The following is a 55,524-nucleotide window of genomic DNA, read 5'->3' on the forward strand; positions in this document are numbered from 1 at the left end:
TGTGACTACCACAATGGCATTAACGATGATGACCTAGACAAACCGAAGCATGGTCACATGGTGAGAATCAACGGCCTGGAGTATTGGAAGCCTGCGTTCGGTGGGCCGCTCCAGTTGAACATGCACCCGTGCGCCCAAGGCGGTGCGGTGCGTCTTGCCCGCATGCAACTCGGCATGCCCATCGACCCCAGCCCACCCGGATAACCCCCCACGCCAAAAGCCCGAGCACACACTCGGGCCATTTGGCATGCCCAGAACACCCGAAAGCCCGGCCACCACGGCCGGGCTTTCAACGCGTGTGGTGCTTCCCGCGACGCGTTTTCCCAGAGTTAGGTCACTTTAGTGCGTACGTCGGGGGCTGGATCTTCTGCCATATTTTGGATGTTGGCAGAGATTTTGCAGCCGCATTGAAGGCCCGTAGCTCTCCGAACAGCTTCTTTAAAGACCTCACCCACTTCGCGGTTTTCCGCAAGAAGCAGGCTACCGACCATCCGCTTAGTGCCCACAATTTCCACCAGCTCATGCAAAAACCCCAGCCCGACGAAAGCCGCGCCATCCGGCATGCCCTGAACACCCGAAAGCCCGGCCGGGGCTTTCAACGCGTGTGGTGCTCACCGCATCACCGACGCGCCTATTCTTCAAAAAGTCACCGCCTAGGACACCCAGCTAAACCCGCGCATGGTACCCCCTCGCAAACCCCACACATAACCCCATGCCCGAAACCACACAATCCGTTGATTTATAAAGGCTGAAACTCCAAAATGAGAAATAGTTAGTCACAACCAAAAAAGGATTGTTGCATGGAACACAAGGACGTAGCCCGACGCGTCCTCGCTGCCATCGGCGGCGAGCAGAACATTGTTGGCGTCGCCCATTGCGCGACGCGCCTGCGTATGGTGCTGAAAGATATGGACAAGGTGGACACAGCCGCCCTGGACAATGACCCGGATCTGAAGGGCACCTTCGAAACGGGCGGCATGTTCCAGGTCATCGTGGGTCCCGGCGACGTGGACATCGTCTTCGATGAGATGGACAAGCAAACCTCCAAGAACATCGCCGTCTCCACCGAGGAGCTAAAATCCGTCGCCGCGAAACAGGGCAACTGGTTCACCCGCGCGATCAAGGTCCTCTCGGACATCTTCGTACCGCTCATTCCGATCCTCGTCGGCGGCGGCCTCCTCATGGCCCTCAACAACGTCCTGACTGCGGAAGGCCTCTTCGGCCCCCAGTCACTCGTGCAAATGTTCCCCGCCATCGAGGGCGCCTCCCAGATGGTTAACCTCCTGGCCTCCGCGCCGTTCGCGTTCCTCCCGGTCCTCGTGGGCTTCACCGCGACGAAGCGCTTCGGTGGCAACGAGTACCTCGGCGCGGGCATCGGCATGGCGATGGTCTCCCCGGCGCTCGTCAACGGCTACGAGGTAGCAAATGCGATGAACGACGGCTCGATGGCGTACTGGGACCTCTTCGGTCTCTCCGTCGCGCAGGCCGGCTACCAGGGCTCGGTCCTCCCGGTCCTCGCCGTCGCCTGGATCCTCGCCACGATCGAAAAGTTCCTCCACTCAAAACTCAAAGGCACCGCTGACTTCCTCATCACGCCAGTATTGACGCTGCTCATCACCGGTTTCATCACCTTCATCGCCGTCGGCCCCTTCATGCGTTGGCTTGGCGACGCCCTCATCGTCGGTCTCCAGAACGTCTATGATTTCGGTGGTCCGGTAGGTGGCTTCCTCTTCGGCTTGGTCTATTCGCCCATCGTCATCACGGGTCTCCACCAGTCGTTCCCGCCGGTCGAGCTTGAGCTGTTCAAGCAAGGTGGTTCCTTTATCTTTGCGACGGCCTCCATGGCCAACATTTCTCAAGGTGCCGCCGCGCTCGCCGTCTACTTCCACGCCAAGTCCGAGAAGCTCAAGGGGCTGGCCGGCTCCTCCGGTATCTCGGCGATCTTCGGCATTACCGAGCCCGCGATCTTCGGTGTCAACCTGCGCCTGCGCTGGCCGTTCTACACGGGCATGGCCTGCGCTGCTATCGGCGGTGCCCTCATCGCCATCTTCCAGATCAAGGCCGTGGCCCTGGGTGCCGCAGGCTTCATTGGTGCGGTGTCCATCCGCGCCACGGATATCCCGATGTTCCTCGTCTGCGCCGTGATCACCTTCATCCTGTCCTTCATCGCGGCCTTTGTCGCCGGCCGCTACATGATCGCCAAGCATGGCACCATCGACCCGGACGCGCCCCCGTCTGCGGTCGCCCCCTCCTCCGCCGCTACTCATCTTGTTTCCCCCCTGACCGGCGAAGCCATCAACCTCGCCGAGGTCTCGGATCCCATGTTCGCCCAGGGTAAGCTCGGCAAGGGCGTGGCGGTCACCCCGACCGTCGGCGAGCTTCGTTCGCCTATCGACGGCAAGGTCACCGTCACCTTCCCCTCCGGCCACGCGTACGCCGTCCGCGGCGGCGGCATCGACATCCTCATGCATATCGGGTTTGATACTGTCAACCTGGACGGGGAGCACTTCACCCCGCACGTCACAAAGGGCGATGTGGTGAAGAAGGGCGACCTCCTGTGCGAGTTCGACATCCCCGCCATCACCGCCGCCGGTTACGAGGTGACCACGCCAATGGTAATCTCAAATCATAAGAAGCTGGGGGACATCATCCCGCTGCCGACGTTCGTCTCCGGCCAGGAGGTTTCCGCAGGTGACGAGGTCCTCGCAGTTGAACCCAAGCCAAAAGTGGAGGCAAAATAGTGGACGTTATCAAGAAGGCTCAAGACATTGTGCAGGCACCGCGTAAGAGCGCGATCTTCCTCACTCTGTGCATTAAGGACGGCGAGGAGGCCGCCGCCCTCGGCGCGCTGGCCAGCGTCTCTGGCCTCACCAACGCTGTCGGCTACCGTGCCCCGGAGGCCGAGCTGAGCTGCGTAGCAGGTATCGGATCTGATTTCTGGGACCGGGCTCTGGGCGTCGAAAAGCCCGCGGGCCTCCACCCCTTCCGCGAGATCCAGGGCAGCCACCTCGCGCCGTCCACCCCCGGTGACCTCTTCTTCCACATCCGTTCCCAGGAGTTCGACCGCTGCTTCGAGCTCGCCCGCCGCATTATGACCGCCTTCGACGGAGCGACCGCGTCCTCCGACGAGGTGCAGGCCTTCCGCTACATGGACAACCGCGATCCCCTCGGCTTTGTCGACGGCACGGAGTCACCCATCGACCTCGACGCCGTCGATGCGGCCCTCATTCCCGACGGCCCCTGGGCCGGTGGCTCCTACATCGTCGAGCAGAAATACATCCACGACCTGCACGCCTGGGATTCCCTCCCCGTCGAGGAGCAGGAGAAGACCATCGGCCGCACCAAGTACGACGACATCGAGTTTTCCGAGGACATCAAGCCCCACAACTCCCACGTCGCGCTGAACAGCGTCAAGGACGCCGACGGCAACTCCCTCGAGATCGTCCGCGACAACCTCGCCTTCGGCTCCGCCGCCGGTGACCAGGGCACCTTCTTCATGAGCTACGCCAAGGACGTCCGCATCACCGAGCTCATGCTCCGCCGCATGTTCATCGGCGAGCCCCGCGGCAACTACGACCGCATCCTCGACTTCTCGACAGCCCTCACCGGCGGCAACTTCTTCGCCCCGCCCCAGGACTTCATCGACTCCATCGAGGACCACGCCCGCCCCGGCCTGATTCCCGAGCCCGACGACGCCCCCAACCCCCTGCAGCCCGCCACCGAGCTCTCCGCTGCCGAGGGAATTTACAAGTAGCCATCACTCCTCATCCGTCCACGTCCGGTACGGCTCCGCCCCATCGGAGAGGTCGGAGCTGCCGGACAGGTCGGCCTGCATATGAATGAACTCGAAGTGCCGCTCGACGAGGTCAAGGACGTTGTCGATGAGCGCTTCCTCGGGGTATCCGTAGACGTCGTATCCCAGCGATCCAGACAGGTCGAATACCTCGAGGCGGTAGTACGTGTCGGGCGCGTTGGCGCGCCGGGCGCCAAAGGCGGGGACGTCGGATTTGACGGGGTAGACCTGGAACCGGAAATCTTTTTCTTCCCCCAGCTCAACGCCCAGATCCAGCTGGCTGATGGGGCAGCCGGGTATCGCCGAGTGCAGGAGAGTTACCTTAAGCCCGGATTTCTCCAGTTCACGCGCTACTTTTTCCAATGCCGGCCGGGCCACGTCCGTCATGTACGCCTGCACCTTAGAGGCCGTTGGGTACGTTACGGCCCGTCGGAGGCGTGCACGCCATGATTGTGCGCCGGTGCGGCCGCTCATGGCACCGTGTAGCGCGACTGTGCGTGATTTGGTTTGGTATGCCTCGAGGCGGAGGGATTTCACCAGACTTGCCATGATCATGTAGATGACCACCGTGAACGGCAGCCCCATGACAATTGTTGCCGACTGCACCGTCGCCACGCCGTCGATTTGCAGCATGACTAGTGTCAGTGCCCCGATAATGATGCTCCAGAGGATGCGTGACCAGGTGGCGCCGTCTTGTTGTGAGTCGGTAATCCGCGAGGTGAAGTTGCTCAATACCAGGGCTCCCGAGTCCGCGGAGGTGATGTAGAGCAGCAGGCCGACGACGGTCGCCAAAAACACGAGCACCGCTCCGCCGGGGTACGAGGCGATGAGCTCGTAGAATCCGCGTTGCGGTTCGCTTACCGCAATCGACCCAAATGCCGAGTCGCCGCCTAGAATCCGGTCCAGTGCGGAGTTGCCAAAGAAGCTCATCCATAGCAGCACGAAGATAAACGGTATGGTCAGCGTCCCGGCGACGAATTGCCGTAGCGTCCGCCCCCTGGAAATCCGCGCTAAAAACAGGCCAACAAATGGTGCCCACGCGACCCACCAGGCCCAGAAGAAGAGGGTCCAGGATTGCAGCCACTCCTGCGTCGCCTCGGTGGTTTCTGAGAAGGCGTAGGTGTCTAGCGTCCAGCTGGGAAATTTAACCACGTAGTCGCCGATGTTCATGATGATGGCGTTGAACAGGAATGCAGTTTTCCCCGCGACCACCACGTACACCATGAGGCCGATCGCCAGAAAGACGTTTACCTCGGAGAGCCGTTTAATGCCCTTGTCCACCCCGGATACCGCCGATAACGTGGCGATTCCCACCGCCAGCACAACGAGGATGGATTGCGCGCCGGGCCCCTCGGATAGCCCGAAGATCAGTTTCAGCCCGTAGTTGAGTTGTACTACGCCGATTCCCAAGGATGCAGCAATGCCGAATACGGTGCCGAGCGTCGCTGCGATGTCGACGCTGTCCCCAACCGCCCCGTGGATCCGTTTTCCAAGCAGCGGGTACAGGGCGCTCCGCAGCGCTAGCGGCATGTTGAGGCGGTATGCGAAGTAGCCAAACGCCATCCCCATGAGTGCGTAGAGCGCCCAGCCGGTGATGCCGTAGTGGAACATGGCGTAGACCACGGCGTCCTCTGCCGCTGACCTGGTCATTCCGTTTCCTTGCGGTGGGTGGTAGTACATGGTCACTGGTTCGGCGACGGCGAAGAACATCAGGTCGACGCCGATTCCGGCCGCGAATAGCATGGCTGACCAGGAGAAGATGCCGAATTGTGGGCGCGAGTGGTCGGGGCCGAGCCGGATGGTTCCGGTCTTGCCAATGGCCACGTAGACCACGAACGCCACCGCGACGGTTGCGGTCAGGATGTAGAACCACCCGAGGTTCGTGGAGATCCAACCCGTTACCGCTGCTAGGGACGTTGCGGCGGATTCGCGCGCGAAGAATGCCCACGCCGTGAGCGCGAGGATGCCCGCCATGGAGCACCCGAGGACTGGTCGATTGACCTGCGGTGGGGCGGAGGTGTGGTGTCCGTAGGTGGATGGGTCGTCCACGCTGTAGGTTCCCACGATTGGTTGGGGTCGATATGCTTCTTCGTCGGATTCCTGGGGTCCAGGATTCACGCTGGCCAGCTCCTCTGGGGTGTTTCGGGCAGTCCTTTTTCATGGTAGGAAGATTCTCGGCGATCGTCACGTCCGCCCCTTAATGGGGGTAAAAAATGTAGCAATTCGCGTGCAAAAGGTGCTCCTGACCTGGAGGAACGAGACACTAAGAAAATACTGAGAGGAAAGTAAGTAACGGATTAAGAATTCTTCTAAAATGAGGCTTATGAACGCATGGGACAAAAACGAATTGCTCCGGAAGGTGCACAGCGTCACCTGGGGTGGTGCGACCGCCGCCGGTGTCCTCACTGCTGCTGGCGACATCGTTGTTGCTACAGGTGTAGGCCCGGTCTGCGCGGAAATCATCGCTCTTTCTCAGCTTACTGCCGAGCACCCCTACGCCCAGATTGAGGCTATTGCTTCGCTTTCCGACGGCCACATCGTCGCCCCCTGCGGTTCATGCCGCCAAGCCCTCCTCGATCTCGACCCCTCGATCGGTGTCATTGTTCCAGGTGAGTCGGTGGTTCCGGTGCGCGAGCTCCTCCCGTACGCCGACGCAGGCGAGAATCCCATCGCCCGCCCCGTTAAACCCAGTCGCCATAGCCTGCGCGAATCCGTGGCCCTTGACGACGATAGTTACTTCCTTACATGGAAGGCCTAGTCTTGCGGGCGCCAGCTACATGAGGGGCTGGCGCCCGCGAGGTGGGCAGCTTTACGTCCCCATCGGTCCCGCGCACAGGGGAAGCGTGCGGGGTCGGTGGGGACGTTTTTAGCTTGTCGACGCTCCTCTGGTCACCGTCTGCTCGCTACGTACGTGTGTTCAAGGAGCTTTTCCACCAGCACGTGCACCGACGTGAACCCTGCTCTGTCGAGGCCATTGTGTGTGAATGCGCTGTATGTAGACGGTAATTTCTGGAATCTTTTGGCTCGCTTCACCGCGGCCTTTATCTGAGCCTCGGTGAATTGAACCGATGAGAGATTGTTCTTTTGATAGCGAGGATCAGCAGCCTTGAGCCTGGACATGCAGTCTTTTTGAGTCGCGACGCCGTTACCGTTTTCGTAGTGGAGAAGGAGCCAAAACTCAAACTGTGGCACTGAGAAGCCGAGGCTGCGATCACTCCGCCGCCTCGCCCACGTAAAAAGAACCTCCAACTGGTCGGCGGTGTATTGATCTTTGTCAGAGATTATCCAAAATTGATCTCCAGAACGAATTTCGCCACGGTCCTTGAACTCCTGAACTAGTTTCTCAGCTTGCTTGCTTAGCGATTCCGGGTCGGGCCTGTCGTGGACGACTTTGACCTTGACATTCGCCCCTTTGAAACGATTGAAATACTTCTCTTCCGTCTCTCCCTCAACAACAATGCCGAAAAGTGCCTTAAGCTTGCGTTTGTTTGCTCTCTTTCGATTCCTATTGAGTTTGTCACGAGAGCTCATCTAGGCCTCCTGCTGGGAAAAATCCAGTGGCGGAATCACGGGAATCGCGCCGAGCCTGCCTTGGAGGTAGCTCTTGCGAATATCCCTGTCGCTGCGCAGCCCCTCAAACTCAGACACTGCCGTGAGCGTCGTGGCACCATCCAGCTTCTCCACCAGCCACATCTGGTCTTTCCTCAGCCGGGTGGGATCCATCAGCATGAGGTCGTGAGTGGTGAAAATAAGTTGCGACCGCCCCGCAGGCGTGCATGCTTGGAGGAAGCCGTTGATAAGTGCGCGAGAAAGCTCAGTGTGGAAGCTTCGATCCAACTCGTCAATCGCCAAAATGACGGGATAGTCATTGGAAATGAGGGCGGAGAACTGTGTGAACAGGCGAGCGGCAGACTTGGTGCCGTCGGACTCATTGCTCCACGGCAAGCTGCCAATGTATCCATCGGCGCCACTATGCACCATCGTGACCTTCTCGGCCTTAATCTCTCCATCGATCAGGCTGAAGATGAAGCGATCTCCGCCAAATTCGGCATCGACGGATGGGGGGCGATTTGCCCGCGCGAGTGAATTGAGGCTGTCGCTAATCCAATTACGAAGCCCAGCGGGTAGGTGAAGCGATTCCAGGGATACCTCGTGTCGATCTGCGGATACGATTCCTGCGTCGATAGTCGGCATCGACGACGTCCAGTTGCTCGGATATCCGGAGGTGATTTCGCGATTCGCCATCTCTGTATCGACAACGACTATGCGATTTGACCAGTGATAAGCGGCGGTAATATCGCTAATGAGGGACTTGTCCCCGGCCTTCTTTGGCCGCAGGGATGAGGCGGCGAAATAGGTGGGGACCGGTGTAGTCGAGGGGACAGTGGTGAGCAGCGTTTCGATGGTCCCCTCAGGCGAATCGATGTCCACCGCCTTTTCATTGACAGACAGGGCGGAAGCGGCGCGGGAGAAAATCACCGTCTCCGTCGAGCTATTGAAGCGAGTGAGTTTCTCCTCCTGGATAGCTGTGGCATCGTAGGAGATCACGTATTCGTAGATCGTGTCGCCAAATGAAAACAGAACTTCGAACGTGGACGGTTCGGTGTCTGCACCTTCTCGCAGTTGGAATGGGTAGTAGTAGAGAGATGCTCCATTTTGCGGCGGGGTGTGAAGAATCTTCTTAAGCGTTGCCAACGCGGTGAGTATGTTGGACTTGCCGGAAGCATTTGCGCCAAATAGCGCCGCAATGGGGTTCACTTTCCGGCGGTACTTCTTTAGGTAAGGCAGATTCTTTGACCACTTCTGTTCTCTACCGGGGACAAGGTTGAGGGATAGCGGTTCATCTATGGATAGAAAATTGGATACGGTGAGATCGAGTAGCATGGTGCGTTCTCCTGTTTCGGGTCCGGCTCTAATTCTACAAAAGATGCCAAAAAATTGCATCTTGTGAGATGCTACTCCTACCGTCTAAGGGGGCTGAGGTGTTCCCGCGAGCAACGAAAAATCCCGCAGCCTTCGGATACGAGACTGCGGGATTGCCATGCCTAACGTTGACTCACACCACGGCGTACACAGCCCAGGTGATGAGAAACCCGACGACGCCGAAGATCGTGGACAGCGAGGTCCAGTACTTTAGACCTTGCTTGACGGATAGCCCCATGTACTTTGTGACAATCCAGAAACCGGAGTCGTTGATGTGGGAAAGCCCCAGGCCACCGAAGCCAATGGCGATCATGATGAGCGTCGCCTGGACGGGACTTAGCCCGGCATCGGCAATCGGCTGCGCGAGGAGCCCGGCGGTGGTCAGAAGTGCCACGGTGGCTGACCCTTGCGAGGCACGTAGCGCTGCGGACATGAGGAAGCCCATGAGGATGAGCGGCAGTCCGGAGGAGATAAGCAGGTCGGAGAGTACCTGGCCGATTCCGGATTCCACGAGCACGTTGGCGAACCCGCCGCCGGCACCGGTGACGAAGATGATGACAGCAACGGCAGGAAGCGCGGAGTCGAGAACTCCGGAGGAGTGCTCCCGGTTCCAGGATTGTTGGCGGCCGATCAGGATCCACGCCACGATGACGGCGATGAGCAGGGCGATCGGCGCGGCACCGAAGAATTTCACAAAGGTGTGCACCGCGGTGCCTTCCTCCGTCAGCATGGTGCCCGTTGTCCCCACCATGATGATGAGGATGGGGAGGACGATGAGTCCCATGACGAGCCACGGCGACGGCGGATGGGGGAATTCGCGGGCCTCGTCGGTCTCTGCGGGGGATTCCATCCGCACGACACCGTCCAAATTGAACCGCTTAGCCAGGAAGAACCCGATGGCTGCGGTGACGGCGGCGATGGGGAGGGCGATGGTGAGCAGCAGGCCGATGTCTCGGTCGAGGAGTTCGGCCACGGCCACGGGGCCGGGGTGCGGCGGCAGAACGACGTGGACGGTGAGCATCGTCGCGGCGACGGGCAGTCCGATTTTCAGCGGGTTGAGGCGGGCGACGGCTGCGAACCCGAAAATGATCGGTGCGAGAATGATGAATCCGACATCGAAGAAGACGGGAATACCGAGGATGAAGGCGGCCATGGTGACCGCGCCGGCGATCCGTTTCGGTCCGAGCTTGCCGGTGAAGTACCGGGCAATGGATTCGGCACCGCCGGATTCTTCAATCATCTTGCCTAGCATCGCGCCGAGTCCGACGACAATCGCCACGTTACCGAGCGTTCCGCCGACACCCTTGGTCACCGATTCGACGGCATCCGTGAGCGGAATCCCGGATGCCGCAGCGGTGAGAACGGCGACGAGGAGCAGCGCCACGAACGCCGGCATCCGCACCCAGATGACGAGTATGAGCAGGATGGCGACGGCGGCAGTGCCGAGTGCAAGGAGTGATAGACCAGTCATGGCTTAGGCCCCGCAGGGGTCATCCGGGGAGACGATGGTAACGATGGTCGAGTCGTCCTTGGCCGCCAGGCCACGCGCCAGGCCCTGCAGGTACTGTTGCTCAGCCGCCGCCGCAACCGGAACAGCAATACCGACAGACTTTGCGGCCGCCGTGACGATGCCCATGTCCTTGACAAAAATGTCCTCGCGCGACTTCACCTCAGCGCCCTCCTCGCTGTACGCCTGCAGCATCCGGGGTCCGCGATCGCCGAGCATGAAGCTGGCCGCCGCGCCACTCATCAGCGCTTCAAGCGCGGCCTTTTGGTCCAGCCCGAGCTTGCCCGCCAGTGCTATCGCCTCGCCCGCCGCAGCAATATGCACGCCGCACAGCAGCTGGTTCACGGTCTTCATCGCCTGCCCCGCGCCGGGCTTGTCACCGACGATGACGAGGTTGCCCGCCATTTTCTCCAGCACATCTTTCCGCTTTTCGACGACCTCGGGGTGCGCGCCCACGACAACGAGTAGGTCGCCTTCGCCTGCGCGAACAGGGCCTCCGGAAACGGGTGCGTCGATAATATCGATGCTGTGCTCGGCAAGTTCGCCCGCAGACTTTTCCACACCGGCGATCCCGACGGTGGAGGTCAGCAGGACGGTGGCACCGTCCTGCATCGCCTCGACGATGCCGTTTGTTCCAAACAGTGCTTCGTCTAGCTGTGCCTGGTTACGCACGGCGAGGAGCACGACATCGGCGTTTGCTACGGCGGCGCGGGAATCAGTGAAGGTGGTGATCCCTGCCTTTTTAGCCAGGTCAAGGCGTTCGGGGTTGATGTCAACACCGTTGACGGTGAAGTCTTCGGCGAGGTTGGTGGCCATGGGAAGGCCCATTGCGCCGAGTCCGATGACGGTAATAGTGGTAGTCATTTTTACTCCTTGATTAGTTAGTTGGCTGTTAGGCGTTCGACAACGTCGACGAGTGAATCGTCGTTACCCACGTTGCCGGCGAAGACGATGTAAGGGATGCCGCGTGCGGGGCCGTCCTCGGCCTTCCACAAGCTGATAATCCCTGGTTGCATGGGGCCGACGACGGTTGCGCGCGTCATCTCCAACCCCTTCGATGCGGTGTCGGACGATGTGATGCCACCCTTGGCGATGACAAACTTCGGCATCACCGTGTGGATCACCTTGTTTACGGTTCCCACCAGCGCCTCCGAAACGGTGCGCGCGATCCGCAGGGAATCGTCCTCGTCCTTGCCGGTGACGAGCTCGCGGGACGTGTGCAGGATGACATTGCCCTTTTCCAGAGCAGTGGAGATCTCCGAGGCGAGCCGGTCCGTGTAGCCTTCTGCATCCTCCAATACGGTTTTCACATTGAGCTCGGTTGTGGTGGCCAGGTTCGCGTCGATAAGCGCGTTGAGCTGACGGGTGGTTGTCGGAACGTGCGAACCGACGACGATGAGCCCACCCTTGACGTGATCCGTGGTGACCCCGGCGGAGCGGAGCTTCTCTGGGGTGACAACGTCTGGAATATCCTGACCGATGACGGCGCGGACGAACGGCGGTCCGACGCGATAGATGAAGCGCTTACCAGCGTCCTCGGCCTTCTTCAGCGCGGCGGCGAGCAGTCGGAGGTCATCCTCCGAAACAATATCCACGGCGATCGCTTGCCGATCATGCGCCTCGCGAAGCTTGTCCTGGGCCGTACCCCCACGCAGGTCGTCGAGATCGATGACGATGACATCGTCCGCTTTCTTTGCACCCCTGGTTTTTTCCTCGACCCACTCGGCCAGGCTGGAGTGGATGTACCCGAAGGTGGCGTCCTTCGCGAACTCCGTTTCCGCAGCGGGGACGAACCCGTCCTCCTCGCTTCCCGCGTAGTGCACGCCACCGACGGTGATGCGCCCGGCATCCCCGAAAGCCGGAACGATGAGGTAGCCGTCGATGTTCACACCGCTTACATCAGCCAGGGTATCGGGCTCGAGCGGGAAGTGCCCGCGCAGCGTCGAATCAGAGCGGGACACGAAAGTGAGCTTGCGGTCACCGGCGGCAGCGAGTGCCGCCTCGGCCACCTCAATGTTGATCTGCTTCGCGTCAGCGGGGTCGAGAGAACGCGAATTCGTCATCACGTAAATGGCCGGCGCGTTCTGTGCAAACGCCCACTCCAGGTCTTTCGCCGTCCAGCGGGTGAGCACCGGCAGGTCGGCAACGGATTGGGTACCGGTGGGATCGTCGTCGAGGACGATAAGCACGTCAGAGCGTGCGGGAACCTCACTCGCCGCCATGGTGGCGGGGGCGTGGAAACGAGCGGTGAGCTCGGTGAGGGATGTAGTCATGGGTTTTCCTCCTAAAATTCCTTAGAACACAGACCTCTGAGGACCTACGTTTGAGTGTACTGAACCCAGAAAGTTCCGTAAAGAAAAGTGGTTTACCTCACGTAAACAGGGGTGAAAGTGGGGGCAAACTCCCGCTAACTATTCATCACCGGGGGAAACGGGGGTATCAGCTCCCGCAATGTACGACTGAATATCCTCGGCGGTCTGCTTCATATGGGCGCGCATAGCGTCCTTCGCCGCCTGCGGATCGTGGGCGGCAAGAGCTGCGAGAATCGTCTCGTGATGGTGGAGGGCACGGACCCGGATATCGCGGTACGAGTTGGTGATCAGTCGTGAGCTGCTCAGCGCGTCCTGGAGGGGGAGGATGACCGCCTTAATAAACGGGTTGCCTGTCGCTTCCAGAATACGCGTGTGGAACTCAACGTCGGCGGTGGTCACCTCAGCAGGATCGGTAGCCTCCCGGTACCGATCCACCGTCTGCTTGATCCCCTCGAGCTCCCCGTCGGTGATGCGCTCGGCAGCGATCCCCGCAGACCCGACCTCCAGCATCCGCCGCAATTGTGTGAGGTAAAGCCCCACTTCCCGTTCGTCGAGCTGCTGGGAAATCGCATAAACGAGGGTCTGGACATCGATCCACTCCGATTGTGGCTGGACAAAGGTGCCACGACCGTGAACGACCTGCAGCACCCCGCGTTCAGCCAGCGTGCGCACTACTTCCCGCATCGTGGGGCGTGAGACCTCGAGGTATTGCGCCAGGTTGGATTCGTTTGGCAGCGCATCGCCCGCGACAAATTCGCCCCTGATAATAGCTCCCAGTAGCCTATCGACGCCTTGGGTTACGAGGTCTTTGCGCATGAGAAAACTCCTTTGTCCTCTATTCATCGTAGAGGACAGGAGAAGATCCCGAATCCGCTGGGGATATGGTCGCCGACCCAGAGGTGCCGCTCGAACTGGTATTAAAAAGTAACACCAAGTTCACGCAAGTAGTCGAGTGGTCTATACAGCGAACCCCAAGTCCGCATGCTACCCTGTCTGGCTCACTTTTCTCGTTGGTTACGATCGTGAAATTACGAGCTTTCCCACTCGCGACCGGCTACGAATCCGCCGCTTTCAAAAACTTTCGAATAGCGCTTTCGCGGAAAGGTCTTTTTCTGTTCATGCGCGTCCATTCGGTGAGCGACTTGTAAGCGATAACTTCACAGTCGTCAACTTTCGCGCAATCGGCGTTAGAAACCATTCCGGCAAGCCACCGCGATTTTGAATCACCTTTCGGTAAGACTTCTGCGTAGACTTTTTCGCGGAACCGCAAGTTGCCGGTTTTTATCTGATTCTCCAAGGTCTCCCAATACGAAGGGAAAATGTCTCGCGGATAGTAGGTGAATGCGTTGATCACGAGGTTCGAATCCGCGAGGTACATTTACGCCACCTCAAACCGTCACGGCTGCGCTCACCCCAAATCTCGCGGCCCCATTCGACCATAGCTGCGAGACTTGCGGTTTCAGCCCAGTGGCATGACACATTCACTAGCGAAGCGGTTGCACGACCGTTCCACGCTGCGGTCATCCTCGTGGCCACCGCTCAATCCCGGTTGAGCGGTCACAACATGGCCAAGCTCATGAGCCAAGCTGAAGTACTGTGCCACCTGAGCGTCGCGACTGTTAATGAAGATGAGCGGGAAACCACGGAACTCTTCTACATTCAGCGGAGCGTGCGCGTTGTTTCCCAAAATAGAGCTGCGCAGAACGAGGATTCCTGCAGCTTCAATAGCGTCGGCTAGCTCAAGCACGTCCAATCTTTTTCGACGCACACCTGGCTTCCAGTTAAGCTCTTCGCAAACTTCCTGAACAACTCGAATCGGATCATCAGTAACGCGGTAGCGTCCGTAGAGTACAGGGGCTTCTTCTCCCCCGTTCGAGGCAATAGTTGCTGTACCAGCTAAGTCTGTTCTGGCATGTGTATATAAGTTCTTCGAGGGTTGGACTGATGGTGGACACTCCCTGGCTTTTCACCGTGCGGAAGCCAGACAAGTCGGGTGGCTGGATGACTGGCTCATCGAGCAGTAAGTAGCCGAAGGGGAATGCGAGCGCGATCGGCGAGCTTTTCGGCCTGTGATAGCGTTGGACGTGCAGTCCCGTCCAGTCACGCGTGAACTTTTTTAAAGTCGGTTATCGTTTCCAGATGCTCAAGCGGGATACCCGTACGGTGAATGGGCCAGCGCAAAACTTCTGGAGCGATGTCTATCCGAACCGCCATGCCCGCTCCTTTCTCTAGATAACCGTGATAATAGCGGGTCTGAGGAACACCGGCACTACCCCCGCCGCACCACCAGCACCGCCGCGCCAATCACAACCAGCACCGCCGCAACGACGAGGGTGTCGCGGATCTGACCCGCGGCGTAGGCGGTGTCCCCGATCATGGCCGCCACGCCGCCGCCAACAAGCGCGCCGGTGAGGGCGGCAGAACGGCGACCGAAGGAGCGTCGAAAAGCGAGTGCCAGAAGCAGCGCGAGGAGCGCGAGCGCGACCGGGGCGACGTACATGGTTACTTGCCGACAGCCCGCCGCACAAGCCCGCGGACAGATGCCTCCACCTTGTCGTTGATGCCGATGATGGCGTAGGAGGTGGGCCACATGTGGTTTTGGTCGAGCTGCGCGTTGTCGTTGAAGCCGAGGGTGCAGTAGCGCGTCCCGAATTTGGCGGTGGGCTGCAGGAATATGATGACGTTGCCGTCGTCGCCGGCGTAGGCGGGGAAGCCGTACCACGTGCGCGCGTGGAGTTCGGGGGCTTCAGAAATGATAATGGCGTGGATGCGTTCGGCGATGTCCTTGTCGGATCCGGAAAGTTCCTCGATGGCGGCAAGGAGCGCCTCTTCGTCGCGTGTGCGTTTCTTGGCGCCGGTGACGCCGCTGTCGGCATCGGCCTTGAGCTCGGCTGCGCGCTGTTTCATTGCCTCGAGTTCGGCTTCGCTAAATCCTGCCATGCCAGAAAGTTTAGCTACTTTCGGGCATTGATGTGGCTCTGCGCCGTGGCAAAACCCTCCTCCAGGATCGCGCGCACGGCCTCGGGTGCCCCCGTGATCGGTCCGCCGGTTCCGAGCACCCAGTCCGCCACCCCGGTTCCCGCCGGTGGTCGCCCGATTCCCACCCGCACGCGGATGTAGTCGCGCGTGCCTAAGCACTCCGAAACCGATTTCAGCCCGTTGTGTCCGTTTTCGTTCCCGCCCAAGCGCACTTTGATCCGTCCTTCGGGCAGGTCAAGCTCGTCGTGCACGACGATGATCCGCTCTGGCGGTACTTTATAGCGACGCGCCAGCGGCGCCACCGCCTCCCCGGATCGGTTCATGTACGTCTGCGGCTTGCAAAACTTCACCCCCGCGCGCGCTGCAAGCGCATCTACCACCCGAAACCCCACGTTATGCCGGGTTTCCGCGTATTCCGGCCCGGGGTTCCCCAAGCCCACCACCAGCCACTCAACGGGCTCACGCTTCCAAAATAATCTCACGTCATTAGTCTGTCATATATGAGTACTCCTTCACTTGCTTACGTCGTCGCCGGCTCGGAAGCCACCGGTGGCGCGGGCTTCCAAGTCGACCTCAAAACCTTCCAGCAGCTCGGCGTTTACGGCATCGGCACCCTCAGCTGTATCGTCGCCTTCGATCCGGCTCACAACTGGGGTCACCGTTTCCACCCCGTTCCGCCCACGCTTATCGACGAGCAGATGGAGGCCGCCCTCGCAACTCACCCGACCGTTCGCACCGTTAAAGTCGGGATGCTCGGCACACCCGACACCATTGATACGGTCGCTCGCGGCCTCGCCAACCACCAATGGGACAACGTCGTTGTCGACCCGGTGTTGATCTGCAAGGGTCAGGAGCCCGGTGCTGCGTTGGATACGGACAACGCCCTGCGCGAGAAGATCCTGCCACTGGCCACCGTCGTCACGCCCAACGTCTTCGAATCGAAGAACCTCGCCGGCATGGACTCCATCGACTCCGTCGAAGATCTGGAAGAGGCCGCCCGCAAGATCGGCGACCTCGGCATCAAGTACGTCCTCGCCAAGGGCGGCGTAGAACTTCCTGGCGACGACGCCGTCGACGTCCTCTGGGACGGCGAGAAGATCACCCGCTTCGCCACCCCCAAGGTCGGCGAGCAGCGCGTTTCCGGCGCCGGTTGCACCCTCGCCGCCGCCGTCACCGCCGAGCTGGCCAAGGGCACCTCAATTTACGACGCCGTCAAGACCGCCAAAGACCTCGTCTACCGCGGCATCCAGGCCCGCGTCCCCGCCGACACCCCCTTCGACACCGTCTGGCAGGGCGCATAGTCTTCCTGTTGCGAGCTACTATCCCCCGTGCGACAATTCGGTCGTGTTCACGGGGGATAGTTTTTTCTTTACTCGGGGTGAATCCACTGCACACCGGATTCGCATTAGAAAGCGCGTTGAGCAGGGGCGTTTGATTAAGCTCGCGCGTGGGGTCTACTACGATGCCGGGAAACTGCAGGCTGCTCAGCCCAGTCAGCGTTTTTATCTGCGCAGCTTGGCGGTAGGCATTGCTGGCTCGACGCTGGTCGGGCGTTCAGCAGCCAGCCTGTGGGGTTTGCCGATGGGGAGCTATAACGGGCCAGTCGAAGCACGGGGGAAGTCGAGCAGTCCTCCAGACATCATTCGGCGCTATCTCTCTGCAGCTGACATTGTGCCTCTCACCATCGGTGATTTTCGAGTAGCGCTGAGCAGCAAGGCCGCCACAGTCCTGGATATGTGCAGGTGGGGTGAGCTCGTCGAGGCTGTGGTCATCGGCGAAGCTGCGTTGAAAAGGCAGATGATTAGCCTGGATGAGATAGATAGTCTCGCCGAGAACCGCAGGGGCTGCGTCGGTATTAACAAGTTTCGGGGTGTGCGCGCATTCATGAATGGCTTGTCAGAGAGTCCGCGGGAAAGCGAAGTGAAAGTAGCGCTCTTTCGGGAGGGCTACCCGCCTCCTATCCAGCAGGCCAATGTCCTCGATGCACATGGCTATTTCATTGCTCGCCCGGATTTTCTTTTCCCCGAGCAGTCGGTGGCGCTGGAATATGACGGAATGGGAAAACTGCTTGGAGAATACGGGATGACTCCTGACACGGCTGCGAAGAAGGAGCGAGAGCGGGAGCGAAAACTGATCAGCGAAGGGGTTTATCCCATTCGCATTACGAAAGAATCCTTTGCATCGGGTCTGTGGCTCACCGAACTTCATGACGTTTGGGGCACTCGAGCGCCCATGCGTGGGGATCGTTGGCGTGGAGGAGGCCGTGCGTGGTAAGGCCGTGACAGTTTGTGGGCGTTTAAGGATTGGGGACCCCCATCGAACCAACCCGTCATATTTGCTACAGAACAAACGCCCACAAAAAGTCACGCATGACCTTTTGTGGGCGTACAGAAACAGTTACACGCGTTCCTTCCTCCGCAGGAACATATCAGACACCACGTACACCACGAGGCCACACACGGCGACGGCGAACAGGATCCACAGGATCGACGTGTACGCGAGGCCGCTGTCCATGAGCCCGGACGCGTAGGCGATGCCGGCGGGGATGGCGATATTGATGGTGAGGTTGTAGAAGCCGAGCGCAATGCCGGACTTTTCTGGCGGGATGGAGAACATCGCGGATGCCACGAGTGGCGCGTACATGAGCGCGAAGCCGGAGGCGAACAACACGATGGACAATACGAGAACCCAGACACCGACCGTCGACAAGAGCGCGGGCAGCGCCAGAGCGAAAGCAATCATGCACAGCGCGAGGATGATCGCCTGCCGGTTGGGTAGGAACTTGCCGATCCACCCGCTCAGCACGCCGACAACCACCGCGCACGCGTACCCCGGCGCGATGAGCAACGATGCCGTATCGATGTCGATGCCGTGCAGGTCAGCCGCCATGTAGGGGAACATGATGATCCACCCGAGCTGCGTAGAGTACACCAGCAGTACCGTCACCAAGGCCCACACGTAGCGCCCGTTCCGGAAGAACTCCGGCCTAACCAGCGCCTGCGGGTCCCGGTTGATGTGCCACCAGAATCCGCCGGCGGCAGCCACTGCCAGCAGGAACCACGCCCACCCCGGCACGAACACGGGCGTGAACGTGAGCGTGATTGCCAACGCCATGAAGCTGACGATAGCCAGGCCGGGCACGTCGAGGTGGCTGACGGAGACGTTTTCTTCCTCCGGCACCTGCATCAATACAAACGGCGCGGCCAATATCAGTACGAGTGGCAGCAGGAACATGACGGTCCAGTGGATGTTGGCGGAGATGTATCCGCCGGTCAGCACCCCGATGAGCATGGATCCCTGGAAGCACGCCGTCGAAAAGCCGAGGTACGTCTTCTGTTCATCCTTGGGAATGTGCTTGGTCACGTAGATGACGTAGAGCGTCTCCGCTGCGGACAGGCCGACGGTTTGAATCAAGCGTCCGATCAGAACCAGCGACCACACGGACTGCCCGAAGAACCCAATCAACGAACCAAGCACGATGAACCCGATGCCAGCAGTCAGAAGTTTTCTGATCGGAATCGTGTCCGCCAAAGCCGCGTACACTACGGCGCCGATGCCGATGATGATGCCTGCGATCGTGGCCTGCAACGACACCTGCGCCGGCGAGAGCGCCAGGTCGTCGCCGATCGCCTTGGTGATAAATTTGAACCCGTTGTCCACCACGAGGCAGAACAGGAAAACGAAGATGAGGACGGGGATCGCGACTTTCGGGTTCCGCCGCGCCCGCGAACTGACCTCAAACATGCTAGATCGCCGCCAGCGGTAGGGCGAGCTCCATCATCGTGGTGAACGCTTTCTGGCGCTCCTCGGACGAGGTCTGCGCACCGGTGACGATGTTGTCGGAGACGGTGAAGATGCCCATGGCCTCCACGCCGGCCTCAGCGGCGACGGAGTACAGGCCGGCGGATTCCATTTCCACGCCCAGAACACCCATCGCCGCCCACCGCTCATTCACCGACGAGTCGTAGTTGTAGAAAACATCCGCGGACAACACGTTGCCCACGTGCACGTCAATCCCCTGCGACACAGCGCGGCGGTACGTGTCCTCAATCAGGCGGAACGAACCGATCGGTGCGAACGTACCGGGGAGGTTGTACTGCGACGCGAAGTTGGAATCGGTGCAGGCTGCCTGGCCGATGATGACGTCGTAGAGGTCGATGTCCTTCTGGATGGTGCCGCAGGAGCCGACGCGAATGAGCTTCTTGCAGCCGAAATCGTGGATGAGTTCCCAGGAGTACAGGGAGATGGACGGGATGCCCATGCCGGAGCCCATGACGGACACCTCGTGGCCCTCGTACGTGCCGGTGAAGCCGAGCATGTTGCGCACGGAGTTGAATTGCACAACGTCATCCAGGTAGGTGTCGGCGATGAACTTGGCGCGCAGCGGGTCGCCCGGCAGCAGAATCGTCTCGGCAATCGGTGCGCCGGAGGGGTTGATGTGGGGTGTCTGGTCACGCATTATTCTTCCATTCCCGTGGCGCGAGCCACGTCTTTCTTGAGGGTTTCCAGCCGCGCGGCGTCACCGGCGACTTCGAGGTAGCACTTGAGTTTCGGTTCGGTTCCGGACGGTCGGCACACGACGCGGTCGTCGGCGTCGGTGAAGAACATGATTCCGTCGGTCGGTGGTTCGTGGTCTTTCAAATCAATGAGCTTGTCGACGCGCGACCCCGCCAGTTCTTCCGGAGGTTCCGCGCGCAGGCGTTCCATCGCCGCAGAAATCAACGATGTATCCGAGACCCGGAACGTCAGGGGAGCGGTGGTGTACCCGCCGAATTCCTCCCGCACCTTCGCAAGGTGCTCCAATACGCCGATACCCTGCGCCTTCAGCTCCGCCGCCAACGACGCGAACACGACCGCAGCCGAGATGCCGTCCTTGTCGGACACGTGCGATGGGTCGCAGCAGAAGCCGATCGCTTCCTCGTACCCGAATCCGAGCTCCGGCGCGCGGGCGATCCATTTGAATCCAGTCAACGTTTCGTAATGCTTGAGCCCGTACTTCTCCGCCACGCGGCCCAACGCACGCCCCGAGACCAGCGAGTTCGCCAAAGAGCCCTTCAGCCCCTTCGATGCCAGGTAGTTGCCCAGCAGCAGCCCGGTTTCATCACCGCTCAATTGAACCCCCTCGGCCGCCACCGCCATGCGGTCGGCATCCGGGTCGGCCGCGATGACAATGTCCGCGCCGGCCTCCTCGGCCAGTTCCAAAGCGAGATCAAGCGCCCCGGGCTCCTCGGGGTTGGGGAACCGCACGGTGGGGAAGTCCGGGTCGGGTTCCATTTGCTTGTCGACGACTCGGACGTCCCCGAACCCAGCCCTCTTCAACGCGGCTACGAGCGTCTCGCCACCCACGCCGTGCATCGGCGTGACCACGATCTTCAGGTCTCCCGGCACGCCCATCGCGGCCGCTGCGGAAATGAACTCGTCGGTGACGTCCACGTGCTCAATGAAATCGTCGGATAGCGGCGGGTCTTCCGGCGCCTCCTCGATTGCGGCCGCGATGTCGGCGTCGGCCGGTGGCACGATCTGGATCCCGTCGCCGAGGTACACCTTGTACCCGTTGTATTCCGGCGGGTTGTGCGAGGCGGTGATCATGATGCCTGCATCCGCGCCAAGGTGTTTCACCGCGAACGCCGTCACCGGTGTCGGCCGCTGCGGCGTCAGCGCCAGAGCGTGCACGCCCGCGCCCGAGAGTACCTGCAGTGCCGCCTCGTAAAACTCCGCCGATCCGTGCCGCGCGTCGCAGCCAACGACCACGCGCGCACCGGCCCCGACGTAGGCCGCGAGCCCCGCGGTCGCCCGCTTCACGTTGGTCACATTCATCTGGTCAGCGCCCTCACCAACGGTGCCCCGCAGGCCCGCGGTGCCGAAGTGCAGTCCAAACGGCTTATGCGAGGCCATCGAGCACCGCCTTGGAGGAGGAGAGGCCGAGGCGCGTCGCACCGGCGGAAACCATGGCCAGCGCGGTTTCCGCGTCGCGGATGCCGCCAGATGCCTTGACACCCAGCCGTTCGCCGACAGTTTCCCTCATTAAGGAAACCGCGTGCACCGACGCCCCACCCGCAGGGTGAAAGCCCGTGGACGTCTTCACAAAGTCCGCGCCCGCCTTCTCTGCCGCCTCGCAGCACGCGACGATTTCCGAATCGGTCAGCGCCGCCGTTTCCAAGATGACCTTCAGTAAAACGGAGCCGCAGGCTCCTTTGACGGCCGCGATTTCATCGGCAATGTCATCAAAGCGGTGTTCCTTCGCCCACCCGATGTTTTGCACCATGTCCACCTCGTCGGCCCCGTCGGCGACAGCCTGCCGGGCCTCGGCGACCTTCACCGCCGTCTTCACTGCGCCGGACGGGAACCCGATGACCGTCGCGACCTTCACGGTCGGCGGAACGTCGACCGGAAGCATGGAGGGGGAGACGCAGATGGAGTACGTTCCCAGCGATTCGGCTTCAGCGGCGAGTGCCAGGACATCTGCGCGGGTGGATTCGGGTTTGAGGAGCGTGTGATCGATAAGTTGAGCTAGTTCAGAGCGGTTCATACCAGTTCTTTCTCCTTGACGTGACTGGGGTGTGGCCAGCATCACCGATGGTAATCGCGGTTTCGCGTTGATGCTGTCTGGCCCATTACTTCCGATTATCGCCCGCTTTCGCACAAAAGGCAAGAACCAGATTGACAAATGTGCGCAACGTCATACAGAAACCGTTCCACCCCGGTCAATCTCCCAACAAAAACTTGAACATGGATTAAACTGGCGTATCGAACACAGTTTAATGAGAGGTATAACCATGACTGACATTCTCGAACGCGCCCGCCAGAAGGTCCTGGACGAGGGCACCCCGCTCAACAAAGACGAGCTCCTGGAGGTCCTCGAGCTTCCCGATTCCCGCATCGACGAACTCCTACAACTCGCCCACGAAGTCCGCCTCAAGTGGTGCGGCGAAGAAATCGAGGTCGAAGGTATCGTCAGCCTGAAGACGGGCGGCTGCCCCGAAGACTGCCGTTTCTGCTCCCAGTCCGCCCTCTACGAGTCCCCGGTCAGGGCCGTCCGCCTCGACATCGAGGGCCTCATCGAATCCGCCAAGGAAGTCCAAAAGACCGGCGCCACCGAGTTCTGCATCGTCGCCGCCGTCCGCAGCCCCAACGAGTCCCTCATGCAGCAGGTGGAGGAGGCCGTCGCCCGCATCGGCGCCGAGGTCGACGTGAACGTCTCCGCCTCCATCGGCATCCTCAACCAGGAGCAGGTGGACCGCCTGAAGAAGGCCGGCGTCCACCGCTACAACCACAACCTCGAGACCGCCCGCAGCAACTTCAAAAACGTCGTGACCACCCACGAGTGGGAGGACCGCGTCCACACGATCGAGATGATCCGCGATGCCGGCATGGAGACGTGCGTCGGTGGCATCCTCGGCCTGGGGGAGACCCTCGAGCAGCGCGCGGAGTTTGCCTCCGAATTAGCGGCGTTAGCCCCGACTGAGGTCCCCATGAACTTCCTCGATCCGCGCCCGGGCACCCCTTTCCAGGATCTCCCGCTCGTCGATTCGAAGGACGCCCTCCGCGCGATCGGCGCCTTCCGCCTCGCACTTCCGCGCACGATCCTCCGTTTCGCCGGCGGCCGCGAGCTCACCCTCGGTGACCTCGGCGCGGAGAAGGGCCTCCTCGGCGGCATCAACGCCGTCATCGTCGGCAATTATCTCACCACCCTGGGCCGCGACGCCGAGAATGACCTCGACATGCTCGACCGCCTCCACCTCCCGATTAAGGCCCTCAATGCGACGCTCTAGCTCTACTGAGCTTGCCGACGCCGTCCTGGCCGGCGAGCGTCCCATCCACGACCCCTTCGGTGGTCGGACTCCCAGCGGCTACGAGCCGCCGCGTTTCTGCCAGATCTGCGGCAGAAAAATGGCCGTGCAGGTCACCCCGCACGGCTGGGTCGCTCACTGCTCGCAGCACGGTGAGCTCAATTCCGCCTGGCTACGCCATTAGTGTGGCGATGCGGACTCGTGGTGCGCCTGCGCCTCCTCGTCGCCGGAGCTGGCCCCGGGTCCGCTGACCACGTTCGTCAGGTCTTCCAGCTTCGGCGGCTTCTTGTTCGGCGAGGTGGACTCGCGTGTGTAGAAGTAGTACGTGGCGAGTCCTCCGGCGGTGAGGAAGCCAATGGTGGCGATGAGGCGGCGCATATCTTCTCCTTTTTAAATGCGAGGTTTCCCTTACAGGGTATACGATAGTGGCCATGAGTATTTCGACCGCAACCGCGACTCTCCACACTAACCACGGGGACATCGCGATCGAACTTTTCGGCAACCACGCCCCCAAGACCGTGGATAACTTCGTCACCCTTGCCAACGGCGAGAAGACGGGCGAGCCGTTCTACGACGGCGTTATCTTCCACCGCATCATCGCCGGCTTTATGATCCAGGGCGGCGACCCGACGGGCACCGGCATGGGCGGCCCTGGCTACCAGTTCGAGGATGAGTTCCACCCGGAGCTCTCCTTCGACAAGCCGTACCTGCTCGCCATGGCGAACGCCGGCCCGGGCACCAACGGTTCCCAGTTCTTCATCACGGTGGCCAAGACCCCGCACCTGAACAACCACCACACCATCTTCGGTGAGGTGACCGACCCGGCGTCCCAGAAGGTTGTCGACGAGATCGCAGGCGTCGCCACCGACCGCATGGATCGCCCGCTGGAGCCCGTTGTCATCAACAGTGTCTCCATCGCGTAACTTTCTCAAGAATGCCCCAGCCACCTGGGGCATTATTCTTTTCCTCGTCGCCATCCACCTGATCACGGCGCTCCAATCGGGTTCGCTCATCCACAACCTATCGGGTTCCCCGCTGGCGGAATCCTGGGTCCTTTACGGCCCGTACGTCGCCACCCAGCCCTACCGCCTCGTCACCTACGCGTTCGTGCATTCCGGCCTCTACCACCTCACGGTCAACTGCGCCTCCATCCTGGTCTTCTGCTGGTCTCTCGAGCGCTACCTCGGTTCCCTCCAGCTCATCGCCACCTTCCTCGTCACCGCTCTCGGTGCGGGCCTTTCCATCCTGCTTTTCGACGCTTATTCGGCCACCGTCGGCGCCTCCGGCACCATCTTCGCCTTCCTCGCCATCTGCGTCGCCGTCGCCGCCAAGCACGGCGGCAACGTCCGCGCCATCGCCGTCTTCCTCGTCATCAACATCGGCTACACCTTCATCGGCCAGGGCATTTCCATTTGGGGACACCTCGGTGGCCTCCTCATCGGCGGCCTCATCGCCTACCCGCTCGCCAGATTCCAGGCCCGCGGTCGCGCCATCACCCTCACCGTCGCTGCCACCGTTTTGTGCATAACGTGCTTCGTCCCGACTGACTTATCCACAGTTTTTTGACGCTTCCTTTGCACCCTCCCCAACGCGCTTTATAGTCGGGGGCATGACCGCTTTAACGGATTGTGCTTCCCTCCTGTCGCAGGCGATGGTGATCGCCGGGGAGGCGTTTGGCATGTCCAAAAAAGCACTCGTCCGGACAGGCTACGATAAGACAACCGCCCACACCATTAAGAAGCTCGCCGACATCTACTATGGGCGCTGTGGTGCCCCGCGCAAGCAGGAACGCACACGTATGAAAGCAGTAACCTCAGGTTGCAGCTTCGCATCACTGAAAGCCATTGAACGGTTCGTGGCGAAGCTGCCGAAGAAGCATGCCTGGACCATCCGTGAAGCCCTGGTTCCGTTTGGTCGGGATATCACACAAATTAACGCCGAAGGCGCGCGTCTAATCCAGGACTACACCCAGGCGGAGAACCCAGAAAAGAAACTCACCTATAGGGCGATCCCCAACTCCACGTTCGCCACCCTCACCTTGACAGCAGAATCATCCCGTGTGAAGCAGATCTTTGATCGGGCACAAGCAACGGACACGAAGTGTCCTGCTGACGGCCTTATCAAACTGGCGCTTGCTGCCAATGATGGGGAGCTTCCCCCTGTGGCAACAGCCTGTTTGATTATGGGCTTTGATTTACCCTTCGATGAGGTTGAGCCAGGCAAATTTGTTTTCTCTTTAACAAACGGTGCCACCATGACAGTGCAAGAAGCAGTGGAGGCGAAACTTGCAGAAAAATTAATCGTTGCTGCGGTCAACCCACTGGGTCCGGAGAACCTTGGTTTGTTTGAGGTTACGTTTCCTGGTGATGGGCGTTTTGCGAATCCGATGGAGAGGTTTTACCAGGGTCTCCGTAACCCGGTATGTGCCTGGCCCGGCTGTTCTAAACCCGCCACCAAGTCCCAGATTCATCACATTAAAGCGTTTAAACACGGTGGCACAACCACAACGGACAACTTGATGGTGTTGTGTAAGTACCACAACGGCATTAACGACGATGACCTGGACAAGCCGAAACACGGTCACATGGTCAGGATCAACGGCCTGGAATACTGGAAACCCGCCTTCGGCGGACCCCTCCAGCTGAACATGAACCCCTGTGCCCAAGGCGGCGCCATCCGCCTTGCCCGAAAACAACTCGGCATCCCCATCGACCCCAGCCCACCAGGCTAGGCCGGCAAGCTGACCTGTCCAAACGACAAGCCCGAGCACCCACTCGGGCTACTCGTCGTGTCCACACACAAAAAATAGCCGTCGCGCCCCCAACAAACACGGGGACGCTACGGCCACTAATAAAGAACTTACCGCCAGCCCATCGTCATGAGCAGGCCGACGATAAACAGGCCGAAGCCGATGCCGTAGTTCCACGGCCCGAGGTCGCGCATGAGGGCGATGTCGGTGCCGGCGAGGTAATTGATGACCAGCCAGGCGAGGCCGAGGAGCATGAGGCCGAACATAATCGCCAGGTACCACCGGGGCGTGCCGGTGGAGTTGATCTTGACGGGGGTGCGGCTGACGGAGCCACTGCTAATCGGGGTTGTTTTCGTGATTTTGGCTTTAGGCATGGCAGTTAGTTTACATTAGGGATCGCAAAGGTAAAGACCTGGATGGTCACGGGCTGGTCCTTGCGGATCGGCGTTCCGGCCGCGGGGTCCTGCGTCGCCACCTTGTCAATTTCGGTTAGGTTCGTCGACGGCGTTTCCTGCTGGTTCGTCGCACCGCTGTGGCCTGCTGCTTCCAGCGTCTTGCCCACCTGCGTGACGTGCAGGCCGACGAGGTTCGGCGTGCGGATCAGCTGCCCGTTGCTCACCTTCACCGTGACGACGGTTCCCTCCGCCACCTCCGTCCCCTCGCCGGCGGTGGAGATGACGGTGCCTTCGGGCTCCACGCCGTCGACCATCTGCATCTGCACCCCGAAGCCCATGGCCTTGAGGTTGGATTGCGCGGTTTCGAAGGTGGTGCCGTTCTGCGCGGGCACGCGGACGAGTTTCTGCCCGATGGACACGGTGATGGTGACCTCGGTTCCCTTCGACACCTGGCTGCCTGCGGACGGCGACTGCTCGAGGATGAGGCCTTCCTTGACGGTGTCGGAGTTGTCTTCCTTCACCGTGGTGGCGAGTTTCAGGCCCTCTTCTTCGAGTCGTTTCTGCGCGTCCGCAGTGTTGAGGTTCTTCAGGTCGGGGACCTCGGTGATCTCCTTGCCGGTGGATACGTACACTTCCACGGTCGTCCCCGCAGGCACACGGGAGTTCTCCGCAGGCGAGGTACGGATGATGTGGTTTTTCTCCACAGTGGGGGAGGTCTCTTCCTTAATCGTCGTCTTCAGGCCCGCGCTTTCCAGCTTGGTCAGCGCTTCTTCCGTGGGCAGGTTGGCGATCTGCGGGATGGCGACGGATTGGCTCGTCTGTTTCTGGTTGCTGCCACCGAGGTCGAGGTAGTTGTAGGCGAAGACTCCGGCGAGCGCGAGGAAGATGGCTGCGAGGACGGCGACGATCCACCGCCACGGGTTGGACTTCGGCTCGTCGGGTTCCGCATCCTCCGGCGATTCCGCAAAGTCTGCGGGTTCTCCCACGGCAACCGCGGCCGCCGGCTCCGGCTCCGCGACTGCGGTGGCGCCGGGCTCCGCGTAGGAGCGCGCGGCCAGGGGCGTGCCGCCGCGGGCGAGGGTGCCGAATTCTTCGGCGAGTTCGCCTGCGGTTTGGTACCTGTCGTGGGGGTTCTTGGCCATGGCCGTGAGCGTCACGGCGTCGAGCGCGAGCGCCTCGCTGGGCGTCAGCCCCGCGACGAGCGTCGATGGCGCTGCGGGGTCCTCGGTGACGTGCTGGTAGGCGACGGAGAACGGCGTTTCGCCTTCGAACGGCGGGTGCCCGGTGACGAGTTCGTAGAAGACGCAGCCGGTGGCGTAGATATCGCTGCGCCCGTCGGCGACCTTGCCGCGCGCCTGCTCAGGGGACAGGTACTGCGCCGTCCCGATCACCGCCGAGGTCTGCGTCATCGCGGATGTCGTGTCCGTCGTGGCGTGCGCGATGCCGAAGTCCATCACCTTGACGTCGCCGGTGTTGGTGATCATGATGTTGGCGGGTTTGATGTCGCGGTGGATGATCCCGGCTTCGTGGGAGCAGGCGAGCGCCTGCGCGACGGGTTCCATGATTTTCGCCGCTTCGCGTACGGGCAGCGGTCCGACGTCGCGGAGCGTTTTGCCGTGTACGAGTTCCATGACGATGTAGGGCACGTCCATGCCGTCGCGGTGGATGGTGCCGGTGTCGTAGACGCTGACGATGGCGGGGTGGTTGAGCTGCGCGCTGTTTTGCGCTTCTTTCTTGAACCGTTCGCGGAATCCGTCGTCGCGTGCAAGGTCGTTGCGGAGGATCTTGATGGCGACGTCGCGGCCGAGGATAGTGTCGGTGGCCTGGTAGACGTCGCTCATTCCGCCGGTGCCGATGGAGTCACCGATTTCGTAACGTGACGCGATCATGGTTCCTCCAAATTCAGAAAGTCAGTGGGCAGCGGTTGTTCCGGTATGGGCATCATACTCGTGGGGGTGCGCTTTTGTGTAGTTGGCGTGCTTTCCACGCTTGTCGACGCCTCCGTCGTCGCCGTCTCCTTTTCACTCGTCGTCGGCTTCTTCTCCGTGGTCTCCTCCGCCTCCGTAGGGGTCGGCGCAACGGTTTGCGTCACGACGACCTCGCTGGTGGTGGTCACGGCCGTCGTCACCGGCGGCTGTGTCGGCGACGGGGTCGTCGGCGAGTCGTCTTGCACGCCGATGAAGTAGTACATGAACGCGCCGATGCCGGCGAGCAACAGCACGGCGATAAAGACGAGCCAGCCGCTGCCTCCCTCCTTCGGCGTCTGCCGGGGCCGCTTCGCGGGAACCGTCGTCGGCCGCACCTCCCGCCCGAGCGCCCGCGTCGTCTGCGTGACCGCGGGGGCGACGGTGGTCGGCGGCGCGCCGGCAGGCCGCTGCCCGCCGCGCACCTGGGACACAGCCCCGGCGAGCGTGGCGCCGTCGCGGAACCGGGCGTTGGGGTCCTTGCGCAGGCAGATGCCGATAAGCTCGCGGACCTGCGGGGAGATCGACGGCGGCATGGCGGGCGGCGCCTGGTTGATGTGGGCGATCGCCACGGAGACGGAGTTGTCGCCCACAAACGGCCGGTGCCCGGTGAGCATCTCGTAGCCGACGACGCCGAGCGAGTACACGTCGGAGGCGGGCCCTAGCGGGTTGCCCTGCGCCTGCTCCGGGGACACGTACTGCGCGGTGCCGACGACCATCCCGGTCTGCGTGAGCGGCACGGCGCTGGCTGCCTTGGCGATGCCGAAGTCAGTGATCTTCACCTGCCCCTGCTCGGTGATGAGCAGGTTGCCGGGCTTGATGTCGCGGTGGATCATGCCGGCGCGGTGGATGGATGCGAGCCCGTGGGCGGCCTGTTCGAGCACGTCGAGGGCGACGTCCTCCGGCAGGCTCGCTTCGCGAGCGAGTAAGTCGGCGAGCGATTCGCCGCGCACGTATTCCATGACGATCGCGTCGTCGGTGAAATCGTAGGTCTGCACCACGTTGGGGTTGTTGACCTGCATGGCGGCGCGCGCCTCGTTCTGGAACCGCTGCACGAATTCCGCATTGCCGGTGAGCTCCGGCTTGAGCTTCTTCACAGCAACCTCGCGGCCGCGGCGGTCGCGGGCGAGCCACACGGTGGACATGCCGCCGTGGCCGATGACGTCGATGAGCTGGTAGTTATCCACGTGCTGCTCCCAAAATCTCTCTGCCGATGGGTGCTGCGGTGGTCGCCCCCACTGCCCGCGCACCCTGGTCACCGCCATTCTTTACGACGACTGCCACGGCCACGTCACCTTCGAAGGCAATGTACCAGACGTGGGGCTCAGAGTTCCTGGAATCCTCACCGTGCTCTGCGGTACCGGTCTTGGAGGCGATGGCGCCACCCTGGTAGCCAAGCGTCGAGCGCTCGGAGGCGCGCATGAGCTCCGCGATCTGGTCGGAGACCTCCTTCGGCATGACCTCGGCGGCCTCGGTCGGGGTGGTCTTGTGCTTGACCTTCAGGTCGCGCCCGAGGACCTCGGACACAATGTACGGCTTCATCCGCAGCCCGTCATTGGCCACGGTCGCGGCGACGACAGCGTTCTGCAGCGCCGTCATGGACACGTCGCGCTGCCCGATGGCGGACTGCGCGCGCGCCGCGGCGTCGGTGAGGTCGCCGAGCGCGCCGGCGGATTCCGGCAGACCCAGGTCGTAGGTTTCGCCGACGCCGAAGGCCTGCGCGGTCTTGGTGAGCTGCTCGTCGGTAAGCTGGCTGCCGAGCTGCGCGAAGGCGGTGTTGCAGCTGAGTGCGAACGCCGTGGTCAGCGTCACCGTGCCGCCACCGGCGCAGGCGGAGCCGCCGTAGTTCTCCAGCGTCGCCGTCGTGCCGGGCAGCGTGATTTGCGGCGCGCCGGTCAGCGGCGAGCCGGGGGCGTAGCCGTTCATGAGCGCGGCGGCCGTCGTGATCACCTTGAACGTCGATCCCGGCGGGAGGCTGTCCTGCGTCGCGTGGTTGAGCAGCGGGCTCATCTCGTCGTTGGACAGGCTGTCCCAGTTGTCGGTCGCCGTCGCCGGGTTGTAGCTCGGTGTCGAGGCGATCGCCAAGATTTCGCCTGTCGACGCCTTGATGGCTACCGCTGCTCCCTCATACCCGCGCGATGCGAGTCCCTGGTACGCGGCCTTCTGCAGCTTCGGGTCCACCGTCAGTTTGACGGTGTTCTCCCCGTTGAGCACGTCGTTCTGGCTGGCCTCCAAGCCGGCGGCACCGAACTGGGGGTCGAGGTAGCCGATCGTCGGGCCGTAGAGCGGCGCGGACTCGCCGTAGCTGCGCTTGTACGTCCCGTCTTCCTGCTTCTCACTGTGGGCGAGGACCTCCCCGCCGGCGGTGATCGGGCCACGGGCGATCATCTGCGCGCGGTAGAACTGCCTCCGGTTGAGCGGGTTATCGGCGAGCTCGTCGGTGCGAAACACCTGCACCCACGTGAGGTTCACGAGCAGGATGAAGACGAGGACCAAAGAAAACAGGCTGGCTATGCGGATCGTGCGGTTCATGAACGAGCCTCCTCCGAAACGCGGATGAGCAGCGCCAAAAGAATGTAGTTAGCCATCAGGCTGGAGCCACCCTGCGACATAAACGGCGTGGTCAGGCCGGTCATCGGCATGAGCGCCGAGATGCCGGCGACAACGACGAACACCTGAATAATGACGGTCAGCGAGAGCCCGCCCGCGAGCAGCTTGCCATAGGAATCGTTGGTGCCCATGGCCGCCTTGAAGCCGCGGGTGACAAGGATCGCAAATAGAACGAGGATCGCCGCCAGCCCCGCCAGGCCCAGTTCCTCGCCCACGGCGGCGAGGATGAAGTCGGAGTGCGCGACGGGAACCTCCTGCGGGAACCCCTGGCCGAGCCCGGTGCCGCCGGGTCCGCCCCAGCTCAGGCCAAAGAGCGCCTGGGAGAGCTGGTAGCCGGTGGTGTCGTAGTGGGCGATCGGGTCGAGGAAGTTGTTCACGCGGGATTGGATCTTGTCGGAGATGGTGTAGATCCCCACGCCGCCGATGGCGACGAGGATGCCGCCGATGACGAGCCAGGATTCGCGACCGGTGGCCAGGTAAATCATCCCGAGCACGGTGCTAAACAGCAACAATGCGGGGCCGAAGTCGTTCTCCAGCGCCATGATCACCAGGGCGATGCCCCAGACGATGACAATCGGCGCCATGTCGCGCAGGCGCGGGAACTGCATCCCCGCCACGCGGTAGCCCGCCACGTTGAACAGCGCGCGTTTGGTGGTCAACAGCTGGGCGATGAACAGGATGAGGAGGATCTTGGAGAACTCGCCCGGCTGCAGCGAGAACGGTCCGATGGAGATCCAGATTCGTGCGTCGGCATTCGCCGGCGCCCACGGCCACACGATGGGCAGCGCCAGCAGGATGAGCCCTACGAGCCCGAGGATGTAGGAGAAGCGTGAGAGGACGCGGTGGCTTTTCACCACCACGAGCGTGGCCACGAACAGGCCCACGCCGACGACGCTCCACAGCACCTGCTTGGATGCCAGGGTTGTCTCCAGGGCATCATCAAGCCGGTAGATCATGATGAGTCCGAAGGCGTTGAGGAGAGCCGCGACGGGCAGCATGATCTGGTCGGAGTTCGGGGCGAGGATGCTGAGAGCCACGTGGGCAATGGCGAAGATGCCGATGAACCCGCCGATGATCCAGGCGACCTCCCATGTCAGCGGGTTTCCTAAGGCAAGCTCCAGGTTGATAACCGCCGCCGTCAAAACGACGGCGGCGAGGATCAGGAGGCCACTTTCGATGGCGCGAAACTTCACCTGTTAGTTCACCTCCCGGCAGTTGACCCCCGGCGTGGTGAGGTCGCCGTCGCCGGGCTTGTCCTGCTTCTCGCGCGTGACGCACGGCGGCAGGGCACTATCGGCGAGCCTGCGCACCTGTCCCAGCGCGTCGTCGTAGGAGCCGTCGGGAAGCGTCGCGACGGAGGCGCGGGCGTCCTCGGGCAGGTCGGTGAGCTTGAAGGTACGGCAGTTGTCCTCGAGCGAGATGTTGCCGCTCGCATCGATGCACGGCCGCTGGTGCACATGCGACAGCCCGGCGATGTCGACACCCTTGAAGATGGCGATATCGTCACCGTCGGCCGCGACGTAGTAGTTGTCGTTCACGGCCCGCCAGCCGAAGAAACCTACACCTGCGATGACAAGCAGCGCGATGAGCCCAAAGATCCAGCCCGTGTGCCTTTTCTTCGCTTCCTTACCCGGCACCTCCGCCGAAGTCGGAGGTATGACCTCCGGCTTTGCCCGTCCCGCAAGCGCCGCCCGTCCGGCGGCCGTGTTGGGGTTCGGGTCGTACGTAGCGTTCGCATCGAGCGCGCCGACGACGAGCGGTTCCCGTTCCTCCGGATCCGTCATCACCACATCGGCGACGACGACGGTGACATTGTCCGGCCCGCCGGAGCGCAGCGCTAGCTCCACCAGCGTGTTCGCGGCATCCTGCGGGGTGCCCTGGCCGAGCGCCGTTTCGATGGTGGAGGCGGTGACGGGGTCGGTGAGCCCGTCGGAGCAGAGGAGGACGCGGTCGCCCTCCTTCAGGTCGAGGTCCTTGAGCAGTGGTTCGACGGGGATGCCACAGTAGGCCTTGAGCAGCTTGGACCGGTCGGGGTGGGTGGAGACCTCGTCGGGGGAGAGCTTGCCCGCGTCGACAAGCGATTGCACGTACGTGTCGTCGTGGGTGATCTGGGCGAGTTTCCCGTCGCGCAGCAGGAACCCGCGGGAATCTCCGAGGTGCACCATGCCGATGCCCTCCGGCCCCGCGAGCAGCGCCGTCAGCGTCGTGCCCATGCCGTCGGTCTCCGGGTGGCCGGAAATGTGCTGGTGGATGGAGGTATTGCCATCGTTGGCGACGGCACCGAGCAGCGCCAGCAGGTCATTATCACCGGGGTCGGCGTCCAGCACCTTCATGTGGTTGATCATGAGCTGGGAGGCGACCTCGCCGGCTGCGTGCCCGCCCATGCCGTCGGCGAGCGCGATGAGGTGCGTGCCCGCGTAGGCGGAGTCCTCGTTATTGCCCCGGACGAGCCCCACGTCGGAGCGCGCCGCGTAGTTAAAAGCAAACATTTAGGGCACCAACCTCACTATTGTCTGGCCGATCTTAATCTCGCTGGTGGTATCCACCGTCTCCGGCTGGTCAATCTTGTACCCGTTGACAAACGTGCCGTTGCGGGAGTCGAGGTCCTCAATGATCCAGTCATTGCCACGGCGGGTGAGCCGGGCGTGCGTGCCGGACGCGAAGTCGTCGATAAGCGGGAACGTGTTGGACGGGGACCGACCGAGCGTGACCTCGGTGAGCCCCGACAAGTTGACCTGCTCGTTGCCGGCGCGCACCCATGTGGGGGTGCCTTTCTTGCCCAGGCGTGGCCGGGCCGGGGCGGTGGCGACCTGCGTCCGGGTGTCGTTCTTCAGCGCGCGCAGCGCCAGAAAAACGAACAGCCACAGGAGGACAGTCACCCCAATCCTGGCTGCTAGAAGGATGTTTTCTTCCACTATTACGCTCCCGTGATCCGCACTTCAATGAGGCTATGACCCACCTGGATCACATCACCATCGGCCAACATCCAGTTCTCAATTGGCTGATTATTAACAACCGTACCGTTCGTGGACTCCATATCCACAAGCACGGCGTCGTACCCGTCCCACGTGATCTCCGCGTGGTTGCGGGACACCCCGGTATCCGGCAGCTGCAGATCCGCATCCGCAGACCTGCCGATAATATTCGACCCCTCGTGCACCGAGTACGTGCGCGAGGACCCATCCTGCAACAGCAGGTTGACGCGCGGCTTCTGCCCCGCGAACCCGCTCCGGTACTCCTGGTTCGTGGCGGAACTCGCCACCTTCAGCTGCCCGGTATGCAGGTCTTTGTCGGGTTTCACCTGCACGCACACCGGCCCCTGCGTCGCCCACCCGGAGTTGCGGAAGAAGCGCTGCAGCTGCCCCGCCAGCGTCGCCGGCAGATCATCGTGGTTGTCCGCGAGGTTGGAAAAGTCCTTTTCCGACACCGACAGGGTAAACAGGTTCGGGCACTCCAGCTCGCCGTCGTACGTGCGCACGGCGTTGTCGGAGGCCTCCTGCTTGAGCAGCTCCTCGATCTCCGCGGGCACGACGCGCCCGCCAAAGACGAGTGCCATGCCGTTGTCCAGGCCACGCTGCATAGCAGAGTCAAGTTTGGCTATTCGTCCCAAAAACGACATGCTTCATCAACCTTTCTCAACAACCGACATGTACGTAAGTGAAAATACCAGTATAGAAGATGCGGTCAAAACCTGATTTTATCCCGTCCACCTGCCAGTTTGGGTAAAACGCTGGTAGCGTGCTATCTTTTACAAGTCCACAGCGTTAGACGCTGTCACTCTGGGCGAGTGGCGGAATTGGCAGACGCGCTGGCTTCAGGTGCCAGTGTCCGATAAGGACGTGGGGGTTCAAGTCCCCCTTCGCCCACGTTTCTACCCCAGGGTCTCGTACTCTGGGGTTTTTACCATTTCGGGGTCTTATTTGTCGGCCAGCCATTCTATTGGCACGTTTACTGCGCAATAGATTGACACCAACGCCGTGTCCACTACTCGGGGGACCCGCCTGAAGCTGAGTGGGAACAGGCCTGAGCACAGGAACAGGTAATCGCTAGGTTGGCTGAGCACGAGAAAGTCGGAGTAAGCACTGCTGATGCGGTCGCCGAAGAGCTGGGATGTCCCGGCGATAGATATACCGGCTTCTTACACGCAACCGCGAGGGTTCAGGGGTAGTAACTGATCTTCTCGCGGATTTTCCCGCGCGGTGCGCAGCTTGTCCCCGCTGAGCAGTGGTGGCCGGCTTCCCGTGCGGCCACGAGCCCAGGCAGCCTCCAGACCGGCGTGTCTCCGCTCCCGGATCAGATCACATTCAAACTCCGCCGGGCAGGAAGATGTGGAACACTTTTCGGCCCCCGGAGGATGAGGTGCCGGTGTTTCCTGCAGCGATCGAAACTCCACTCCTCTCGTTGTGCTGACGACAGAGTGCCCCTCGGGGTTGCCAGCCAGGCGGGGATTACTTGACGGTCATGCCGAATGAGTCCGCGATGGTCCGGGCGGTCTGCTTGGCGTAGGGGCCTACCCCGGTGAGTGTGGCGGATCCGGGGCCGGTCCAGTCGCCGTAACCGACCAGGTGCAGGCCCGGGTATTTCGGAGTGGTGCCGTCTAGGAGCCGGCGCACCGGCCCGAGGGACGGCCGAAACCCGGTACACCAGATCAGATGATCGGCCTGTACTTCGTTGAGGGAGTTAAACATCGGCGTCGCCGCCAACCATCCGGCGTCGCGGGCAGCGCGCACCTCAGGCAACACGACAATGTCGCCGAGCTCTGAGTCGGCCCCCGGATCGGTCTCGCCGCGCTGGACGGCCAGGGCGCGTTGTCGGTTCCGGCGAAACAGCACCCGCCCGTCGACCTCATCGGGCATCCACCGTGGTGGATGGCGGGTATACCAGGTGACTTCGGCAACACCGGTGAGTTCGGCGGCGATCTGCGCGGCGGAGTTCGCCGCCCCCACCACCGCCACGGACGACCCTCGGAAGGGGCTCACCCCGGGATAGTTCGCCGAATGCCACTGCGTGCCGGTAAACAATCCCGGGTAGGCCGGGACGAAGGGAGTAGACCAGGTACCGGTGGCGGCTACGACATGGGGAGCCGTCCACGATCGATCACCGGCGTGGAGGCGGTAGCCTCCATCCTCCCGCTCGACGCGGTCCACGTGCACGGGGCGCTCGACGGGGATCCGGTAGCGCTGCTCATAGTCGGCAAGGTAGTCGATGACATGGTCCGACGGTGGGAACCCCTCGTAGGCTGGCATAGGCTTGCCCGGCAGGCTGGAAAACTCCGCGGTGGAAAACAACGTCATCGATGGCCACACATGCCGCCACGCCCCACCGGCATCCTCCTGATCATCGAGGACCAGGGTGTCCACGCCTGCTCGCAGCAGGTAGTAGGCGGTGGCCAGGCCCGCCTGGCCACCGCCTATAATGATCGCTTCGAAGTGTTTGCTGGTCACGTGTGTGATCGTCTCCTGCTCGTCGGTGGTGGGTTAGTCCATCTGTAACACGGTGCGCAGCTCCGCGAACAGCTCTGGGCGCACCTGATGGGTCATCGTCCGGCCGACCCGGACTTTGTCCAATAACCCGGTCTCGGTCAACCGCTTCAGGTGATGCGACACGGTCGGCTGACTCAACCCCGACGTCTCTGTCAGCTCCCCGACGCTGACCGGGCCGCAGCCTTCGGCCGACAACTGCGATAGCAAGCGCAGGCGGGCGGGATCGGCCAGACCGGAGAAGGCGATGACGTAGTCGATGCACGGGGCCAGCAGCACCAGCAGCACGCCTAGCAGCAGGGCCTGGTCATCGGCCACGAACCGGGACAGCAGGTAGACCATGACCGGGACAGCAGGTAGACCACGACCGGGACAGCAGGTAGACCACGACCGGGACGATGAGGAAATTCAGCACGGTCAAACCGGCCAGGAACCGGCCATCGCGCAGTGCCTGCCCGACCTTGGTCAGCGGCACGCTCAAAAACGTGGCGTAGAGCAGTGCCATCAATACCGGGTTGATCGCCACCTCAAACGCCGGAGCGGTGGCAGGAGCAGCCAGGCCGATGAGCGCTCCGAGGACGAGGGCGGCGAGATACAGCGGGATCTGCCACCGTTCCCACCAATCGAGCACGAGCATCCTCCCTGAAAAGCAATGATAGGCACGTCAACAACATAAGCCTGGTGCACAGACTAGCGTCCCCCGGGCCACCCCCTTCCCGTGCGGCCAGACCCGACGGTGGGCACGGGGATAATCATTTTAGAGGTACTGACAGATGGCGGTGGGGTCACAACTGTCCGGGCTGATCCCCTCCGCCCGGTAGCGCAGTTCACTCACGGTATCGCGCAGGTTGTGCAGATCGGCGAGTTGTTGGTCCAGGCCCGCCAAGCGCTCATCAAGCAGGTCGACCACATGCCGACAGAGCGGGGTGCCGTGGTCGCGGATCTCCAGGACCTGGCGGATCTGGGCCAAGGTCAGGCCGGCGGTCTGGCCGCGGCGGATGAAGTCGATCCGGGCGAACGTGTCGGTGGGGTTGTCGTAATACCGGTAGCCGTTGGCGCTGCGGTGGGGTGTCGGGAGTAGGCCAACGTCCTCGTAGAAGCGCAGAGTTTTGGTCGTGGTGCCGCTGGTCTGTGCCAGTTCCCCGATGAGCATGAACTACTCCCCTCTAATAATGCCTGGACCTGTGGGCTTAACCTTACCGTGCACTGGAAGGTGTATGTTGGACCCAGACACAGTTGCTAGGGGATAAGGTGAGGGTTCATGAGGCAGGACTATGAGGTTGAGCTGGCGGTAATCGGCTCGGGCAGTGCGGCGATGTCCGCCGCGATTACTGCCCGGCAGGCGGGTCATACGGTGGTCCTCATCGAACGCGGCACGCTCGGGGGGACGTGTGTGAATATCGGGTGTGTGCCCTCCAAGGCCCTGCTGGCCGCGGCCGCCGCCCGCCACGACGCGCTCAACAATCCGTTTGCCGGGGTTTCGACCACGGCCGGGCCAGTTGACCTGGCGGCGATGGTGGGTCAGAAAGACGACCTTGTTCACCAGTTGCGGGAGATGAAGTACGCGGATGTGGCCGCCGCCCATGGTTTCGAGATCCGGGAAGGCCACGCCAGGTTCCTGGACCCCGAGACCCTGCTGGTGGATGGTCAACCACTTCGGGCCCGGGCATATCTGGTAGCCACCGGGGCCCAGCCAGCTGCCCCGGCCCTGCCGGGACTGTCGGAGGTGGACTGGTTGACCTCGACCACGGCCATGGAGCTGACCGAGGTCCCGGACTCCCTGGTGATCATCGGGGCCGGTTATGTCGGCCTGGAGCAGGCCCAGTTGTTCGCCCAGCTCGGTGCCCAGGTATCCCTGGTGGGGCACCTGGCCCCGCGGGCGGAACCGGAGCTGGCTGACAGGCTGCGCGAGATCCTCCTCGACGACGGTCTGGCGATGGTTGATGAGCACGCGGTGCACGTCGGCACCGATGCTGGACAGGCGGTGGTGACCACTACCTCCGGTAGGCAGGTCCGGGGTGAGCGGCTGCTGGTGGCCACGGGACGGGCGGCGACCACCGACGGGTTGGACCTGGCTGCAGCCGGCGTCGAGGTCGATGAGCGGGGCTTTATTAGCGTCGACGACCATCAGCGCACCTCCAATCCACGGATCTGGGCGGCCGGGGATGTCTCCGGGGCCCCGCAGTTCGTCTATGTCGCCGCGGCCACGGGCAAAGTGGCCGCACTCAATGCCCTGGGCACGCAGCCGGCGGCGCGGGTGGAGTACACCGGGTTGCCCGCGGTGGTGTTCACCCGTCCCCAGCTGGCTTCCGCCGGGTGGAGCGAGGCTCAGGCCCGTGCCCACGGACTGGCGTATGACACCCGCGTGCTGGACCTGTCGGAAATTCCCCGGGCACTGGTCAACCGGGATACCCGCGGGGCGGTCAAGATCGTGGCCGACGCGGTCACCGGAACCGTTGTGGGAGTGCATGCCCTGGCCGAGGGGGCTGGGGAGATCATGCTGGCTGCCACCTACGCCATCACGGCGGGTATGACCGTCGATGACCTGGCCGATACCTGGGCGCCCTACCTCACGATGGCCGAGAGTCTGCGCCTGACCGCCGGGTTGTTTCGCACCCAGATGCCCACCTCCTGCTGCGCCTGACCACCCCCTTTTCCCTCGGTCGTGAACACTAGCTCCATGACAAGAACCCCCTCGTAGGGGCGCCCGTCATCCGTCGGTGTCAAAGGGAAAACTCAGCTGTCGGGCATGGAAATCAAAGTGCAACGTCGGATAGGCGTACACATCCGCCACAGTCATCACGGCGTCGAAAAACGGATCCCAGCGGGTGGGAAACGCCATCCGCAGTGCCAGGGACTCCTCGGATTCCTTCTCCAGGCGGGCGGCCAGGGTGGTGGTGAGGCGGCGAAGTTTCCGGGCCATCCGGTGGCGGTTGTAGACCCGGGCCGCAGCACGCGATCCCCAGTAATTGACCCAGTCGAAAGGTCGGATACCGGCATTGAACAGACGGGCGAACGCGTTGTTGAACAAGGGCGGCAGATGACCGAAAAGCTTGACCAGAGGTAACAATGTGCGAACCACCATATAACCGAAGACCATATGAAACAGCAGTTCTTCATTGGTCCAGCGGGTACCCGCACTACGCTCGCGCAGTTCCGCGTCCCTGGCCCGGGAGAGAACGCCTTCCAACTCGGCACAGGCCCGCCCGTAGCCGGCTGTGATGTCAGTACGACCCGTCATCGTTGTCTTCTTCCCGGGGGCAGGCTTCCACCGATTCTTCGATCTCATCATCGCACCACACACTTGCCCCAGACCAGGGGTCTCCGTGTTGGGAAATGGGACGCCTGTGGTTGACCGTCCCCAGCCAGCTAAGTACGAGACTTCGCGGCACGAAAGAGCACTGATGAACCAGCACACGTGTCTAGGTGCGGGTGCCGGTTCACCAGAATTTTAGCACCGTCAGACCTCTGCCCTGCAGCCGATCGACGGCACAAAGTGTCGGAAAACTGCAGCACGAAGCGGCGGTCGTAGGTACCCAAGAGCGCAAGCCTGATTCGTCAGCATGGACCTTATATCGGCCGGGGTAATCGACACTGATCCTCCAGCGAGGCGTACGTTTCCCACTTCGATTTTTCTACAGCGATTCCTCATATATACAAGGCATTCTCGAGATGATCCCGGAAATACGGCAATACACCCGAACTGCAGGTAAGACCTCAACTCCCGGGCAGTAGTTTCCGTCCGTCCTCTCGTAACTCCCCCGTCGGCGAGACATGCCGGTAGAGGGTCTGACGGGTGATCCCGAGCTCCTGGCACAGGGCCGCCACGCTGGTCTCCGGCTGACCCATCGAGGCCATCGCCAGGCGCACCTTGGCCGGGGTCATTTTGAACGGCCGCCCCCCTTTGCGTCCGCGGGCCCGGGCTGATTCCAGGCCGGCTTTGGTGCGCTCGGAGATGAGCTCGCGTTCGAACTCGGCCAGGGCGGCGAAGATCCCGAAGACCAACTTGCCCTGAGCCGAGGTGGTGTCAATCGCCGCACCCTGACCGGTGAGCACCTTCAGGCCGACGCCGCGGGCGGTGAGATCGTGGACGATGTTGACCAGGTGACGCAGATTCCTGCCCAACCGGTCGAGCTTCCACACCAACAAGGTGTCACCGGAGCGCAGCGCCTTGAGACACGCGTCGAGATGTGGTCGGTCTTCACTCTTGCCGGAGGCCTTGTCCTCATACAGGTGCCCCGGATCCACGTCGGCGGCAAGGAGCGCGTCGCGTTGCAGATCCGTGGTCTGCGATCCGTCTGACTTCGAGACCCGCATATAACCAATCAGTGCCATAGTGGTCTCCCATCACTTATACGATCGTTTACGTGACACCCGTCGGAAAAATATCGCCCAAGGTCAAAAAATCCAATTTTGTCACTTAACCCGTTATTTATCCTACGTCACGTGAACGTCATGAAAAACCATTAAAGGGACACGATTTTCTGTTTGACGCGGATTTTTCACTGCCCCATCCGCATTCCGACCGGAAAGGTTTCCCCTTCAAGTATGTGCGTCTGTCTTTCGATGCAGAGGACTTCGGAACTTTTGACGCCGAGTGCAGACGAATACTGAAACCAAAATTTGCGAGGCCAGCAACATTGCCCTCGGATAAACAGTGTGGTGCTGCTGCAGATAGGAATTCCCGTTTGCTCGCTACTCGGACAGAGCGCAGCGCACCACGGCTGGCAGATCAGCTGTTTTCGTCAAAACGCGAGTTTGCAACAGCATCAAGTGAACTACGTACCTGCGTGGAGACAGTTAATGATCTGGTGGAGTTTCTCGCTGATCAAGTCTTTACGGCCAGGACAACACGGCCTATTACTGCGCTTGCTCTTCTCGGACAAATAGGTCTTGAGGCTCGAGGTGGCTGGGACGAACAGTTCTCTAGCTACGAAACTAGCCTGACCGATGTGAACTTTCGACTCAGAATTTTTCGGAGGTGGGGGAGCGCGCTGTCATACTTCCGGACTAGCAACCGAAAGAGGACGGTGCCGGGAGCAGAGCAGTCCACCTGCTACTTGGTCATTTACCCACAGGGCAAGGATGAGTTTTTCCTTGTGGACCAAAACGGAGTCATGGCGCAGCCGATCACCCGCGAAGAGGTCATTCTGCCCGATAAAGCCGAGGAGAAGATCTGGAATATTAAAAGCCTGAATACTCCGCTTCCTGCAGTGATTAAACTCCCATACGAGAAGCTTGACCTCTTACAGGAGCCAAAGTGGGAGCACTATGTCTACGATGTGCTCCCCGGCCACGAGGTCACCTTCTCCACTTTAATGGATTAGTAAATTAAAACTATCTGAGGTTTATAAGAGTGCTACTGCTACCGGGCGAGGCCCACTTGATGAAGTGCTACTAGGCCAGCTGACTATACAGCCCCAACGGCTGCGCGCTTGCATGTAGGCAATACGCCAGTTTCGCGACGCAATGCACTGTAGGCCGTCGTACAGTCACCTCACCATTGCTACCCAGCTATCTCCTCCGGGGAATCGGGGAGGAACAGGCCACCAGGGTCACGGCGGTGAGCACCGCGGCAACCGCGATGGCGGCTCTGCGGGGTGTGCTCGGCATGGATTAGATCTTCTTATTCCGGGGCGGTGGGGAAGAAGACGGTGTTCTGGTTGTCCCAGAAGACCACAGCACCGAGGAAGGTCATCGTACTGCCCGGTGGGTGGTCTGCAGCGACTCTGCCCACCTCGGCACTCAACCCTGCTGTGGGGGTTACTCGTAGCGAAGCGAGCTGAACATCCCGGTTGCCATGTGATAGGCGTTATGGCAGTGAAATGCCCACTCACCGGGGTTGTCAGCGATCAGGTCGGCGATCATGGTTTCACCGTGGCGGAGAAGGACGGTGTCCTTGCGTAGCCCGCCGCTGTCGGGCAGCGCCCACGTATGGCCATGGATGTGCATGGGATGGGGCATCATGGTCCTGTTGCGCATGACCATCCGCAGGCGCTGGCCCTCCTGCACGGTCGCGGAGGAGGATTGGCCGTCGGTGAGAATGCTCCATTCATACGGCATCATCTGCCCGCCCAGGTCGATGCTGACTTCTCGGTCTGGTGTGCCCTCGGGCAGGAGTGCACGGTCTGCTGGCTTCAGGGAGGACAGAAGCAGTCCGGTGGACGACAACTCGGGGAAGTCGACATCGGGGCGGGGGGCCTGGCCGCTGGCGGTGCGGATGACGGCGAAGGCGCGGTCGTTCTTACCCACCGCCAAAGCCGTGAGCGGGAAGATGCCGTCGCCGAGGATGACCTCGACGTCGACACGCTCGCCCATCGACAGGTAGATCGATTCGGTCTCCCGGGGCTGGACAGGGAAGCCGTCGGTGTGGGTGACGGTCATGCGGTGACCACCGAGGGCCACCTTGAAGATGGTGTCACCGCCGGAGTTGATAAACCGCAGGCGGGCCTTGTCGCCCGGGCGAGCCTCGAAGGTTCGGTGAGCACGGGGGATACGTCCGTTGATGAGGTAGTGCGGATACATCACATCGCCGGCATCCCCGCCCAGTACCCGGTCCGGGGTGCCGTGCATCATATGGCCGTGACCTCCCATCCCCTTCTTCCCGTTATGGTCGCCTGAACCCATTCCGGTGAGCTTGTCGAGCTCATCGTCGGGAGTGCCCTGAATGCCATCGACCCAGTCGTCGAGCACGATGGTCCACTCGACGTCCTGGTCCTCAGCGTCTTGCGGGTCACGGATGATCAGTGGGGCGTGGAGGCCACGATCAAGCTGCAGGCCGGAGTGGGAATGGTAGAAGTAGGTGCCACCGTGGGGGACTTCAAAAACATAGGAGAAAGACTCGCCAGGTTCAATGGGGTCCTGGGTCATGCCGGGCACACCGTCGGCTGCGTTGTGGAGTGCGATGCCATGCCAGTGGATGGAGGTGCTCTCAGGCAGTTCATTGGTGATATCGACCTGGAGGACGTCGCCGGCGGTGGCCTCAATGGCCGCATCCCCGGTGTCAGAGACGTATCCCCACGTCTTGGCTTCGATGCCGCCGATATCCAGGGAGAGGGGACGGGCAGTTAGTGTCCGGTGCACCGTCGTCTCACCGAGCGCAGTGGGGGTGGGAGTGGGGCGAAGGGAGGGACTTGGTGCCGAGGCAGCGGGTCCAGGGTCGCGGGTGCAGGCGGCCACGGCCCCGGTGCCGGCGAGGACGAGCCCGCCGAGCAGAAACTGTCGTCGGGAAAACGCGTTCTTCATGATTTAACCTTCCTGGTGTAAGAATTCAGTGACACGGGAGACAGGCGCAGGTGAGGACCCTGCTGAGCCATTACGTCAGGCGCAGGTCTGTGACACAGGTGGCACCGTCGTCGGCGGTGGAAAACTCCGCGGTGCCGGTACGCCCCTGGTAGCTGACCTCAATCAGGCCGGTGACATCATCGGGAAGCCAGAAGCCAATAAACCCGTTGTCGAAGGTGGTTGTCGCCTCGTCCACCAGCACCTCACCGGTCGCCTCATCGGTGATCTTGACCTGGATATCCTCATTGCTGAGTTCCCCCTGGCAGGTCGTGAGGCTGTGGTAGAAGCAGTCGTGGGTGGAGGTGAGATAGGGTGCGATCGAGACATACGTCTGATTGTCGGGAAGATCGACCGCGACTTCCTGGTCACCGCTCGAGAGCAGCAGTTCATCGGCACGCACTGAGGCGATCAGATCCGTGGGACGCTCAGTGACCTTCTGCCGGTCGAGGTGATCAATGATCTCCACCCCGTCCATGTCGGCCAGGCCATGGGTAGTCAGGAATGTATCTTGGGACACCGTCCCGTCGGCCGTGGGTTCCGGGTCGGCGGCCGAACACCCCGTGAGGGCGAGGGCAAGGGCGGCGGCTGCGATCGCTAATCGTTTCATGTCAATCTCCTTAGCTCGTGGTAAGACTGTGAGTAGACACCGCCTCAAGGTCGGTGCCATATCTTTATCTAGCACGGGTGCCTGACGGACTAGAAATGAAAAACCGGCTCACAGCCTTATAACAGGGCGAAAAGGGGGGTGAGTTCGGTGAGCTGGGTCACCACCGGGACACCACTCCACAGCCGTGGGCGATGCCCTTCTACCCGCCCCGGGTATGCGGTGCAGGCAGTGAAATCCCTGGTGGTGCCTGCTGAACCGACCAGGGGAGGCGATGCCGCCGGCCCGGGGTGGGGCACAGGGGTGACGGCGGTCGAAGGGTGATGTTTGAAGATTTGATGAAGATTTCCCGCTGGGCACTGAGCGAGGGTGGTATTCCTCCCTGGCCGGAGCGATACTGGGGTCTATGGCTGAACACACACCGACCACCGCCACGCCCCCGGGGCGGGTGCTGGTCGTCGATGATGAACAACCCCTGGCTCAGATGGTGGCCTCCTACCTCATCCGGGCAGGCTTCGATACCCGCCAGGCGCACACCGGCACCCAGGCCGTGGACGAGGCCCGTCGCTTTTCCCCCGATGTTGTAGTGCTGGATCTGGGACTGCCCGAACTCGACGGCCTGGAGGTGTGCCGACGGATCCGCACCTTCTCGGACTGCTACATCCTCATGCTCACCGCGCGTGGCAGCGAGGACGACAAGATCAGCGGTTTGACCCTGGGGGCGGATGACTACATCACCAAACCTTTTAGCATCCGGGAACTGGTGACCCGGGTGCATGCGGTGCTGCGCCGCCCGCGCACCAGCACCACCCCACCGCAGGTGACCACCCCCTTGATCGTTGGTGACCTCATCCTTGACCCCGTCGCACATCAGGTGCGGGTGGGGGAGACGACCGTGGAGCTCACCCGCACGGAGTTCGAGCTGCTGGTTGCCCTGGCCCTGCGCCGCGGCCAGGCGCTGACCCGCCACGACCTGGTCACCGAGGTCTGGGACACAACCTGGGTCGGTGATGAACGCATCGTTGATGTCCACATCGGCAACTTGCGTCGCAAGCTCGGCACCGACACCCGAGGCCGGGGGTTTATCGACACCGTGCGTGGCGTGGGCTACCGGGTGGGACAGCCATGAATCACGGACCCGGCCTGACCTTCCGCTTCCTGGCCGCCCAGGGGTTGGTCGTGGTGATTAGCCTGCTGGTGGCCGCGGCCGTGGCCACGATGGTGGGCCCGACCCTGTTCCATGATCATATGTTGATGGCCAGCCGGGAGGACCCCTCGCTGGAGCTGTTCCATGCCGAGCAGGCCTACCGGGACGCCAACCTGATCACCCTGGCCGTCGCGCTGCCCACTGCCTTGATCAGCGCCCTACTGGCCAGCCTGTGGTTATCGCGTCGTCTGCGCACCCCCCTGCAGGATCTCACCCGCGCCGCTACCAGCCTGGCGGCCGGTAACTCCCGTATCCGCGTGCCCGCCGGAGAAGCAGGCCCCGAGGTCGCCACCCTGGCGCATGCCTTCAACACCATGGCCGACCGGCTGGAACACACCGAACAGGTCCGCCGACAGATACTCTCTGATCTGGCCCACGAAATGGGCACCCCCTTATCGGTGCTCACGGTCTACCTCGATGGTCTCCAGGACGGGATCGTCGACTGGAATAATGCCAACCACACGATCATGGCTGACCAACTCACCCGCCTGACCCGGTTGATGGAAGACATTGACGATGTCTCCCGGGCCCAGGAACACCGGATCGATTTGGACCTGGCAGAGGAAGGGCTCGGGGATCTGCTCCATACCGCCGCTGCTGCCGCGGGGGAAGCTTATGCTGACAAAGGCGTCGATTTACAGGTCGAGACCATTACGGACACCGCCCGGGTGCTCGTGGACCGGCAACGCTTCGGCCAGGTGATGAGCAATCTCCTGTCGAACGCGCTACGGCACACCCCGGCCGGCGGGCATGTCAGGATCAGCGTCCACCGACAGGGGCCGTCCACCGCGCTCATCCACGTCGCCGATGACGGCGAGGGCATCCCACCTGACCAGCTCGGACACATCTTCGAACGCTTCTACCGGGGGGATGCCGCCCGCAGCCGGGACAACGGCGGGTCTGGTATCGGTCTGACCATCTCCAAGGCATTGATCGAGGCCCACGGTGGCACTCTCACCGCCACCTCCCCCGGACCCGGTCGCGGAGCGGTGTTTGCACTCCGCCTCCCGCTGTCCCCTCCCGACAGTGAGGAGGCTGCTCGGTGACCACACCCTGCCCCGCGTGAGGGCCGTGCCCTCCACCCCTTGAAAATATACCCCGGGGGGGTATACGCTATGGAAATATACCCCAGGGGGTATATGCTAGAGAGCGGCATCGCCGCACCCCACCGAACCGAAGGAGCTTTCCCATGATCACCTCCCCGCCCCGCCTCTTGCCGATGGCCTCCCACGGCTGCAGCTGTTGCGGACCTGCCTCACGTGTCGACACCGCCTCCATCCCTGCCACCAGCGACTCGTCAGCAGGAGGGTCTACCCCTAGCTACCAGGTCACCGGCCTGACCTGCGGGCACTGCGCGAAAAGCGTGACCCAGGCCCTTCAGGCCCTCCCCCAGGTCGACGACGTCCAGATTGATCTCGCTGCTGGTGGAGTTTCCACCGTCACGGTCACCGGTGTCGTACCTCCGGAGATGGTTCGCCGGGCCATCGAGAACGCCGGCTACACCGTCTTATCCTGATAAGTTTTACCCATCATCTCGACCCCGACCGGGTTGAGTGGAAAGGAACGTCATGAGCACTCCCCATCATTCCGGCGATCACCATGGTGATCACCCCGCTCCGGAAACAGACCACACCTACCACCCGGATCATGCCAGCCACGAACACCACGCAGACGCCGACACCCACGGCCAGGCGATGCCCCACGATCACCCGCATTCCGCCCTGGACGAAGACCACCACGTTCATGGTCACGGCGAACACGCCGGACACAGCACCGCAATGTTTCGGGACCGCTTCTGGTGGTCGCTGATTTTGTCCATTCCCGTCGTTATTTTCAGCCCCATGGTCGCCCACCTGCTCGGCTACAACCTCCCGGCATTCCCCGGATCCACCTGGATCCCCCCGGTGCTGGGCACGATCATCTTCGTCTACGGCGGAACGCCTTTCCTCAAGGGTGGATGGAAAGAACTGAAATCCCGCCAACCCGGGATGATGCTCCTGATCGCCATGGCCATCACCGTGGCGTTTGTCGCCTCCTGGGTCACCACTCTGGGGCTGGGCGGTTTTGAGCTGGACTTCTGGTGGGAGCTGGCCCTGCTGGTGACCATCATGCTGCTGGGCCACTGGCTAGAGATGTCCGCTCTTGGGGCTGCGTCCTCCGCGCTTGACGCGCTGGCTGCCCTGCTGCCAGATGAGGCCGAAAAAGTCATCGACGGGACCACCCGCACCGTGGCCATCTCCGAGCTGGTCGTCGGCGACGTCGTGCTGGTGAGGGCCGGTGCCCGGGTGCCGGCCGACGGAACCATCCTCGCCGGAGCCGCCGAATTCGATGAGGCAATGATCACCGGCGAATCCCGTCCCGTCTTCCGCGACACCGGTGACAAGGTGGTCGCCGGTACCGTGGCCACCGACAACACCGTCCGCATCCGGGTGGAGGCTACCGGCGGGGACACCGCCCTGGCCGGGATCCAACGCATGGTTGCCGACGCCCAGGAGTCCTCCTCCCGGGCCCAAGCCCTGGCGGATCGGGCGGCGGCGTTGTTGTTCTGGTTCGCGCTGATCTCCGCTCTGATCACCGCGGTGGTGTGGACCATTATCGGCAGCCCGGACGATGCTGTGGTGCGCACGGTCACGGTGCTGGTCATCGCCTGCCCGCATGCCCTGGGCCTGGCGATTCCGCTGGTCATTGCGATCTCCAGCGAGCGAGCCGCGAAATCCGGGGTGCTCATCAAGGACCGGATGGCGCTCGAGCGGATGCGCACCATCGACGTGGTGCTCTTCGACAAAACCGGCACCCTGACCGAGGGTGCGCACGCGGTCACCGGTGTCGCGGCAGCTGTCGGCGTCACCGAGGGCGAGTTGCTGGCCCTGGCCGCCGCCGCGGAGGCCGACAGCGAGCACCCCGTGGCCCGCGCCATTGTGGCGGCCGCGGCCGCCCATCCCGAGGCCTCCCGTCGGCAAATCCGTGCAACTGGTTTCAGCGCCGCCTCCGGCCGGGGGGTCCGGGCCACTGTCGATGGCGCTGAGATCCTCGTGGGCGGGCCGAACATGCTGCGCGAGTTCAACCTCACCACCCCGGCCGAGCTCACCGACACCACCAGCGTCTGGACCGGGCGTGGGGCCGGTGTGCTCCATATTGTCCGCGACGGTCAGATCATCGGTGCGGTGGCCGTCGAGGACAAGATCCGCCCCGAATCCCGCGCCGCCGTGAAAGCCCTGCAGGACCGCGGGGTGAAGGTCGCGATGATCACCGGTGACGCCCAGCAGGTGGCCCAGGCGGTTGGCCAGGACTTAGGCATTGATGAGGTCTTCGCCGAGGTCCTGCCCCAGGACAAGGACACCAAGGTCACGCAGCTGCAGGACCGAGGTTTGAGCGTGGCCATGGTCGGTGACGGTGTCAATGACGCCCCCGCTCTGACTCGTGCGGAGGTCGGTATCGCCATCGGTGCTGGCACGGATGTGGCTATGGAATCTGCCGGGGTGGTCCTAGCCAGTGATGACCCGCGGGCAGTGCTGTCGATGATTGAGCTGTCCCAGGCCAGCTACCGCAAGATGATCCAGAACCTGGTCTGGGCTTCTGGCTACAACATCCTCGCTGTGCCGCTGGCCGCCGGAGTGCTCGCCTCGATCGGGTTCGTGCTGTCCCCGGCCGTGGGCGCGATCTTGATGTCTGCTTCGACCATCGTGGTGGCGCTGAACGCCCAGCTGTTGCGCCGTATTGATCTGGATCCGGCTCACCTGGCTCCGGCCGAGTCGAAGGAGGAACGCACCACGCCTACTCCGGCATCCACCGCCGTCCACTGATCCTCCACTTCTCTCCTCTGCCCCCATATGACTCTGAAAGGCTCCACCCTGGCGCTGGCCGCCTGCGGTGAGGCCACCGAGTCAGGCAACACCGACACCACCACCTCGGCCACCAGCACTGCGACGACTGAGGCGAACGGGGAGATCTTCGCCGATCACAACGACGCGGACATCATGTTTGCCCAGATGATGATCCCCCATCACCAACAGGCCGTGGAGATGAGTGAGATGCTCCTGGCCAAGGAGGGTATCCCCGCCCCCCTTTTCCCTTAACCCGTTCATGACGATACGAGGGAAGCCATGGAAGCTACCAACAAATTTATTGATCGAGGCACCTACCGGAGTCTCTCCACTGTTGAAGACAAGCTAACAACGACAACGATGACCGGCGTGCTGCTCATCGTGGCCACAATAGCCGCCCTTATTTTTGCCAATTCCGGCTTATCGGATTTCTACTATGCACTTCGCAGCACCGAGGTGGGGCGCGATTTTGGTTTTCTCAATTTGCGTCTTTCCTTGGGAGCATGGGCAGCCGATGGGCTGCTCGCAGTGTTCTTCTTCCTTGTCGGCCTGGAATTAAAGCGGCAGTTTGTCTTGGCGATTTGCGCTCTCCCAGCCGCGCCGTCGTGCCCGTAGCCGCCGCGATCGGCGGCGTTGCACTGCCCGCAGTAATCTTTGTGGGGATCAATCTCCTAAGCCCGCACGGTGCGCTGGATGGGTGGGGCATCCCCGCAGCCACGGACATCGCCTTTGCGGTGGCCATCCTAGCGATTGTGGGAAAACACCTTCCTGATGCCTTGCGCACCTTCCTTCTCACCTTCGCCGTTGTGGATGATCTCATCGCCATCACAATCATCGCCGTGTTTTATTCCAGCGACCTTCAGCTTCACTACCTGGCGGTGGCGCTTATCCTGTTAGCCGCGTTCCGGTTCTTGACAGCAAAGTACGAGGACTGGTTTAGAAAGTCCTATACCAGCGCGTGGCTTCTTCTACTACACCGGCAGGCTAAGCCTCGTCCCCGGCGAGAATAAGGAAATGGCCGCATGGCGCAAGAAAGTGCTCTTCTTCCTCTACCACAACCAGGCCCAGCCCATCGGCTATTTCCATCTTCCTCCGAAGCAGACGATCGACTACAACTCGCGGCTGATTCTATAGGATGCCACTTTTCCTCTGAAGAAAGCCCGGAACAATGACCAAAGCATTGGCTATTACGTTCATCTGTTGAACAATTGGAATCAGCCTACTTTTCTACAGTCTTCAAGTACGGGGTATTACCAACGCTAAGCACGACAGTCAGAGCCCGCCTTTCCACTCTGAACAGATCAGAGTTTCGACTAACATCGAGATGTGTGAAGACCAATTGAACATTTCCATAATGGTCAGTTAACTCACTATTTACGCAAACCAAGCTTTGCTAAGATGACCTCCCCAAGACACCCAGTCTCACGGAGTGCAATATGCTGAGATGTTTAGCCCCAGTATTGATAACCCTAGGCCTCATTTTCCCCTCGGCCATTGCGGGCGCGAGCGAATCTTCCGTTCATGAGCCAACTACAGTCTCCCCTGACAGCTCGCTCAGCCTGAGCTGGTCAGAAATAGGCTCACTATCCCGCTCAGCTACCCCACAAGCAAACTATTCCACTTCAACAAATCAAACGCCTACCGGAGGACTGAGGACTGAAATAACAATCACATCAGCTAATGCGCCTACTACCTTTCGCTATGAATTGCATCTTCCACCAAACTCCCACGTAGAAAAGATGAGTGATGGGACAGTCAGCCTCAACGTAGATGGCAAACCTGTCGGGTCTTTTCGTAAGCCGTGGGCTAAAGACGCTAACGGACAACTAGTGCCCACCGACTTCGAGATGGATGGAAACACTCTTGTTCAGAGGGTATCTCACAGCTCCAATAGCTCATATCCTGTGGTGGCCGACCCACATTTCGAGTGGCAGGTCATTTCCGGAAAAATCTACCTCAATAAACAGGAAACTCAAGTCACTGGCGGATTGGCTGGAGCTACTTCAATAGTCGCCATTCCTTGGCTGGCAGCGATTCCAACGATTCCCACAAAAATCGCATCCACAATTCTTGGATCCATCGCAACAATCGCCGCATGGGCTATTACTGCCCACAATCAAGGCGTATGTCTTGGAATAACGGTTGGTGATTTCAGCGGATTCCCGCCTTCCCCAGTCTCAAACTTCCACCACACCGGGGAGCACTGCAATTAAGACACGACCTTTCAAATACCTCGTTTCACTTGCTATTTGTTTACTAACGGCGGCCGCTGTGCTCCACAACAGCGACGCTGCGACCACTTCAAAAGCGCTGGGTGCCCTAGCAGCCCTTGCCATTACGGGTGTATTACAGGGACTTGTCGTACGACGTGTCCGCCTGTGGGTTGCCATTCTTTTAAGCCTCATTGCCATGTGGATGTGGGGCTTCAGCTACCTTCTTGCCGTTGGTGAGACCGCCCGTATTACTACCACGTCGCTTTTAAACATGGTCTCGATTCTGGCGATTATAGCCCTTGTTGCAATCGTCCCAGGCAGTCACAAGGACAACCGAGAAGAGTAGGCTTACGCCTCGGCGGGGATATTCCCCAGCGCCGAGTTCACCTTGCCAACCAGCACACCGAGAGCGGTCAAGGGGATGGCGAGCACTCCGAGACCAATACCCCAGGCGGGCGAGCTCGTCGCCCTCGGTGTAGCGGGCGAGCTCGGCAAGGGCAGCCAGGCAGAAGGCCTCGAGACCAAGTGTCTGAGCAGACAGGGAGACATCCACTTTGCGGTTGTGGCGGGCGTCGATAAGCGTCCAGGTAGCAAGCCCCACGGAGAGGAGGACAGGAACGGCGGCGGCGGGGCGCGCCGTGATGAGGCGATCGGGGCGCAGGTCAAGGCCCCAATGGGTGGGGAGCGTGACATCGCGCATGCCCACGAAGTGGCCCGCGACAGCGGCGAGCGCGGCGCCGGCAAGTGGCGCCCAGGTGAGCGCCTGAGAGACCCGGGCCGGGATGTGCGCTTCTAGGCCAGGGAGGGAATCGTCGGGGCGGATGAGGCCCGTGGCGACGGCCACCTTGCCCAGGTTGAGGTTCCAGCCAAGACCGTACGGCATGGCGATAAGCCACGAGGGGTTTTCCGTATGGCGTACTTAGATCTGGATGCCGAAGCCCGCGAGGAACTTCCTCACAATCTGGATGAGATCCGGAATGGACATCCACTGGTTGAGAACCGGGATGAACACCTGGCTGGCGGGCTGGCCGGAGCTCGTCACGGCCGTGCCTTCCGGTGCAGGGGCGGGCTGCAGGCCGGCCGCCTCAACGGTTGCGGGTGCAGCAGGCGCAGCGGGCTGCGTAGGCTGAGCAGGTTGTGCAGGCGCGGCAGGCGCAGCGGGCGCAGCGGGTTGCGCGGGCTCCGTCGTCCGCGCCGCCGACCCATCCTTCAACCCACACCTGTTGGCGGCCTCGTCGATGCGGCCGAGCGCGGCGATGATCTGCCCGCCGCGCGCGTCGAAGGCGGCGACGGCGCGCGCCTGGGCGACCTTGTTGTTATAGTCGGCGGTGTTGGTCCAGTACTTGGAGGCCTGCGCGCACGAGATCTGCCCGTTGGGGATGGCGTGCAGCGCGTTGTCGATCATGTCGGCGTGTGCTGCCGGGGCCACGAGCGTCGCGGCGAGTGTGCAGCTGACAATTCCAGCGCGTAGTTTCGTATGCATGGTGCAGAGTATAAACAACAATAGTCACATGCGTAACACAGTTGCCCGTGCAGAGGCTGTGACTATGCGGTACGGAACCGGTGAGAACGCCGTCACCGCCCTGGATAACGTAACCATCGCCATCCCCGGCGGCCAGTGGACCACGGTCATGGGTGCCTCCGGCAGCGGCAAGTCCACACTGTTGCACGTGTTGGCGGGGCTGACCGTCCCCACGAGCGGCCAGGTGTTCCTCGGTGACCGCGACATCACACGCCTGTCGGAAAATGCCCGCGCGCGCCTGCGCCGCACGGACATCGGCGTCGTCTTCCAGGAGTTCAACCTCGTCCCGGTCCTCAACGTCAAAGACAACCTCCTCCTGCCCAGTCGCCTCGCACACCGTGTGGACAAGGACTGGTTCGAGCATGTCGTCGCCACCCTGGGCCTCGGCGACCGCCTCCGTCACCTGCCCCGCGAGCTCTCCGGCGGCCAGCGCCAGCGCGTCGCTGTGGGGCGCGCGGTCCTCACCCGCCCGCGCCTCATCCTCGCCGACGAGCCCACGGGGAACCTCGATTCGAAAACCTCCCGGAGCGTCCTCTCCATGTTTCGTTCGCTTGTCGACGATCTGGGGCAAACGCTTTTCATGATCACTCACGATGCGTCCGCCGCCGAGTACGGGGAGAACACCCTCCACATGCAGGACGGGAGGCTCACCGCGTGATTCGCCTCGCCCTCGCCCAACTGTGGCACCGCCCGCTGCGCTACCTCGCCCTGCTGCTCGCCGTCGTCGCCGCGGTTGCGCTCACCGTCGCCTCGGCGGCGATCGGCCTGAGCATCACGGACTCCGTCAACCGCACGTTCGCCGCCCCGTACGCGGGCGTCGCCTCCGTCGTGGAGGACGCGACCGAGCCCGTACCCGGCGCCGTCCTCGACCGCGTCACCACCGCCCACCTGCTGGAAGAGGGCAACCTCTACACCACGGTGACCATCACCGGCATCACCGACGGCCCCCTGCAGTGGCGCGACGTCATCGGTGGCCGACTTCCGGAAGCACCGAACGAGGTGGCGACCACCGGTGCGACGCCACCGATCGGATCGGAAGTGACGCTCCTCATCGGCACGGACACCGTCACCGCAACCGTCGTCGGTGCTGTCACACCGAGTGCGACGGAACAGCTCCTCGGCGCAGGCGGGCTCGTCGCCACCAACGACGCGATCGCCACGTGGGCACCCCACTCCACGGGCGAGCTTCGCTCCTCCGTCCCCCTCAACGAGGGCGTGAGCGCCGCAGAGCACATCAAAAAGGTAACCGCCGAGTACTTCTCCTCGCGCAACAAATACTTCCTCCTCCTCGGCGCGTTTTCCGTCGTCGTCGCGATCGTGGCGGCGCTGACCATCTACTCGGCCATGTCCGTCATTGCGGGCGCCCGCATCCGCGAGTCCGGCCTCGTCCGCGCGATCGGTGCCTCGTCGGTGGGGATTGTCGGATCGTTCACGGTGGAGGCGCTCGTCCTCGGCATCATCGGCGTTGCCCTCGGCCTGCCCCTTGGCCGCGTCCTCGCCCACTACGCGGCGGGCCTCGCCGCCGACCTCGGGATCCGCGTGCCGCTAACCGACATCAGCGTCCCACCCGCCTGGCTAGCCGCAATCGGCCTCGCCGCCGTCGCCGTGACCGTCGCCTCGTGCCTGCCCGCAGCGCTGAGCGCCACCCGCCGCAGCGCGTTGGACAGCATCTCCGGCGCAGCGGGCCGCACCCTGCCGGTCCTCTGCGCCCTCGTGGCCATCGCCTGCGCGGCCGCCGCCTGGTTCATCCAGCCCACGGGTGTTATCCGCGCCGTCGCCGTCGGCGGTTTCGCCACGCTTGCCGCAGCGGGCGCTGCAGCCCTTGTCATCCCTCTTATCCTCCGCATCCGCGTGCCGCTGCCGCGCCTTGGCCTGGCGCTTGGCTACGCCTCCCGGCAGTGGACCCGCTCGGCGGCGGTCATCGGCATCGTCACCGTCGCCGTCGCGCTCGTCGGCGCGGTGACCACAGGCTCCGCAGCGCTGCGGAGCCACTTCACCGATGTGGCGAGTTCCCAGGGCACCATCGATGTCGGCATCACCTCCCTGACCGGCGACATCGACCCGCAGCTGGTGGAGGACCTCCGCGCCGCGCCGGGCGTCGCCGCCGTCGACGCCCCACCGAAGGTGGCCGAGGGGTTCGCCGTCGACCCCCACTCGCCGGTCCTGCGCACCCCCATCGCGCCGGGACACGTGAGCCTCCCGCGCGGCGCGAAGACCACGACCGACCTCCCCGTCGTGCGCACGAATAACATCTTTCCGCTTGTGGACGCATCGATCGTCGACAAGCCAGGGCGAACAACCACCGCCCTCATTCGCCTCGAAGGTGGCCCGATCCAGCCAGAAACCGCCCTCGACCCCGTGCGCGCCG

Annotated in this window: 56 protein-coding genes, 1 tRNA gene and 3 pseudogenes (1 of these 60 only partly in view); 24 read left to right on the forward strand and 36 right to left on the reverse strand. The window is 62.1% G+C overall.

The features are described 5' to 3' along the window. Positions 1–204, forward strand: a pseudogene (locus HMPREF3044_RS11710) (HNH endonuclease); the annotation flags it as partial. Between the two features lie 125 nt (positions 205–329). Here the strand turns inward: HMPREF3044_RS11710 and HMPREF3044_RS13180 are convergent. Beyond that, the gene (locus HMPREF3044_RS13180) at positions 330–563 is read right to left on the reverse strand and encodes a hypothetical protein (protein ID WP_034988533.1); all 234 of its coding nucleotides are present in this window, start codon (positions 561–563) and stop codon (positions 330–332) included. Positions 564–800: 237 nt separating this feature from the next. Between HMPREF3044_RS13180 and HMPREF3044_RS11720 the strand changes: the two genes are divergently transcribed. Then, the gene (locus HMPREF3044_RS11720; protein ID WP_070741969.1) at positions 801–2,741 is read left to right on the forward strand and encodes a sucrose-specific PTS transporter subunit IIBC; all 1,941 of its coding nucleotides are present in this window, start codon (positions 801–803) and stop codon (positions 2,739–2,741) included. Further along, positions 2,741–3,754: a Dyp-type peroxidase gene (locus HMPREF3044_RS11725; RefSeq protein ID WP_070741972.1), complete on the forward strand. Its 1,014-nt coding sequence runs from the start codon at positions 2,741–2,743 to the stop codon at positions 3,752–3,754. Before HMPREF3044_RS11720 ends, HMPREF3044_RS11725 begins: the two co-directional genes overlap by 1 nt. Before the next feature lie 3 nt (positions 3,755–3,757). On the opposite strand, the gene betT is transcribed toward HMPREF3044_RS11725, so the two are convergent. Further along, the gene (gene betT / locus HMPREF3044_RS11730) at positions 3,758–5,920 is read right to left on the reverse strand and encodes a choline BCCT transporter BetT (RefSeq protein ID WP_276542567.1); all 2,163 of its coding nucleotides are present in this window, start codon (positions 5,918–5,920) and stop codon (positions 3,758–3,760) included. A 196-nt stretch (positions 5,921–6,116) separates the two neighbouring features. Between betT and HMPREF3044_RS11735 the strand changes: the two genes are divergently transcribed. Beyond that, positions 6,117–6,551 (forward strand): cytidine/deoxycytidylate deaminase family protein, encoded by a 435-nt coding sequence (locus HMPREF3044_RS11735; protein WP_231286119.1) that lies wholly within the window; start codon positions 6,117–6,119, stop codon positions 6,549–6,551. 131 nt (positions 6,552–6,682) lie between these two features. Here HMPREF3044_RS11735 and HMPREF3044_RS11740 read toward each other — a convergent pair whose 3' ends face one another. The 11 genes from HMPREF3044_RS11740 to pth form a co-directional block, all read right to left on the reverse strand. Next, positions 6,683–7,324 (reverse strand): RloB family protein, encoded by a 642-nt coding sequence (locus HMPREF3044_RS11740; protein ID WP_070741978.1) that lies wholly within the window; start codon positions 7,322–7,324, stop codon positions 6,683–6,685. Beyond that, the gene (locus HMPREF3044_RS11745; RefSeq protein ID WP_005392963.1) at positions 7,325–8,677 is read right to left on the reverse strand and encodes an AAA family ATPase; all 1,353 of its coding nucleotides are present in this window, start codon (positions 8,675–8,677) and stop codon (positions 7,325–7,327) included. It lies immediately after the preceding gene. Positions 8,678–8,849: 172 nt separating this feature from the next. Then, on the reverse strand, positions 8,850–10,187 hold the full coding sequence (locus HMPREF3044_RS11750; RefSeq protein ID WP_070741982.1) for a GntP family transporter: 1,338 nt from the start codon (positions 10,185–10,187) through the stop codon (positions 8,850–8,852). A gap of 3 nt (positions 10,188–10,190) precedes the next feature. Then, the gene (locus tag HMPREF3044_RS11755) at positions 10,191–11,087 is read right to left on the reverse strand and encodes an NAD(P)-dependent oxidoreductase (RefSeq protein WP_070741985.1); all 897 of its coding nucleotides are present in this window, start codon (positions 11,085–11,087) and stop codon (positions 10,191–10,193) included. 17 nt (positions 11,088–11,104) lie between these two features. Continuing rightward, a complete protein-coding gene (locus HMPREF3044_RS11760) occupies positions 11,105–12,496 on the reverse strand; it encodes a four-carbon acid sugar kinase family protein (RefSeq protein ID WP_070741988.1) in 1,392 nt (463 codons plus the stop codon). Between the two features lie 138 nt (positions 12,497–12,634). Then, positions 12,635–13,351, reverse strand: coding sequence for a FadR/GntR family transcriptional regulator (locus HMPREF3044_RS11765; protein ID WP_005391295.1), 717 nt, complete (start codon positions 13,349–13,351; stop codon positions 12,635–12,637). Positions 13,352–13,589: 238 nt separating this feature from the next. Next, on the reverse strand, positions 13,590–13,913 hold the full coding sequence (locus HMPREF3044_RS11770) for a DUF4411 family protein (protein ID WP_005391294.1): 324 nt from the start codon (positions 13,911–13,913) through the stop codon (positions 13,590–13,592). Positions 13,914–13,994: 81 nt separating this feature from the next. Continuing rightward, positions 13,995–14,282 (reverse strand): ImmA/IrrE family metallo-endopeptidase, encoded by a 288-nt coding sequence (locus HMPREF3044_RS11775; protein ID WP_232621916.1) that lies wholly within the window; start codon positions 14,280–14,282, stop codon positions 13,995–13,997. 522 nt (positions 14,283–14,804) lie between these two features. Beyond that, complete coding sequence (locus tag HMPREF3044_RS11780) at positions 14,805–15,035, reverse strand: hypothetical protein (protein ID WP_005391291.1); 231 nt, start codon at positions 15,033–15,035, stop codon at positions 14,805–14,807. A 2-nt stretch (positions 15,036–15,037) separates the two neighbouring features. Next, a complete protein-coding gene (locus HMPREF3044_RS11785) occupies positions 15,038–15,475 on the reverse strand; it encodes a hypothetical protein (RefSeq protein ID WP_070741994.1) in 438 nt (145 codons plus the stop codon). A gap of 14 nt (positions 15,476–15,489) precedes the next feature. After that, complete coding sequence (pth, locus tag HMPREF3044_RS11790; RefSeq protein WP_070741997.1) at positions 15,490–15,996, reverse strand: aminoacyl-tRNA hydrolase; 507 nt, start codon at positions 15,994–15,996, stop codon at positions 15,490–15,492. Positions 15,997–16,014: 18 nt separating this feature from the next. On the opposite strand from pth, the gene thiD reads away from it, so the two are divergent. Both thiD and HMPREF3044_RS11800 read left to right on the forward strand, forming a co-directional pair. Further along, complete coding sequence (gene thiD / locus HMPREF3044_RS11795) at positions 16,015–16,815, forward strand: bifunctional hydroxymethylpyrimidine kinase/phosphomethylpyrimidine kinase (protein ID WP_070742000.1); 801 nt, start codon at positions 16,015–16,017, stop codon at positions 16,813–16,815. 43 nt (positions 16,816–16,858) lie between these two features. Continuing rightward, on the forward strand, positions 16,859–17,788 hold the full coding sequence (locus tag HMPREF3044_RS11800; protein ID WP_005391287.1) for a hypothetical protein: 930 nt from the start codon (positions 16,859–16,861) through the stop codon (positions 17,786–17,788). Between the two features lie 123 nt (positions 17,789–17,911). Here the strand turns inward: HMPREF3044_RS11800 and HMPREF3044_RS11805 are convergent, their stop codons facing one another. The 4 genes from HMPREF3044_RS11805 to deoC are packed head-to-tail and all read right to left on the reverse strand — an operon-like array spanning position 17,912 to position 22,043. Further along, positions 17,912–19,258, reverse strand: coding sequence for an MFS transporter (locus tag HMPREF3044_RS11805; RefSeq protein ID WP_070742003.1), 1,347 nt, complete (start codon positions 19,256–19,258; stop codon positions 17,912–17,914). A gap of 1 nt (position 19,259) precedes the next feature. Further along, positions 19,260–19,973 carry a purine-nucleoside phosphorylase gene (deoD, locus tag HMPREF3044_RS11810; protein ID WP_070742006.1) on the reverse strand — a complete coding sequence of 238 codons (714 nt, stop codon included), beginning with the start codon at positions 19,971–19,973 and terminating at the stop codon, positions 19,260–19,262. After that, positions 19,973–21,409, reverse strand: a complete 1,437-nt coding sequence (locus tag HMPREF3044_RS11815) for a phospho-sugar mutase (protein WP_070742009.1) — start codon at positions 21,407–21,409, stop codon at positions 19,973–19,975. The genes deoD and HMPREF3044_RS11815 overlap by 1 nt, the downstream gene beginning before the upstream one ends. Next, entirely contained in the window at positions 21,396–22,043 is a 648-nt protein-coding gene (gene deoC, locus HMPREF3044_RS11820) for a deoxyribose-phosphate aldolase (RefSeq protein WP_070742012.1), read from the reverse strand. The genes HMPREF3044_RS11815 and deoC overlap by 14 nt, the downstream gene beginning before the upstream one ends. A 247-nt stretch (positions 22,044–22,290) precedes the next feature. Between deoC and bioB the strand changes: the two genes are divergently transcribed. Continuing rightward, complete coding sequence (bioB, locus tag HMPREF3044_RS11825) at positions 22,291–23,286, forward strand: biotin synthase BioB (RefSeq protein WP_034988530.1); 996 nt, start codon at positions 22,291–22,293, stop codon at positions 23,284–23,286. Further along, the gene (locus tag HMPREF3044_RS12800; RefSeq protein WP_005391279.1) at positions 23,273–23,488 is read left to right on the forward strand and encodes a biotin synthase auxiliary protein BsaP; all 216 of its coding nucleotides are present in this window, start codon (positions 23,273–23,275) and stop codon (positions 23,486–23,488) included. Before bioB ends, HMPREF3044_RS12800 begins: the two co-directional genes overlap by 14 nt. Here the strand turns inward: HMPREF3044_RS12800 and HMPREF3044_RS11830 are convergent. Next, on the reverse strand, positions 23,485–23,682 hold the full coding sequence (locus HMPREF3044_RS11830) for a hypothetical protein (RefSeq protein WP_070742016.1): 198 nt from the start codon (positions 23,680–23,682) through the stop codon (positions 23,485–23,487). The genes HMPREF3044_RS12800 and HMPREF3044_RS11830 overlap by 4 nt on opposite strands. Before the next feature lie 53 nt (positions 23,683–23,735). On the opposite strand from HMPREF3044_RS11830, the gene HMPREF3044_RS11835 reads away from it, so the two are divergent. From HMPREF3044_RS11835 to HMPREF3044_RS11845, 3 genes are read left to right on the forward strand one after another with little or no spacing between them, the layout of a single operon-like run. Next, positions 23,736–24,227 (forward strand): peptidylprolyl isomerase, encoded by a 492-nt coding sequence (locus tag HMPREF3044_RS11835; RefSeq protein WP_070742019.1) that lies wholly within the window; start codon positions 23,736–23,738, stop codon positions 24,225–24,227. Further along, complete coding sequence (locus tag HMPREF3044_RS11840; RefSeq protein ID WP_070742023.1) at positions 24,211–24,870, forward strand: rhomboid family intramembrane serine protease; 660 nt, start codon at positions 24,211–24,213, stop codon at positions 24,868–24,870. Before HMPREF3044_RS11835 ends, HMPREF3044_RS11840 begins: the two co-directional genes overlap by 17 nt. A gap of 43 nt (positions 24,871–24,913) precedes the next feature. Beyond that, the gene (locus HMPREF3044_RS11845) at positions 24,914–26,035 is read left to right on the forward strand and encodes an HNH endonuclease signature motif containing protein (protein ID WP_070742025.1); all 1,122 of its coding nucleotides are present in this window, start codon (positions 24,914–24,916) and stop codon (positions 26,033–26,035) included. A 128-nt stretch (positions 26,036–26,163) separates the two neighbouring features. Here HMPREF3044_RS11845 and crgA read toward each other — a convergent pair whose 3' ends face one another. From crgA to HMPREF3044_RS11885, 8 genes are read right to left on the reverse strand one after another with little or no spacing between them, the layout of a single operon-like run. Continuing rightward, the gene (gene crgA / locus HMPREF3044_RS11850; RefSeq protein WP_005391272.1) at positions 26,164–26,427 is read right to left on the reverse strand and encodes a cell division protein CrgA; all 264 of its coding nucleotides are present in this window, start codon (positions 26,425–26,427) and stop codon (positions 26,164–26,166) included. 5 nt (positions 26,428–26,432) lie between these two features. Further along, positions 26,433–28,337, reverse strand: coding sequence for a Stk1 family PASTA domain-containing Ser/Thr kinase (pknB, locus tag HMPREF3044_RS11855; protein WP_070742028.1), 1,905 nt, complete (start codon positions 28,335–28,337; stop codon positions 26,433–26,435). Then, positions 28,334–29,599, reverse strand: coding sequence for a serine/threonine-protein kinase (locus HMPREF3044_RS11860; RefSeq protein ID WP_070742033.1), 1,266 nt, complete (start codon positions 29,597–29,599; stop codon positions 28,334–28,336). Before HMPREF3044_RS11860 ends, pknB begins: the two co-directional genes overlap by 4 nt. After that, entirely contained in the window at positions 29,592–30,944 is a 1,353-nt protein-coding gene (locus HMPREF3044_RS11865) for a penicillin-binding transpeptidase domain-containing protein (protein WP_070742036.1), read from the reverse strand. Before HMPREF3044_RS11865 ends, HMPREF3044_RS11860 begins: the two co-directional genes overlap by 8 nt. Continuing rightward, a complete protein-coding gene (locus tag HMPREF3044_RS11870) occupies positions 30,941–32,215 on the reverse strand; it encodes an FtsW/RodA/SpoVE family cell cycle protein (RefSeq protein WP_005391264.1) in 1,275 nt (424 codons plus the stop codon). The genes HMPREF3044_RS11865 and HMPREF3044_RS11870 overlap by 4 nt, the downstream gene beginning before the upstream one ends. Positions 32,216–32,218: 3 nt before the next feature. Continuing rightward, positions 32,219–33,511 (reverse strand): PP2C family protein-serine/threonine phosphatase, encoded by a 1,293-nt coding sequence (locus HMPREF3044_RS11875; RefSeq protein ID WP_070742048.1) that lies wholly within the window; start codon positions 33,509–33,511, stop codon positions 32,219–32,221. Further along, entirely contained in the window at positions 33,512–33,937 is a 426-nt protein-coding gene (locus HMPREF3044_RS11880; RefSeq protein ID WP_070742052.1) for an FHA domain-containing protein FhaB/FipA, read from the reverse strand. A 2-nt stretch (positions 33,938–33,939) separates the two neighbouring features. Further along, positions 33,940–34,641, reverse strand: a complete 702-nt coding sequence (locus HMPREF3044_RS11885) for a DUF3662 and FHA domain-containing protein (RefSeq protein ID WP_070742055.1) — start codon at positions 34,639–34,641, stop codon at positions 33,940–33,942. Between the two features lie 162 nt (positions 34,642–34,803). Here HMPREF3044_RS11885 and HMPREF3044_RS11890 point away from each other — a divergent pair. Further along, positions 34,804–34,888, forward strand: a tRNA-Leu gene (locus tag HMPREF3044_RS11890). Positions 34,889–35,470: 582 nt separating this feature from the next. On the opposite strand, the gene HMPREF3044_RS11895 is transcribed toward HMPREF3044_RS11890, so the two are convergent. The 4 genes from HMPREF3044_RS11895 to HMPREF3044_RS11910 all read right to left on the reverse strand — a co-directional run bounded on the left by HMPREF3044_RS11895 (position 35,471) and on the right by HMPREF3044_RS11910 (position 37,655). Beyond that, positions 35,471–36,466, reverse strand: coding sequence for an ArsO family NAD(P)H-dependent flavin-containing monooxygenase (locus HMPREF3044_RS11895; protein WP_070742058.1), 996 nt, complete (start codon positions 36,464–36,466; stop codon positions 35,471–35,473). Positions 36,467–36,499: 33 nt separating this feature from the next. Beyond that, positions 36,500–36,844: an ArsR/SmtB family transcription factor gene (locus HMPREF3044_RS13185; protein ID WP_232621914.1), complete on the reverse strand. Its 345-nt coding sequence runs from the start codon at positions 36,842–36,844 to the stop codon at positions 36,500–36,502. Beyond that, positions 36,810–37,133, reverse strand: a complete 324-nt coding sequence (locus HMPREF3044_RS11905; RefSeq protein ID WP_168167258.1) for a hypothetical protein — start codon at positions 37,131–37,133, stop codon at positions 36,810–36,812. Before HMPREF3044_RS11905 ends, HMPREF3044_RS13185 begins: the two co-directional genes overlap by 35 nt. 126 nt (positions 37,134–37,259) lie before the next feature. Beyond that, on the reverse strand, positions 37,260–37,655 hold the full coding sequence (locus HMPREF3044_RS11910; protein ID WP_005391249.1) for a heavy metal-responsive transcriptional regulator: 396 nt from the start codon (positions 37,653–37,655) through the stop codon (positions 37,260–37,262). 108 nt (positions 37,656–37,763) lie between these two features. Here HMPREF3044_RS11910 and merA point away from each other — a divergent pair, with 108 nt between their 5' ends. Next, positions 37,764–39,146, forward strand: a complete 1,383-nt coding sequence (gene merA / locus HMPREF3044_RS11915; protein WP_070742061.1) for a mercury(II) reductase — start codon at positions 37,764–37,766, stop codon at positions 39,144–39,146. 66 nt (positions 39,147–39,212) lie between these two features. On the opposite strand, the gene HMPREF3044_RS11920 is transcribed toward merA, so the two are convergent. Together HMPREF3044_RS11920 and HMPREF3044_RS11925 are read right to left on the reverse strand one after the other, a co-directional pair. Then, positions 39,213–39,743 (reverse strand): DinB family protein, encoded by a 531-nt coding sequence (locus HMPREF3044_RS11920; protein ID WP_040428986.1) that lies wholly within the window; start codon positions 39,741–39,743, stop codon positions 39,213–39,215. 476 nt (positions 39,744–40,219) lie between these two features. Beyond that, on the reverse strand, positions 40,220–40,837 hold the full coding sequence (locus HMPREF3044_RS11925) for a recombinase family protein (RefSeq protein WP_070742064.1): 618 nt from the start codon (positions 40,835–40,837) through the stop codon (positions 40,220–40,222). A gap of 695 nt (positions 40,838–41,532) precedes the next feature. Between HMPREF3044_RS11925 and HMPREF3044_RS13515 the strand changes: the two genes are divergently transcribed. Then, positions 41,533–41,829, forward strand: coding sequence for a hypothetical protein (locus tag HMPREF3044_RS13515; RefSeq protein WP_016458763.1), 297 nt, complete (start codon positions 41,533–41,535; stop codon positions 41,827–41,829). Positions 41,830–42,265: 436 nt separating this feature from the next. Here the strand turns inward: HMPREF3044_RS13515 and HMPREF3044_RS11935 are convergent, their stop codons facing one another. Both HMPREF3044_RS11935 and HMPREF3044_RS11940 read right to left on the reverse strand, forming a co-directional pair. Further along, positions 42,266–43,747 (reverse strand): multicopper oxidase family protein, encoded by a 1,482-nt coding sequence (locus tag HMPREF3044_RS11935; protein ID WP_070742066.1) that lies wholly within the window; start codon positions 43,745–43,747, stop codon positions 42,266–42,268. A 70-nt stretch (positions 43,748–43,817) separates the two neighbouring features. Next, positions 43,818–44,393 (reverse strand): CueP family metal-binding protein, encoded by a 576-nt coding sequence (locus HMPREF3044_RS11940; RefSeq protein ID WP_070742068.1) that lies wholly within the window; start codon positions 44,391–44,393, stop codon positions 43,818–43,820. A 403-nt stretch (positions 44,394–44,796) separates the two neighbouring features. Between HMPREF3044_RS11940 and HMPREF3044_RS11945 the strand changes: the two genes are divergently transcribed. The 8 genes and pseudogenes from HMPREF3044_RS11945 to HMPREF3044_RS13015 all read left to right on the forward strand — a co-directional run bounded on the left by HMPREF3044_RS11945 (position 44,797) and on the right by HMPREF3044_RS13015 (position 51,634). Beyond that, complete coding sequence (locus HMPREF3044_RS11945) at positions 44,797–45,519, forward strand: response regulator transcription factor (protein WP_070742071.1); 723 nt, start codon at positions 44,797–44,799, stop codon at positions 45,517–45,519. Then, positions 45,516–46,643, forward strand: coding sequence for a sensor histidine kinase (locus HMPREF3044_RS11950; RefSeq protein ID WP_070742074.1), 1,128 nt, complete (start codon positions 45,516–45,518; stop codon positions 46,641–46,643). The genes HMPREF3044_RS11945 and HMPREF3044_RS11950 overlap by 4 nt, the downstream gene beginning before the upstream one ends. A 143-nt stretch (positions 46,644–46,786) precedes the next feature. Further along, entirely contained in the window at positions 46,787–47,113 is a 327-nt protein-coding gene (locus HMPREF3044_RS11955; protein WP_040428983.1) for a heavy-metal-associated domain-containing protein, read from the forward strand. Between the two features lie 52 nt (positions 47,114–47,165). Then, positions 47,166–49,400 carry a copper-translocating P-type ATPase gene (locus HMPREF3044_RS11960; RefSeq protein ID WP_070742077.1) on the forward strand — a complete coding sequence of 745 codons (2,235 nt, stop codon included), beginning with the start codon at positions 47,166–47,168 and terminating at the stop codon, positions 49,398–49,400. Between the two features lie 27 nt (positions 49,401–49,427). Further along, positions 49,428–49,658 (forward strand): annotated as a pseudogene (locus HMPREF3044_RS11965) (DUF305 domain-containing protein); the annotation flags it as partial. A 123-nt stretch (positions 49,659–49,781) separates the two neighbouring features. After that, a pseudogene (locus tag HMPREF3044_RS13520) lies at positions 49,782–50,431 on the forward strand (Na+/H+ antiporter NhaA). Positions 50,432–50,435: 4 nt separating this feature from the next. Next, a complete protein-coding gene (locus tag HMPREF3044_RS13700; protein ID WP_371326127.1) occupies positions 50,436–50,555 on the forward strand; it encodes a hypothetical protein in 120 nt (39 codons plus the stop codon). Positions 50,556–51,160: 605 nt separating this feature from the next. Next, positions 51,161–51,634, forward strand: coding sequence for a hypothetical protein (locus HMPREF3044_RS13015; protein WP_141759699.1), 474 nt, complete (start codon positions 51,161–51,163; stop codon positions 51,632–51,634). Between the two features lie 265 nt (positions 51,635–51,899). Here HMPREF3044_RS13015 and HMPREF3044_RS11985 read toward each other — a convergent pair whose 3' ends face one another. Both HMPREF3044_RS11985 and HMPREF3044_RS11990 read right to left on the reverse strand, forming a co-directional pair. Beyond that, complete coding sequence (locus HMPREF3044_RS11985) at positions 51,900–52,517, reverse strand: hypothetical protein (protein ID WP_246821081.1); 618 nt, start codon at positions 52,515–52,517, stop codon at positions 51,900–51,902. 36 nt (positions 52,518–52,553) lie between these two features. Further along, a complete protein-coding gene (locus tag HMPREF3044_RS11990; RefSeq protein ID WP_005391189.1) occupies positions 52,554–53,117 on the reverse strand; it encodes a hypothetical protein in 564 nt (187 codons plus the stop codon). Here HMPREF3044_RS11990 and HMPREF3044_RS11995 point away from each other — a divergent pair. Together HMPREF3044_RS11995 and HMPREF3044_RS12000 are read left to right on the forward strand one after the other, a co-directional pair. Beyond that, entirely contained in the window at positions 53,116–53,814 is a 699-nt protein-coding gene (locus HMPREF3044_RS11995; protein WP_005392889.1) for an ABC transporter ATP-binding protein, read from the forward strand. The genes HMPREF3044_RS11990 and HMPREF3044_RS11995 overlap by 2 nt on opposite strands. After that, positions 53,811–55,524, forward strand: partial view of an ABC transporter permease gene (locus HMPREF3044_RS12000; protein WP_070742086.1) — the 5' portion only. It continues 329 nt past the right edge of the window; only the first 1,714 of its 2,043 coding nucleotides appear in the window; it begins with the start codon at positions 53,811–53,813; its stop codon lies off the right edge, out of view. Before HMPREF3044_RS11995 ends, HMPREF3044_RS12000 begins: the two co-directional genes overlap by 4 nt.

Source organism: Corynebacterium sp. HMSC073D01 (assembly GCF_001815555.1).
Lineage (GTDB): Bacteria > Actinomycetota > Actinomycetes > Mycobacteriales > Mycobacteriaceae > Corynebacterium > Corynebacterium glucuronolyticum.

What these genes read in the sequence shown, in the direction of transcription:
- crgA (WP_005391272.1), bottom strand. Translation starts at nt 26,427, where the DNA reads ATGCCTAAAGCCAAAATCACGAAAACAACCCCGATTAGCAGTGGCTCC.
- HMPREF3044_RS11770 (WP_005391294.1), bottom strand. Translation starts at nt 13,913, where the DNA reads ATGTACCTCGCGGATTCGAACCTCGTGATCAACGCATTCACCTACTAT.
- HMPREF3044_RS11935 (WP_070742066.1), bottom strand. Translation starts at nt 43,747, where the DNA reads ATGAAGAACGCGTTTTCCCGACGACAGTTTCTGCTCGGCGGGCTCGTC.
- HMPREF3044_RS11920 (WP_040428986.1), bottom strand. Translation starts at nt 39,743, where the DNA reads ATGACGGGTCGTACTGACATCACAGCCGGCTACGGGCGGGCCTGTGCC.
- deoD (WP_070742006.1), bottom strand. Translation starts at nt 19,973, where the DNA reads ATGCGTGACCAGACACCCCACATCAACCCCTCCGGCGCACCGATTGCC.
- HMPREF3044_RS11925 (WP_070742064.1), bottom strand. Translation starts at nt 40,837, where the DNA reads ATGGCACTGATTGGTTATATGCGGGTCTCGAAGTCAGACGGATCGCAG.
- HMPREF3044_RS11875 (WP_070742048.1), bottom strand. Translation starts at nt 33,511, where the DNA reads ATGTTTGCTTTTAACTACGCGGCGCGCTCCGACGTGGGGCTCGTCCGG.
- HMPREF3044_RS11785 (WP_070741994.1), bottom strand. Translation starts at nt 15,475, where the DNA reads ATGGCAGGATTTAGCGAAGCCGAACTCGAGGCAATGAAACAGCGCGCA.
- HMPREF3044_RS13700 (WP_371326127.1), top strand. Translation starts at nt 50,436, where the DNA reads ATGGCCGCATGGCGCAAGAAAGTGCTCTTCTTCCTCTACCACAACCAG.
- HMPREF3044_RS11910 (WP_005391249.1), bottom strand. Translation starts at nt 37,655, where the DNA reads ATGCTCATCGGGGAACTGGCACAGACCAGCGGCACCACGACCAAAACT.
- merA (WP_070742061.1), top strand. Translation starts at nt 37,764, where the DNA reads ATGAGGCAGGACTATGAGGTTGAGCTGGCGGTAATCGGCTCGGGCAGT.
- HMPREF3044_RS13185 (WP_232621914.1), bottom strand. Translation starts at nt 36,844, where the DNA reads ATGGTCTACCTGCTGTCCCGGTTCGTGGCCGATGACCAGGCCCTGCTG.
- HMPREF3044_RS11830 (WP_070742016.1), bottom strand. Translation starts at nt 23,682, where the DNA reads ATGCGCCGCCTCATCGCCACCATTGGCTTCCTCACCGCCGGAGGACTC.
- HMPREF3044_RS11815 (WP_070742009.1), bottom strand. Translation starts at nt 21,409, where the DNA reads ATGGCCTCGCATAAGCCGTTTGGACTGCACTTCGGCACCGCGGGCCTG.
- HMPREF3044_RS11885 (WP_070742055.1), bottom strand. Translation starts at nt 34,641, where the DNA reads ATGTCGTTTTTGGGACGAATAGCCAAACTTGACTCTGCTATGCAGCGT.
- HMPREF3044_RS11940 (WP_070742068.1), bottom strand. Translation starts at nt 44,393, where the DNA reads ATGAAACGATTAGCGATCGCAGCCGCCGCCCTTGCCCTCGCCCTCACG.
- thiD (WP_070742000.1), top strand. Translation starts at nt 16,015, where the DNA reads ATGAGTACTCCTTCACTTGCTTACGTCGTCGCCGGCTCGGAAGCCACC.
- HMPREF3044_RS13015 (WP_141759699.1), top strand. Translation starts at nt 51,161, where the DNA reads ATGAGTGATGGGACAGTCAGCCTCAACGTAGATGGCAAACCTGTCGGG.
- HMPREF3044_RS11990 (WP_005391189.1), bottom strand. Translation starts at nt 53,117, where the DNA reads ATGCATACGAAACTACGCGCTGGAATTGTCAGCTGCACACTCGCCGCG.
- HMPREF3044_RS11945 (WP_070742071.1), top strand. Translation starts at nt 44,797, where the DNA reads ATGGCTGAACACACACCGACCACCGCCACGCCCCCGGGGCGGGTGCTG.
- HMPREF3044_RS11735 (WP_231286119.1), top strand. Translation starts at nt 6,117, where the DNA reads ATGAACGCATGGGACAAAAACGAATTGCTCCGGAAGGTGCACAGCGTC.
- HMPREF3044_RS11960 (WP_070742077.1), top strand. Translation starts at nt 47,166, where the DNA reads ATGAGCACTCCCCATCATTCCGGCGATCACCATGGTGATCACCCCGCT.
- HMPREF3044_RS11745 (WP_005392963.1), bottom strand. Translation starts at nt 8,677, where the DNA reads ATGCTACTCGATCTCACCGTATCCAATTTTCTATCCATAGATGAACCG.
- HMPREF3044_RS11835 (WP_070742019.1), top strand. Translation starts at nt 23,736, where the DNA reads ATGAGTATTTCGACCGCAACCGCGACTCTCCACACTAACCACGGGGAC.
- HMPREF3044_RS11865 (WP_070742036.1), bottom strand. Translation starts at nt 30,944, where the DNA reads ATGAACCGCACGATCCGCATAGCCAGCCTGTTTTCTTTGGTCCTCGTC.
- HMPREF3044_RS11805 (WP_070742003.1), bottom strand. Translation starts at nt 19,258, where the DNA reads ATGTTTGAGGTCAGTTCGCGGGCGCGGCGGAACCCGAAAGTCGCGATC.
- HMPREF3044_RS11755 (WP_070741985.1), bottom strand. Translation starts at nt 11,087, where the DNA reads ATGACTACCACTATTACCGTCATCGGACTCGGCGCAATGGGCCTTCCC.
- HMPREF3044_RS11765 (WP_005391295.1), bottom strand. Translation starts at nt 13,351, where the DNA reads ATGCGCAAAGACCTCGTAACCCAAGGCGTCGATAGGCTACTGGGAGCT.
- HMPREF3044_RS11750 (WP_070741982.1), bottom strand. Translation starts at nt 10,187, where the DNA reads ATGACTGGTCTATCACTCCTTGCACTCGGCACTGCCGCCGTCGCCATC.
- HMPREF3044_RS11955 (WP_040428983.1), top strand. Translation starts at nt 46,787, where the DNA reads ATGATCACCTCCCCGCCCCGCCTCTTGCCGATGGCCTCCCACGGCTGC.
- pknB (WP_070742028.1), bottom strand. Translation starts at nt 28,337, where the DNA reads ATGATCGCGTCACGTTACGAAATCGGTGACTCCATCGGCACCGGCGGA.
- HMPREF3044_RS11985 (WP_246821081.1), bottom strand. Translation starts at nt 52,517, where the DNA reads ATGCCGTACGGTCTTGGCTGGAACCTCAACCTGGGCAAGGTGGCCGTC.
- HMPREF3044_RS11760 (WP_070741988.1), bottom strand. Translation starts at nt 12,496, where the DNA reads ATGACTACATCCCTCACCGAGCTCACCGCTCGTTTCCACGCCCCCGCC.
- HMPREF3044_RS11780 (WP_005391291.1), bottom strand. Translation starts at nt 15,035, where the DNA reads ATGTACGTCGCCCCGGTCGCGCTCGCGCTCCTCGCGCTGCTTCTGGCA.
- HMPREF3044_RS11740 (WP_070741978.1), bottom strand. Translation starts at nt 7,324, where the DNA reads ATGAGCTCTCGTGACAAACTCAATAGGAATCGAAAGAGAGCAAACAAA.
- HMPREF3044_RS11845 (WP_070742025.1), top strand. Translation starts at nt 24,914, where the DNA reads ATGACCGCTTTAACGGATTGTGCTTCCCTCCTGTCGCAGGCGATGGTG.
- deoC (WP_070742012.1), bottom strand. Translation starts at nt 22,043, where the DNA reads ATGAACCGCTCTGAACTAGCTCAACTTATCGATCACACGCTCCTCAAA.
- HMPREF3044_RS12800 (WP_005391279.1), top strand. Translation starts at nt 23,273, where the DNA reads ATGCGACGCTCTAGCTCTACTGAGCTTGCCGACGCCGTCCTGGCCGGC.
- bioB (WP_034988530.1), top strand. Translation starts at nt 22,291, where the DNA reads ATGACTGACATTCTCGAACGCGCCCGCCAGAAGGTCCTGGACGAGGGC.
- HMPREF3044_RS13180 (WP_034988533.1), bottom strand. Translation starts at nt 563, where the DNA reads ATGCCGGATGGCGCGGCTTTCGTCGGGCTGGGGTTTTTGCATGAGCTG.
- HMPREF3044_RS11995 (WP_005392889.1), top strand. Translation starts at nt 53,116, where the DNA reads ATGGTGCAGAGTATAAACAACAATAGTCACATGCGTAACACAGTTGCC.
- HMPREF3044_RS11720 (WP_070741969.1), top strand. Translation starts at nt 801, where the DNA reads ATGGAACACAAGGACGTAGCCCGACGCGTCCTCGCTGCCATCGGCGGC.
- HMPREF3044_RS11950 (WP_070742074.1), top strand. Translation starts at nt 45,516, where the DNA reads ATGAATCACGGACCCGGCCTGACCTTCCGCTTCCTGGCCGCCCAGGGG.